The organism is Saccharopolyspora aridisoli, assembly GCF_004348445.1.
Classification (GTDB): Bacteria; Actinomycetota; Actinomycetes; order Mycobacteriales; family Pseudonocardiaceae; genus Saccharopolyspora; species Saccharopolyspora aridisoli.
In genome coordinates, this window is the sequence record NZ_SMKV01000016.1 from 54672 (window position 1) to 111190 (window position 56519).

A 56519-nucleotide genomic window follows, 5' to 3' on the forward strand; every position below is an offset into this window, starting at 1 on the left:
CGGCAACCTCATCGACGAGTCCAACGTGGACGAATTCCTCGAGCGCGACGCGTTCCTGGTGCCCACGCTGGTCACCTACTGGGCGCTCAAGACCGAGGGTCGGCAGTTCGGCCTGCCCGAGGACAGCTGGCGCAAGGTCGACGAGGTGCTCGGCGCCGGACTGGCCGCGCTGGAGATCGCTCACCGAGGCGGCGTGAAGATCGCCTACGGCACGGACCTGCTCGGCGGCATGCACCGCCACCAGAACGAGGAGTTCCGAATCCGCAGCGAGGTCCAGCCGCCGCTGGAGGTGATCCGCTCGGCGACCAGCACCGCGGCCGAACTGCTCGGCATGAGCGGCGAGATCGGCACCCTCCGCGAAGGAGCGGTGGCCGACCTGGTCGTCCTCGACGGCGACCCGCTCGAGGACATCGCGGTGCTCGCAGAGCCCGAGCACATCACGCACGTCGTGCAGGGCGGTCGACTCGTCTGAGAGCGGGAAGAATGGTGGTGTGATCGCTTCAGCACCTCGTGAGCCGGTGGAGACGCCGTCCGTGGTCCGCGCCATCGCGGGCGGCAGGCCGGTTCGTGCGGTGTGGCGGAACGAGCTGGGAGGTCTGACCTTCCGGATCGGGTCAGGAACCCGCGCGCAGTTCGTGAAGTGGTCGCCCGGCGGCCTGCCGTTGGCTCCTGAGGTGGAACGGTTGCGCTGGGCAAGCCAGTACGCTGCGGTTCCACCCGTGCTGGACCACAGTTCCGACAGCACCGGGGATTGGATGGTCACCGCGGGGCTGCCCGGTCTCTCAGCCGTCGACGACCGCTGGATCGTCCAGCCCGAAACCGCGGTGCGCGCCATCGGTTCCGGGCTGCGCGCACTGCACGATGCGCTACCGGTCGCGAACTGCCCTTTCGACTGGTCAACCGACTCACGGCTGACCCGTGCTCGGCAACGCGCCGCCGCAGGCCTGATCGACCCGGCGGAATGGCCTCCCGAGCTCGCCCGGACCGGCGGAGTCGACGAGGCCCTGGACGCCCTCGCCGAACCACCTCCGGTCGACCGCCTGGTGGTCTGCCACGGCGACGCCTGCGCCCCCAACACCCTCATCGGAGACGGGGGCCGGTGCGCCGGCCACGTCGACCTCGGCAGCCTCGGTGTGGCCGACCGCTGGGCCGACCTCGCCGTCGCCACGTGGGCCACCCCGTGGAACTACGGTCCGGGCTGGGAGGAAGTCCTCCTGGACGCCTACGGCGTCGCTCCCGACCCGGACCGCACGGCCCACTACCGGCTCCTGTGGTGGCTGGCGGACTGAACTCGCTCAGCCGAAACCTGGCAGGACCAGCAGGATCCAGAGGGCCAGCGGCGTGGCGGCGACGATGATGCCTCCGTAGATGAGGAGCTTCCGGAAGAAGGCGTCCTTGTCCACGTCCTTGGCGTTGGCGAGCACGATCGCGCCGTTGGTGGAGAACGGGCTCACGTCGACGACCGTGGCCGCCACCGCGAAGGCCGTGATCATGCCGATCGGCCCGACGCTGCCCGTCTGCAGGAACGGCACCGCCAGCGGGATGAGGGCGCCCATGATGCCGACCGAGGAGGCGAACGCCGAGACGATCGCGCCGATGTAGCACAGCAGGAGCGCCGCCAGCAGCGGAACGCCGATGCCGGCCACCGAGTGGCCCACGTAGTCGATCGTGCCCATCTTCTCCAGCACGCCGACGTAGGTGAGGACACCGCAGATCAGCAGCACGGTGGGCCACGCGACCTCGCTCGGCGCCGCCTTGCCCGTCTTCGGCGACAGGACGCTGAGCACCACGGCGATGCACATCGCCATCAGGCCGACGTCGAGCCCGAACCCGAGCGTGGTGACCACGAGGACCACGAGACCGGTCAGCGTCAGGACGCGATCGCGGTTGAGCCGCAGCTCCTCGCCCGGCTCGCCGTCGGAGACCTCCGCGCCGCCGCCCGAACCCGTCGCGATGAGCCGCCGGGCCTCAGCTCCCCTGCGCAGCCGCAGGCCGCCGAAGACCACGAACACGATCCCGGCGATCACCGCGTTGGCCGCGAAGCTGCCGAGGAACAGCACCAGCGGACTGCCCGGCAACCCGCTGTTGGCCACGACCTCGTTGACGATGCTGCCGTAGATGCTGATCGGGGAGAAGCCGCCCGCCTGCGTGCCGTGCACGACCATCGCGCCCATCAGCAGCGGGTTGATCCGGTACTGCGCGGCCAGGTTCAGCGCGATCGGAGCCACGATCGCCACAGCGGCGGGACTGACGGCGCCGATCGCGGTGAGCAGCGCCCCGATCCCGAACATCACCCACGGGATCAGCGCGATCCGGCCACCCACCAACCGAACGGCGCGTTGCACCACCCAGTCGGTCGTGCCGTTCGCCCGGGCTATCGCGAACAGGAACGTCACGCCCACCAGGACCACGAACAGGTCCCCGGGGAAGCCGTCGAAGATGTCGTCTTCGGACAGCCCGCCGAACACCGTGGCGACCAGGAACGCTGCTGCGAAGCAGAGCACTCCCATGTTCACCGACAGCGTCGTGGCGATGACGAACGCGGCGACCAGCACCAGGATGGATACGACTTCGGGCGGCACCTTTGCCTCCTTGCCTGCGCGGCCCGCGCACCACGAAGGGGTGTGGTGCGCGGCACAGTGGCTCACTGGCTCAGCCACTTTCCGTGAAACGCAGCCCGAAGTCAATACCGAACTGGCCAACTGGCTCATCCAGTTTCGAACACGATCCGCCGCCCGGACCGCCCAGTCGCGCGATCAGCGCCAGCCGAGCTCCGGCGCCACGTGGCGCAGGATGCTGTCGATGACGTGGGCGTTGTAGTCCACGCCCAGCTGGTTGGGCACCGTGAGCAGGAGGGTGTCTGCCGCGGCGATCGCCTCGTCCTCGGCCAGCTGCTTGACCAGCACGTCCGGCGCCGCGGCGTAGGAACGCCCGAAGATCGCGCGGGTGTTGGCGTCGATGTTGCCGATCTTGTCCTCGGTGTTGTCATCGCCGCCGAAGTACATGTCGTCGAGGTCGTTGACGATGGCGAAGATGCTGCGGCTGACCGACACCCGCGGCTCGCGCTCGTGCCCCTCGGCGCGCCAGGCTTCGCGGAACGCCTCGATCTGCTTGCGCTGCTGGACGTGCAGCGGTTCACCGCTCTCGTCGTCCTTGAGCGTGGAGCTCTGCAGGTTCATCCCCAGCTTCGCCGCCCACCGCGCCGTCGCGTTGGAGCTCGACCCCCACCAGATGCGGTCCCGCAGGCCGGGGGAATGCGGCTCGACGCGCAGCAGACCCGGCGGGTTGGGGAACATAGGCCGCGGATTGGGCTGCGCGAACCCCTCGCCCTTGAGGACTTCCAGCAGCACCTCGGTGTGGGTGCGGGCCATGTCCGCGTCGGTCTGGCCCTCCGGCGGCTGGTGGCCGAAGTAGCGCCAGCCCTCGATGACCTGCTCCGGCGATCCCCGGCTGATGCCGAGCTGCAGCCTGCCGTCGGAGAGGAGGTCGGCCGAACCCGCGTCCTCGGCCATGTAGAGCGGGTTCTCGTAACGCATGTCGATCACGCCGGTGCCGATCTCGATGCGGCTGGTCCGGGCGCCGATCGCCGCCAGCAGCGGGAACGGCGACCCGTACTGCCGGGCGAAGTGGTGCACGCGGAAGTAGGCGCCGTCGGCGCCGAGCTCTTCCGCCGCGACGGAGAGGTCGACGGCCTGGTGCAGCGCGTCCGACGCGGTGCGCGTCTGCGAGTGCGGCGAGGCCGACCAGTGCCCGAAGGAGAGGAACCCGATCTTCTTCACACCGGGTTCAACGCGGACCGACCGCTTTTGCTTCCCGGGTGCGAGCCGCGCCACCACACTGCTCGAAGGGCATCATGAGCAGCTTGTGGGTCGGCTGTTCCACCGCACGGGTGAGCATCCACCCGAGGAGCGTGCCCGTCACCAGCATCGCCAAGGTCTGCGTGATGGTGTCGGCCCCGACGTCCTGCAGCCTGCGCAGCACGATGTAGCCGATGGCCTGGTGCATCAGGAAGGTGCCGTAGGAGATGCCGGCGAACCAGCTGATCGCGCGTCGCGCCGGCTGCGGCATCGCCATGTCGGGAGAGCGCGCGACCAGCGCGATCACGCACATGCCGATGGCCACGCCCACAGACGAACCGGTGTCGGCCAGCAGACCTTCGGGCGTGCGCGTGTAGTTGTGCACCTCCTGCGCGGCCATGCAGAGCGCCAGGAGAGCGGAGAAGTGCGGGGTGCTCAGGCGCTTGACCGACCACATCCAGATCGCCACGCCCGCGACGAACAGGTGCCAGCGGTGCATGCCGACCCCGTCGACCACGGTCCGGTAGGTCTCATCGATCGGTTCGGCGATCCGGATCGGCCACTGCGCCAGCGGTACGAGCACCGCCACCCACAGCACGATCACGATCCTGCTGCCGTGGCCCCACCAGCTCCGGTACAGCAGGGCGGCGACCGTGAATCCCATCAGCTGCAGCGGCACCGTCCAGTGCGAGCCGTCGATGAACGGGTAGGACTGCGGCTTCCAGTGCCACAGCATCAGCAGGTTCGCCCGCAGGTCCTCGGGCAGCGGGAAGAACCAGCCCTCGATCGGGAACGCTCGCAGCACGAAGTAGCTGACCACCACGGCGGCCAGGAACGACGGGAGCAGTCTGGCCACGCGACCCCACCAGTAGCGGAGCAGGGAGCCGCGGCGGATCGTCACGCACGCGAAGTAGGCGGAGACGACCAGCAGCAGGCTGGCCCCGACCTGGTACGGGAACTCGAAGGTCCTCGGCTCCAGCTCGGGGTGGAGGAAGACGCTCAGGCTCGTGGAGTGGTAGAGCATCACCAGCACCACGCAACCGGCTCGAACAAGATCCCAGCTGATCTTCCGGCGGCTCTGCCCACCGCCGGATCCGGCTGTCGTCACGCTTGTCGCTCTTCCTCTGCGCTAGTCCTGCAGCCAGCTTCACCCAGGAGAACGACCGTTGGCCATCGGGGCTGACACCCATCTTCGGTGCGCACGACCCGTATGGGTGTTCGAAGTGCGACCGGTGGTCGAATTGGGGTTCAGGAGGTGCGGGACGTGTCCTTGTTCTGGCGGGTGTTCTTGCTCAACGCCGCCGTGCTCACCGGAGCGACGGTGCTGCTGATGCTCAGCCCTGCCACCGTGTCCACGCCGGTGCTGCCCGCCGAAGGCCTGATCCTGGTCGCCGGGCTGGTCGCGATGCTGGTGGCCAACGCGGTGCTGCTGCGCATCGGGTTCTTGCCGCTGCGGCGGCTGACCCGCGCGATGACCACCATCGACCTGCTGCGACCAGGATCGCGGCCGCCGGTGTCCGGGCACGGGGGCATCGCGGACCTGATCATGGCGTTCAACGCGATGCTGGACCGGCTGGAGTTCGAGCGCGCCACCAGCAACGCCCGCGCGCTGTCGGCGCAGGAGGCCGAGCGCCGCCGCATCGCCCGCGAGCTCCACGACGAGGTCGGGCAGAGCCTGACCGCGGTGTTGCTGGAGCTCAGGCGGGTCGCGGACGAGGCGCCCGAGGCGGTGTCCGCCGCGCTGCACCAGGTGCAGGAGACCACCCGCGACAGCCTCGACGAGATCCGCCGCATCGCCCGGCGGCTGCGCCCCGGGGTGCTGGAGGAGCTCGGCCTGGCCAGCGCGCTGAGATCGCTCACCGGTGAGGTTCGCGGCGCCGCCGCGCGGTGCCGGATCGACGGCGTGCTGCCGGAGCTGGGCGAGGAGGTCGAGCTGGTCATCTACCGGGTGGCGCAGGAGAGCATCACCAACGCGGTCCGGCACTCAGGTGCGACCCGCATCCACCTGCTGGTGCACGTGGAGCCTTCTGAGGTCCGGTTGCGGGTGCGGGACAACGGCGTGGGAACCGGGGACGCCCCGGAAGGCGCCGGCATCCGGGGGATGCGGGAGCGCGCGCTGCTGGCCGGGGCGACGCTGGCCGTCGAAACGCTCGCGGAGGGCGGCACGCAAGTCCGGCTCGACGTGCCGATCAGCACCGGAGGCGGGCGATGACCGACACGACCCGCATCCTGCTGGCCGACGATCACGTGCTGGTCCGTCGCGGAGTCCGGCTCATCCTCGACAACGAACCCGACCTCGCCGTCGTGTCCGAGGCCGGTGACGGGGCCGAAGCCGTCGAGCTCGCGAAGGCCGAGGAGCTGGACCTGGCGATCCTCGACATCGCCATGCCCAGGCTGACCGGGCTGCAGGCCGCCCGGCAGCTCACCCGGCTGCAGCCGGACCTGCGCATCCTGATCCTGACGATGTACGACAACGAGCAGTACCTGTTCGAGGCGCTGAAGTCCGGTGCCTCCGGGTACGTGCTCAAGTCCGTCGCCGACCGCGACCTGGTGGAAGCGTGCCGCGCGGCCATGCGCGGCGAACCGTTCCTGTACCCGGGTGCGGTGACCTCGCTGATCCGCAGCTACCTCGACCGCGCGGGTCAGGGGGAGGCCGTGCCCGAGCGGGCCATCACCGACCGGGAGGAGGAAATCCTCAAGCTCGTCGCCGAAGGGCACTCCTCGAAGGAGATCGCCGACCTGCTCGTCATCAGCATCAAGACGGTCGAGCGCCACCGCTCCAACCTCATGGCGAAGCTGGGCATGAAGGACCGGCTTGAGCTCACCCGCTACGCGATCCGGGCAGGCCTCATCGAACCGTGAGCGCGTCACCGCTGGTGCGAGACGTTGTTCACGAGACGGCTTTCGCGCACGAGGGGTAGTGCGTCCGCGCGCTGAAAGGTCGAATCAGATCCTTCGTCCGGGTTAAAAGGCGACGAAATGCGGCGCGCTCCTCCGCGGTTCCGTGATCATGCGGTACCTACTGGAGCGCGAAACATCGGATCAGAGAAGGAGTTCGAAACCGTGACCGATCGACCGAGGATCCTGACCGTCTACCTCCTGCTGGCCTACCACTACGGGGCAGCTGCGGGCCGGGCCGCCGTTCACCCCTACACCGCTGTCAGGGGCAATCAGCGAGGAGCCTGAAACGGCAGCCCTGCCTGGGGACTCGGTGCGCCCGCCGCTCGGGCGTAGCGGTCGGCGAGTTGGGAGAAGGCGGTTCTCAGCTCCGGTGGCCCGAGGACCTCCACGTCCGCGTCGTACTTCCCGAGCTCTGCGGCCAGCGCTTCCCAGGACCACGACCCCAACGTGAGCCTGCACCGGTCGGCGGACAGCTCTTCGACCACACCGTCGTAGGTGTAGCGGGAGACCGTCGCCGCGGGCAGGTCCAAGGCGACCTCTCCTTGGCACGGCCACGCCTGCGCCCCCTGGAACCTGGTCCTGACGAACGCGGCCACGTCGCCGCCCGGGAGTTCGCGCCGGGTGAAGCGCGGGCCGGTCGGGATGCGCGGGGCGATCCGATCGGCGCGGAAGGTGCGCCAGTCGTCGCGGTCCAGGTCCCAGGCGAGGAGGTACCAGCGCCCGCCCCAGGTGATCAGGTGGTGCGGGTGCGTCCGACGAGGCGCGGGAGAGCCGGTGTAGTCGAACCGGAGTTCCTCCCGAGCGTGCACCGCGACGCTCAGGGCCATCAGGACCTCGCTGTCCACGCGCTGGGCCGTGCTGCGCTCGACCGCGGTGATCTGCAACGAATCGATCCGGTGGCGGAGCCGCGAGGGCATCACCTGGCGGAGGGTGATCAGCGCGCGGGCAGCGGCCTCCTCGATGCCCGCGCCCGCCGTCGTGGCGATGCGCAGCGCGATCGCCAGCGCTACCGCCTGGTCATCGTCGAACAGCAGCGGCGGCAGGTTGCTGCCCGCTTCCAGCCGGTACCCGCCGTCCGGTCCTTTGACCGCCGCGATCGGATAACCCAGGTCCCGCAGTCGGTCGACGTCGCGCCGCACCGTGCGGTCGCTGACCTCCAGGCGCTCGGCGAGCACCGAACCCGGCCAGTCCCGACGCGCCTGGAGCAGCGACAGCAACGACAGCAGCCGCGTGGAGGTTCTCCGCATGACCCCATCGTGCCCGCGGTAGCGGACACGAACTGACCGCTACCGGTGCGAAGCTGCTCCCATGACTGCTTCCAGCACCGCACTCGACTTTGAGAAGGGCGACCTGCTCACCGAGCTCGCCACCGTGCGCGGCCAGTTGCTCAACACCGTCCGGGGACTGACCGACGAACAGCTGGGCGAACGCCCGACCACGAGCGAGCTGTGCCTCGGCGGGATCGTCAAGCACGTCGCGAGCACCGAGGAGTCGTGGCTGCGGTTCATCACCGACGGGCCCTCGGCGATGAGCTTCGCGCTGCCCGACGGAGTCACCTGGGGCGACATCGAGGCCGGCACCGCGCGTGAGCACCCGCAGTGGATGATCGACCGGCTCGACGAGTTCCAGATGCTCCCCGGTGACACCCTCGAAGGGATCGTGCAGCGCTGCGAGGACGTCGCCGCCCGCACCGAGGAGATCGTGACCGCGCTGCCCGACCTGCTGATCACGCACCCGGTGCCCGACGCGCCCTGGAACGAACCCGGCACCGAGCTCAGCGCCCGCCGCGTGCTGCTGCACGTGATCTCCGAGATCGCGCAGCACGCCGGACACGCGGACATCATCCGCGAGAGCATCGACGGCCAGACGACCACCTGAGCGCATGACCGTTCTCGACACCCGCGCGCTCAACCGCGCGACGTTGGCCCGGCAGCTCCTGCTCCAGCCCGCGGACCTCGCACCGCGCGATGCCGTGGCGCACCTGTGCGGCGTGCAGGCCCAGGAACCGCAGGAACCCTTCGTCGGCCTCTGGTCCCGGCTGCGCGTCTTCGATCCGGCCGAGCTCTCGGAGCTGCTGATTCGGCGGAGAGTGGTGCGGACCCACCTGATGCGCCGCACCATGCACCTGCTGGCCGCCGAGGACGTCCTGTCCTGGAGGTCCCGGCACGACGCGATGCTGTTGCAGCGGGTCCTCGGCGTCCACCGGCGCGAGCTCGCGGAGGTCGACCTCGACGAGCTCGCGGCGGCGGGCCGGGAGGTGCTGGCGGAGTGCGGACCGCATTCGCAGTCCGAGCTGGCGAGAGCGATCGCCCACCGCTGGCCCGGGCAGGGCCTCCGCGCGCTGGGCGAAGCGGTGGTCGGCGCCCTGGTTCCCGTCGTGCAGCTACCGCCGCGAGGTCTCTGGCGCACCAGCGGGGCTGCCCGCTACCTGCCGGTTTCCTCCTGGCTGGGCCGGGACGTCGACCAGGAGTCACCCGACGACCAGGTCGGCCGGAACCTGGTGCGCCGCTACCTCGCCGCGTTCGGCCCGGCCGCTACCGCCGAAATCCGCGCATGGTCGGGCCTGGCCGGCCTGCCGGGCGCGGTGAAGGCGGTGCGTGACCAGCTCGTGTCCTTCCGGGACGAGCGTGGACGCGAACTGCTGGACCTGCCCGACGCGCCGCGCCCCGACCCGGACATGCCCGCGCCCGTGCGGTTCCTGCCCGCGTTCGACAACGCCATCCTCGGTTACGACGACCGCAGTCGGATCATCGACGACGAGCACCGCGGCCTGTCGGTGGCCGGCGAACGCGTCGTGCTGGTGGACGGCCGCGTCGCCGGAACGTGGGAGGTCGCACGGAGAACCGTGGACGTCGCTCCGCTGCACGGCTTCTCGCGCTCGCAGCGCGCGCAGCTGGTCGAGCAGGGGAGCGCGCTGGCGCTGTTCCTCTCCGATGGCGAGAGCGACAGCGCCCGCGTGACATGAGAGCTGTTGAGGAGTTGTCCTGCCTGGCGGTGCCGGTACCAGGATTGCCCGAAGGGGAGAGCGCAACGGCTCCGCTGGGTTCCTCCGTGGGCCACTCGATGTGTTCCGCGCACCCCCGGGGGTGGCGTCGATCCTCACCGGTGTGCACAGTGGGGCCCATGGTGTTCCGCGTACCGACGCCCTCTGACGTCCTCGGCCTGGCGAAGTCCACGGTGGGCTGGGCAGCTGAAACGGCCACGGCCGCTGCCACCGCTCCGGTCCGCGTGCTGGGTCTTCTCGGTGAGACCGAGAAGCTGGTCGGCCGCATCTCCACGGTGCTGGACCAGGTGGAAGACCTGGTCCAACGAGCCGGCGGCACCGTTGACGACGCAGAGGAGACGATCCAGGACGCCCGTGCGGTCGCCGTCGCGGCCGCTCCCATCGTGGCCGCCGCCGGTCAGGTCTCGACCATGGCGGAGTCGGTCGTGGGCAGGGCCAACGGGGTCTGCGACGACGCGGCCAAGACCGTCGCCGAGGCCCAGCGCACCTCGGCGAACGCCGATGAGCTCCTCTCGCTCTACGCGCCCACGGCCAAGAAGGCCGCGCCGCTGGTGGACAGGTTCGTCGAGGAGTTCTCCGACGCCGAGGTCGACGCGGCGATCCGCCTGGTCGACGAGCTGCCGCAGCTCACCGAGCACATCCTCACCGACATCCTGCCGATTCTGCGGACCCTCGACCGAGTCGGTCCCGAGATCCACGAACTCCTGGAAGTCACCTACGACGTCCGCCGGGCGATCGCGGGCATCCCCGGGTTCCAGTTCTTGCGCCGTCGAGGTGAGGACAAGGTCGACGACGAGGAGCCCGCGAAGCCGCAGCCGATCGCCGCAGCGAAGTGACCACGAGCCGGTCGTGACCTCAGGGCCGAGGTCAGCACTCCCACGGCTCCGCCGGAATGGGTTCCTCGGCCGGAACCCGCTGCCCCATGGGGACAGCCGGTGCGGCGCCGTGTGGTCCACCGGCACGGCGGGCGACCCGGGAGACCGGGTGATCGGGGTCACGCAGGTGGAACGAGTTGGGAGCGACTCCGGCTTCAGCCTTGCTCTGCCGAGCAACGCTCCTCGGGTGGCAGCAGTGCCGGGTACCAGATGTCGGTCAGCGTTTCCGCGGGGTCGGTGTCGGTGGTGTCCAACGTGCCCTGAACGGCCCAGCGTGTGAAGAAGCGCTCCAGCTGCGTCACCAGCAGCCCGACCCGCAAGCGCGCCTCGTCGCCGCGAGAGGGGCCCCACCGCTGCAGGTATCGCGGCATCGCGGCGGGCAGCTCGGCGACCGCTGCCGTCGCGATCGGCCGGAAGGAGGGCTCCAGGGCCACCGCCTCGTCCCACACCGGCAGGATGTCGCGGTTCGCCTCGAACCAGTGGAGGGCGTGGCGCAGCCAGTCGGTGAACCGGTCCCGCGAACCGCTGGCCAGCACCGCGTCCAGGTCGGCGTAGACCGAGACCGCGCGCTGTTGCGTCGTTTCGGCGCCGATCCGCCGCAGGACGTCGGGTTTGCCGTCGAAGTGCAGGTAGAAGGTCGCTCGACTGCACCCGACCTCGGAGGTGACGTCGTCGACCGTGACCGCCGCGTAGCCGCGCTCGACGAACAGTCGGCGGGCTGCCTCCAGCAGCGCGGCACGGGTCCGCTGCTTCTGCTGCTGCCGCAGCGTCAGGCGTTCGGTGTCGGTCACGGGCCCGACCATACAGCTGCCCATTCACTGGACACCACGTCAGCGAAATGGCAGAGTCGATCGCCGATCGCATCGCGACGAGGAGGTTGCCGATGGGTTCCGATCCGGTGGTCTGCATCATCGGCGCCGGTTGTTCCGGCTTCACCACGGCCAAGCGGCTCCACGACGCCGGAATCCGCTACGACTGCTTCGAAGAGTCCGACGACATCGGCGGGAACTGGTACTTCGACAACCCCAACGGGCGTTCCGCCTGCTACGAATCGCTGCACATCGACACCTCGACCACCCGTTTGCAGTTCGAGGACTTCCCAACTGCCGGTGCGTGGCCGGACTTCCCGCACCACACGCTGATCCACCGCTACTTCCGGGACTACGTCGAGCACTTCGGCCTGCGCGAGACCATCACCTTCAACACCCGGGTCGACGCCGCTCGGAGAAAACCTGGCGGGAGCTGGGAAGTCCGGCTGAGCAGCGGCGAGACGCGCGAGTACGACGCGCTGGTGGTCGCCAACGGTCACCACTGGAACCCGCGAGTCCCGCAGTACCCGGGCGAGTTCGACGGAACGACCCTGCACAGCCACTCCTACCGCAGCCCGTTCTCGCCGGTGGACATGCGCGGCAAGCGGATCGTGGTGGTGGGCATGGGCAATTCCGCGCTGGACATCGCGGCTGAGCTATCGCACCGCTCGATCGCCGAGCACGTCTGGGTTTCGGCTCGTCGCGGGGTATGGGTGCTGCCCAAGTACCGGGGCGGCAAGCCTGCGGACAAGCTGATGATGCCGCCGTGGATGCCGAAACCGCTGGCACTGCGGCTGGCGCGCAAGGCCATCAAGAGCAACGTCGGCGCGATGCAGGACTACGGCCTGCCCGAGCCGGACCACGAGCCGCTGTCCGCGCACCCGTCGGTGAGCATCGACTTCCTGGCCAAGGCCGGTTCCGGTGACCTGACCTGCGTTCCCGCGATCGAGCGGCTGGCCGGCTCGGCCGTCGAGTGCGCGGACGGCGCGCGGATCGAGGCCGACGTGATCGTGTTCGCCACCGGTTACACCATGAGCTTCCCGTTCTTCGACGACCCGGAGCTGCAACCCGATGCCGAGCACCGGTTCCCGCTGTTCAAGCGGATTTTCAAGCCGGGCATCGACAACCTGTACTTCGCCGGCCTCGCGCAGGCGTCGCCGACGATCGTCAACCTCGCCGAGCAGCAGAGCAAGCTCATCGCCGCGCACCTCACCGGCGAGTACCGGCTGCCCGGCGCGGCGGAGATGGACCGCATCATGGCGTGCGACGAGCGCAAGCACCTTCGGCAGTACTACGACGCTCCGAGGCATACCATCCAACTCGACTTCGCCCGATACGTGCGCGATCTGCACCGCGAGATCGCCGCAGGCAGGAAGCGAGCCCACCGATGAACGGTCACTGCGCCTCCCGTTTCGCGCCGCTGCAGGAACTGCTGGAACGCCGACTGGCCGAGGGCGAGGAGCGCGGCGCGTCGATCTGCGTCGTCCAGGACGGCGAGACGGTCGTCGACATCTGGGGCGGCGAAGCCCGCGAGGGCGTGCCCTGGGAGCGGGACACGCTGGTCAACACCTTCTCGGTGACCAAGACGATGCTCGCCCTCGTCGTGCTCGGCCTCGCCGATTCCGGTGAGATCGACCTCGACGCCCCGGTGGCCGACCACTGGCCGGAGTTCGCCGCCGAAGGCAAGTCGCAGGTTCTGGTCAGGCACCTCCTCGGGCACACCAGCGGACTTCCGGGCTGGGACGCGACGATGACCGTGGACGACCTCTACGACACGCGCCGGGCCGCGGCGCTGCTGGCAGCGCAGCAGCCGTGGTTCGAGCCGGGGCAGGGCTCGGGCTACCAGGCGATCACCCACGGCCACCTGCTCGGCGAGCTCGTGCAGCGCGCCACCGGGCGATCCCTGGGAACCGTGCTGCGCACCGACTACGCCGAGCCGCTCGGCGCGGATTTCTGGCTCGGCGCACCGGAATCGGTGGACGGCCGGGTCGCGGTCCTCAAGTCACCGCCGGGCGTGCCCGAGCTCGGTGAACTCGGTGCGCGGGCGCTGGCCAACCCGCTGCTGTCGATGCGGGTGACGACCGCGCGGGAGTTCCTGGCCGCCGAACTCGGCGGGTTCAACGGCCAGGGCAACGCCCGTTCGATCGCGCGGTTGCAGTTGGTGATCTCCCACGGCGGTGCCCTCGACGGCCGGCGCTACCTCTCGCCGGAGGTGGTCGAGCGGATCTTCGAGGTCCAATCCGATGCGCGCGACCGCGTTCTCGGCATCCACATCCCGTTCGGCATGGGCTACGCGCTGCCGATCCCGGAGCTGATGCCCACGCCGACCGGGCGGATCTGCTGGTGGGTCGGGCACGGCGGAGCTGTGGTGATCAACGACCTCGACCGGCGGATGACCATGGCCTACGCGATGAACAAGATGTCCGCCGAGCTCGTCGGCGCGACCAAGACCCGCGACTACGTGCGCACCACCTACGAGTGCCTGTCGGCGTGAGGACACGACGACGCCGGCGACCCTTCCGGGCCACCGGCGTCGCGGTGCATCAGGCTCCGAATCCCTTGAAGATGGTGGTGAACTCGAAGGGCTGCTGCTCGATGCTGCTGCACGTCGGCGAAACCGCGCCACCCGGGCAGTCGCCGTTGTCGCGGCCCGCGGACCAGAACGACAGCAAGCCGATCCCGTTGGCGTTGGCCCAGTCCAGCAGCTGGCGCGCGTGGTCCTGGGTGAAGGTGTTGCCGTTGAAGTTGCGGCCGATCATCGGAGTCACGCCCAGGCGGGCCTTGAGGTCGGCGTCGCTGAGGTTCGGCCAGATTCCCTTCATCTGGCGCAGGGTGCTCTCGGCGGCCGCGATCACCGCGTCGCCCCACGGCTTGCTGGAACCGAACTCCATCGTCATCGGGTTGACCAGCACGTCGACCCCGTACGCGGCTGCGCTCTGCAGCACCTGCAGCGAGTAGGGGTCGAGGCCGGTCTCATCGGCCTGGACGCGCAGCGTGTAGCTGACCTTGGTGCCGCGCTCCGCCTGGAGCTTGGCCAGCGCCTCGTTGACGACGTCGTGCGGGATGGTCGCCTCGACGTCGACGTCGAGGTGGTTGGCGCCGGTCGCGTCGAGGATCGCCTCGTAGGCGCCCAGCAGCTCGTCCGCGGTGCCGCACACGCTTTCCAGGTACGGGCCCATGGCGCCGCCGGTGGCGACGATGACGTCGCCGCCCATGGCTCGCAGTTCGTCGATCTGGCCCTTGATGGCCGGGTCGTCGACGGCCCGCTCGCCACCCCACATCGGGGTGCACCCGGCGGCGCTGCCGAGCACGAAGGCGAGCGTGAAGTGCTGCTGTCCGGTGGCCTTGGCGACCTCCGCCAGGGTGGGCTCCTCCTGCATCACGTCGATGTAGGGAGCGGACTTGATCTCGGCGGGCGCTTCCTGGGCGAGGGCGGAACCCGCGGCCAGCGGGAGCATCGAGCTCGCGACCAGGGCGGTGACGAGCTTTCGGGGGATTCGCATGGTGCTACTCCGGGGGCTCACTGGAACTCGGCGATGATCTTGGTGAATTCGTAGGGCTGCTGCTCGACGCTGCTGCACTTGCCGTCGGCCCATCCGCCGGGCTGGGTGCAGACGCGGTCGCGGTTGAGCGCCCAGTAGGAGAGGCGGCCGATCTGCTTCTGCTCGGCGTAGTCCAGCAGCGCGCGGAAGGTGTCCGGGGTGAACAGCTCGGACGGCTGGTCGGTGTGACCGTTCATGAGGATCACGCCGGTGCGCGCGTAGGCCGCGGCGTCGTCGAACTCGGGGTGCAGCTCGCGCAACTGCTCGTGGAACGCCTCGGCGACCGAGATGGCGCTGTTGGCCATGTCCTGCCCGGGGCCGCCGTAGTCGAAGTCCATGATCTTGAACAGGTCGATCTCGGCGCCCATGTCCTTGGCGCGCTTGATCTCGGCCTTGCCCGCTTCGTTGAGGCCGACGGTGGTCATCGGCAGCGTCAGCGTGACGTGAAGGTCGGGGTTGCTCTCCTCGAGCAGCTTGATGGCTTCGAAGCGCTTGGTCTCGTTGGGCACGTCGCCGAGGTCGTCGCCCTCGATGTCGAGGTCGATGTGCGTCAGCTGGTACTTGTCGATGACCTGCTGGTAAGCGTCCGCCAGAGCAGTGGCGTCGGCGCAGGCGGCGGCCAGCTCGATGCCGTTGTAGCCGCCGAAGGACACCGAGATGTCGCCGCCGGCAGCGCGCACCGCGTCCGCTCGGGCCTTCACGGCGGTGTCGGTGGCGACCTCCTGGCCGACCTTGCCGTCCCATGTGGGAGTGCAGGAGTCGGTGGAAGGGGCCAGGGCGAAGGCGAAGATGTAGTCCTCCTGCCCGCTGGCCTGGATCGCCTCGGCGATGTCCTGCGGTTCGTTGTCCAGCGGCATGTAGTACGGCGCGGCCTTGAGCTCACCGGGGGCGGCCTGCGCCGTCATGGTTCCGGCGATCGGCAGCACCAGCAGGCCGGCGGCCAGCGCCGCCCATCGGATCGGTTTCCTCGTCACAGGGTTCTCCCCTCACGGCGACCCGGTCGGTCGGGCGGGTCGTGGATCGATCCGGAAGCGCGGCGCGCTCGGCCCCGGATTCGCACTGCGGAGATCTCCGCTACCGGCGCGGCAGAAGCTATGTGCACCACGCCACGCGGTCAACGGGTTCAGACCACTTTGGCGGGACTGCGCAACGCCTCTGGCCCGCGCGCGTCATCCGCAGCGTCCCCGTGCCCCAGCGGGTTCCGCCGGACGCCGCGCGACGTCGTTGCGGGGGTGCCCGGCGTTAGCGGATTCCGGCGGTGCGAAGGATCACGATCTGCCAGCGGTCCTCAGCACGTGGACGAACGCATGCCACTTCAACCGTTCTTCCTGCGCACGACCGGGTTGAAGGTGTTTCGCCCGGTTCCGGCAGGTCCGGCCGGTGGGATCTAGGGTGACCGCCCATTGCCGCAGTACCCACTCGAAGGAGTGATCGGCTCCCCATGTCGAACGCCAACCCAACTCCCAGGCGCACCGCGTTGGTGGCGGCTGCCGCGCTCTCCACCGTGATGCTCGGCAGCACCCCGGCCACCGCCGAGCCCGAGTCGGGCGAGGCGTCGCAGGCAGCGCAGAAGCTGCGCGAGCTGTCCCGGCAAGCCGAGGTGATCACCGAGGACTACAAGAAGGCGCAGGACGATCACGCGGCCAAGCGCCACGACCTCGGCCGGTTCAACGCCGAGGCCCAGCAGGCTGACCGGGTCGCCGGCGAGGCCCGCGTGCAGGAGGAGAAGCTGCGCGGCCAGGTCGACCGGCTGAGCAAGGCCTCCTACAAGGGTTCGCAGATGAACTCGATCGCCGCGGTCCTCGGCAGCGAAACCCCGGACGCGTTCCTGGACCGGGCCTCCACGCTCGACCTGATGGCGCAGCACAACTCCGAGTCCGTGCACGCCTACGCCGATGCCACGCACCGCGCGGAGAACGCCCGCCGCCAGGCGTGGGACGCGCGCGCCGGTGCCGCCAAGGCGGAGTCCGACGCCGCGCGGCTGGAGGGCGACATCGCCGGCCGCAAGAAGGAGATGGACTCCCAGGTCGCCAAGGTCAAGGACCAGTACAACGAGCTCAGCGAGAAGGACAAGGACCTGCTGTCGGGCGTGCAGAGCGCCGTCGGTCAGCTCGCCGGTTCCGGCGCGGCGATCGAGGCGGTCAACGCGGCGCTGGACAAGCAGGGCTCCCCGTACGTCTACGGCGCCAAGGGGCCCTCGCAGTTCGACTGCTCGGGTCTGGTGCAGTGGGCCTACAAGCAGGCCGGTGTCGACCTGCCTGGGTCGACGCGCTCGCAGGTGTCGGTGGGACGTTCGGTGTCGCAGTCGGAGATGAAGCCCGGCGACATCATCTTCTTCTACAGCTCGGCCAGCCACGACGGCATCTACATCGGCAACGGCAAGATGGTGCACGCGCCGACCGAGGGTCAGTCGGTCTCCGTCGAAGAGGTCGAGTACATGGGTGAGGTCCACTCGGTGCGTCGCGTCGCCGGCTGACGGCTGATTGCGCGCAGCGGGTGGTGTTCCGCCGTTTCCCGACCGCACCGAAATCGGTTCCGCTACAGTCTGTGCTGGCTTGATCACTGGAAGCCAGATTCCTGGTTCCGTCCTCGCGTGAACCGAGGTTCGGGCGAGGCGGAGGACGTTGGGAGAACCCATGTTGAGCAGGATCGCGATGGTGTCGGTGACCGCTGCGGCCACCGTGCTGCCGTTCGGCGCGGGCAGCGCGGTGGCCGAACAGGCCTCGGCGCCCGAGCTCGTTGCGGGCACGCCGTGCACGGCGAGCGCGCATGCGTGCGTGAGCCTTTCGCGGAACCGCGCGTGGTTGATCCGCGCCGGCGAGGTCTACTACGGCGAAGCCTCGGCGCTCGGCGGCCGTCCGGAGAGCCCCACCCCGGCCGGCGTCTTCCACGTGACGTGGAAGGACGAGGACCACCACAGCGAGGAATTCGACGCACCGATGCCGAACTCGGTGTTCTTCACCAACACCGGCGTCGCGTTCCACCAGGGCAGCCTCACCGAGCGTTCCGCGGGCTGCATCCACCTGTCGAAGAAGTCCTCCGCGGTCTTCTTCGACAAGCTCCAGGTCGGCGACGAGGTCCAGGTCGTCCCGTGAGCGGAGAACCCTTGGGAGGGCCCGCGACCTTCGCGCACCACGTGCGGGAGTCACGGGCCCTTCGTCGCCTTCAGGACTGGGGGAGCGCGGCGTGCAGCGTCGCCGCCCACTGGGTGACGATGTTCTCGCGGCGCGCGGAGTCGTCGGTGAGGACGTCGGCGAGGCCGAGCCCGCGGGCGAGGTCGAGGGTGGCCTGGACGAGCCGTCGGGTGGTCGGGTCGGTGTCGTCCGCACCGAGCAGCTCGATCGCCGTCTGGTGCACCGTGCGGCCGAACTTCGCTTCCAGCGGCACGATCCGCTCCCGCAGGGACGGGTCCGCGGCCGCCGCCGTCCAGACCTGGAGGGCGGCCTTGAACAGCTCGCCGGTGTAGTGGTCGACGACCCTGGAGACCACGAATTCGGTGCGGCCGGGCCCTTCGGGCAGGTGGGTGCTCTCCTCCCGGATCTCGGCCATCCGCGCGTCGAACATGTACTCCAGGGCCGCGGTGATGAGGTCCTCGCGAGCTGGGAAGTGGTGCTGCGCCGCACCGCGCGACACACCCGCGCGCTGTGCCGCGGCGGTGACCGTCGTGGCCTCCCAGCCCTGGTCGGCCAGGCAGTCGATGGTCGCTTCCAGCAGGCGTTGCCGCGTCGCCCGGCTGCGGTCCTGCTTCGGCTCGCGCGACGACATTCCCCTCATCCCCCATCGGTGCTGCGGATCCGGCTCAGTACGACTTCGGCAGTCCCAGGCTGTGCTGGGCCACGTAGTTGAGGATCATTTCACGGCTGACCGGCGCGACCCGCGCGATGCGGGCGGCGCCGAGCATCGCCGCCAGGCCGTGCTCGGCCGTCAGACCGGAACCGCCGTGCGTCTGGATGGCGCGGTCCAGGGCGGCGATGCTGGCTTCGGCGGCCGCGTACTTGGCCATGTTCGCCGCCTCGGCGGCCTCCACGTCCACACCCGCGTCGTAGAGCGTGGCGGCCTTCTGCATCATCACCTTGGCCAGCTCCACCTCGATCTTGTGCTGCGCCAGCGGGTGGGCGATGCCCTGGTGCGCGCCGATCGGGGTCTTCCAGACCTGCCGCTGGTTCGCGTACTCCACGGCCCTGGTCAGCGCGTAGCGGCCCATGCCGGTGGCCAGGGCGGCACCGAGGATCCGTTCCGGGTTGAGACCGGAGAACAGCTGCATCAGCGCCGCGTCCTCCTCGCCGACCAACGCGTCGGCGGGCAGCCGCACGTCGTCGAGGAACAGCGTGAACTGCCGGTCCGGGGTGATGATGTCCATCTCCATCGGCTGCGCCACGAGATTCGGCGTGTCGGTGGGCACTACGAACAGCGCGGGTTTGAGCTTGCCGGAGCGGGAGTCCTCGGTGCGCGCGACGACCAGCACCGCGTCGGCCTGGTCGACGCCGGAGATGAACACCTTCTGGCCCTGCAAGATCCAGTCGGCGCCGTCGCGGCGCGCGGTGGTGGTGATGTGGTGCGAGTTCGAGCCCGCGTCCGGTTCGGTGATGGCGAAGACCATCGTCGTGGTGGCGTCGGCGAGGCCGGGCAGCCAGCGCTGCTTCTGCTCGGGCGTGCCGTACTGGGTGATGATCGTCCCGCAGATCGCGGGGGAGACCACGACGAGCAGCAGCCCGGCGCCCTGGGCGGCGAGTTCTTCCTGCACCAGCGCGAGTTCGTAGATCCCGGCACCGCCACCGCCGTACTCCTCGGGGATGTTCACGCCGAGGAACCCGAGCCTGCCCGCCTCGGACCACAGCTCCGTGAGCGGTTCGCGCAGGCGCGCCTTGGGCAAGACGTAGTCGACGTGGTTGTAGCGCTGGGCGAGCTTGGCGACGGAGGCGCGCAGTTCCTTCCGCTCGTCGGTCTCGATGAAGCTCATGCGTTCTCCTCGGTGTCCGGAGCGTCGACCACGGCGAGCACGGTTCCCACCTCGACCTGTTGTCCCGCGACCACGTCGAGCTCGCTGAGCAGACCGTCGGCAGGGGCTGCGACGGTGTGCTCCATCTTCATCGCCTCCAGCCACAGGATCGGCTGGCCTGCGGTGACGCGGTCCCCGGTGGCGGCGGCGAGACGGATGACCTTGCCGGGCATCGGGGCCAGCAGCGACCCCTCGGTGACCAGGTCGGCGGGGTCGGTGAAGCGCGGCACGCGCACCAGCGCGACCGGCCCGAGCGGGGAGTCGACGTGGACGCGGTCGTCGTAGCGGGTGATGTCGAAGCTCCGGCGGACCGGGCCGTGCTCGCCGGGAACGTCGAGCACGACGCGGTTCGGGGTCGCGTCCACCAGTGCGAGCCCCGGGTGGTTCGCGATCTCGAGGCCGGTTCGCTTGGCGGAGTAGGACACCTCGATCTCGCGGTCCCCGCAGGTGTAGGTCTTGGTCTGCGGCACCGACGGCAGGTTCCGCCACCCGGACGGGATCCCGGCGTTGGCGCGTGCGGTGAGCCGGTTCTCGGCGGCCGAGGACATCGCGGCGGCGACCGCGGCGAGGTCGGCGGCGTCGTCGGAGGCCAGCGGCCGGGACAGGGCGGCCAGGCCGTGGCGGTCGAAGAACGCCGTGTCCGTGTCACCGGCCAGGAACGCCGGGTGGCGCAGGATTCGCACGAGCAGGTCCCGGTTGGTGATCAGGTCGTGGATCTCGGCCCGCGTCAGGCTCGCGGCCAGCAGCCGTGCGGCCTCCTCCCGGCTCTCACCGAAGGAGATGACCTTGGCCAGCATCGGGTCGTAGTGGATGCCCACCGCGTCACCGCTGGCGAAACCGGAGTCCAGCCTGACCCCTGGAGAGCTCAGGGCGGAGAACTCCGCTGCGGTGTCGCCGAACTCGATGCGCTGCAGCGTTCCGCTCTGCGGGCGCCAGTCGTGCGCGGGGTCTTCGGCGTAGAGCCGGACCTCGATCGAATGACCGCGGGATGTGGGGGGTTCGGCGGGAAGCTCGTGCCCGTCGGCGATCTGCAGCTGGAGCCGAACCAGGTCGACTCCGGTGGTGTTCTCGGTGACCGGGTGCTCCACCTGCAGGCGCGTGTTCATCTCCAGGAAGAAGAACTCGCCCTGCTCGTCGGCCAGGAACTCCACGGTTCCCGCGCCCTCGTAGCCGATCGCCGAGGCCGCCAGTCGCGCTGACTCGAACAGCCGCTCCCGCAGCCGCGGACCGATGCGCTCGACCAGCGGAGAGGGCGCCTCTTCGACGACCTTCTGGTGCCTGCGCTGGATCGAGCACTCGCGCTCGCCGAGCGCCCACACCGTGCCGTGCGCGTCGGCGAGGACCTGCACCTCGATGTGCCGCCCGGCCTCCAGGTAGCGCTCGCAGAACACGGTCGGGTCGCCGAACGCCGACTCGGCTTCGCGGCGCGCGGCGTCGAGCTGCTCCGGCAGCTCGGCGAGCGTCCGCACCACCCGCATGCCGCGACCACCGCCCCCGGCCGAGGCCTTGACCAGGATCGGGAGTTCGGACTCGGTGACGGACTCGGGATCGAGCTCGGCCAGCACCGGGACCCCGGCGTCGGCCATCAGCTCCTTGGCCTCGACCTTGGAGCCCATCGACTCGATGGCCTGCACCGGCGGCCCCACCCAGCGCAGCCCTGCGTCGGAAACCGCCTGCGCGAACGCGGCGTTCTCCGAGAGGAACCCGTACCCGGGGTGCACGGTGTCGGCACCCGTGGACCTCGCGGCCTGCACGAGCCGCTCGGCCCGCAGGTACGTCTCGCCCGGGGTGTCGCCGGGCAGCCGGACCGCCACGTCGGCCTCGGCGACGTGCGGCGCGGACGCGTCGCTGTCGGAGAAGACCGCCGTGGTCGACAGGCCCATGCGGCGGGCGGTGGCGAAGACCCGCCGGGCGATCTCACCGCGGTTGGCGACCAGAACATGGGTGATCATCGCTGAGGACCTCACATCCGGAAGACGCCGAAGCCCTCGGCGCCTTCGATCGGGGCGTTGTGGATGGCCGACAGGCACATCCCCAGCACCGAGCGGGTGTCGCGCGGGTCGATGACGCCGTCGTCGTAGAGCCGTCCGGAGAGGAACATCGGCAGCGACTCGGCTTCGACCTGGTTCTCCACCGCCTCGCGCATCGCCGCGTCGCCGGCCTCGTCGAAGGGCTGGCCCCTGGCCTCCGCAGCCGCGCGGCCGACCATCGAGATCACCCCGGCGAGCTGCGCCGGTCCCATCACGGCGGATTTCGCGCTGGGCCAGGAGAACAGGAAGCGCGGATCGTAGGCCCTGCCGCACATGCCGTAGTGGCCGGCGCCGTAGGAGGCACCCATCAGCAGCGAGATGTGCGGGACCTCGCTGTTGGACACCGCGTTGATCATCATCGCGCCGTGCTTGATGATGCCGCCCTGCTCGTACTCGGCGCCCACCATGTAACCGGTGGTGTTGTGCAGGAACAGCAGGGGAGTCTCGGCGCGGTTGGCCAGCTGGATGAACTGGGTGGCCTTCTGCGACTCCTCGGAGAACAGCACGCCACGCGCGTTGGCGAGGATGCCGACGGGATATCCGTGCAGCTCGGCCCAGCCGGTGACCAGGCTGGTTCCGTAGCGCGGCTTGAACTCGTCGAAGTCGGAGCCGTCGACGACCCGCGCGATCACCTCGCGCGGGTCGAACGGCACCTTCAGATCAGTGGGCACCACGCCCAGCAGCTCGTCGGAAGGGTGCAGCGGCTCGCGCACCTCGGCGCGCGGCGCCGGGCCCTTCTTGCGCCAGTTCAGCCGTTTCACGATGGAGCGGCCGATGCGCAGCGCGTCCGGCTCGTCGACGGCGAAGTGGTCCGCCAAGCCCGACACGGAGGCGTGCATGTCGGCTCCGCCCAGCGACTCGTCGTCGGCGTCCTCACCGGTGGCCATCTTCACCAGCGGCGGGCCGCCGAGGAACACCTTCGAGCGCTCCTTGACCATCACCGTGTGGTCGGACATGCCCGGGATGTAGGCGCCACCGGCCGTGGAGTTGCCGAAGACCAGCGCGATGGTGGGGATTCCGGCCGCCGACAGCCGCGTCAGATCGCGGAACAGCGCGCCGCCCGGGATGAAGACCTCCTTCTGCGTCGGCAGGTCCGCACCGCCCGACTCGACCAGGGAGATCACCGGTAGCCGGTTGCGCTCCACGACCTCGTTGGCGCGCAACGACTTGCGCAGCGTCCACGGGTTGGAGGTGCCGCCACGCACGGTCGGGTCGTTGGCGACGATCATGCACTCGACGCCTTCGACGACGCCGATGCCGGTGACCACCGACGCGCCCACTTGGAAGTCGCTGCCCCACGCGGCCAGCGGGCACAGCTCCAGGAACGGCGAGTCCTCGTCGATGAGCAGCTCGATGCGCTCGCGGGCGGTGAGCTTGCCGCGCTTGCGGTGCCGCTCGACCTTCGACGGGCCACCACCGGCGACCGCCGTCGCGTGTGCCTCGTCGACCTCGGCGATCTTGTCGAGCATCGCCTGAGCGGCCTCGGCGTACTGCCCGGAACCGGTGTCCAGAGCGGATCGCAGGATCGTCATCCTCGGTACCCCAATCGGTTCGCCGCCAGTCCGGTCATGATCTCGGTGGTCCCGCCGCCGATGCCGAGGATGCGCATGTCCCGGTACTGGCGCTCGACCTCGGACTCGCGCATGTACCCGAGCCCACCGAACAGCTGCAAGGCCTGGTGGGCGACCCACTCGCCGGCTTCCACCGCGGTGTTCTTGGCGAAGCACACCTCGACGGTCAGGTCCTGCTCACCGGCGACGGCGCGTTCGGCCAGCCGTCGGGTGTAGACCCGGGCGACGTCGATCTTGCGGGCCATCTCGGTGAGCGTGTTCTGCACGGCCTGCCGGGTGATCAGCGCGCGGCCGAAGGTGTCGCGGTCGCGGCACCACTGCTCGGCCAGGCCCAGGCAGCGCTGCGCGCTGGCGTAGGCCTGCACCGCCAGCGAGAGGCGTTCGCTGAGGAACGCCTGGGCGATGTGGAGGAAACCGGAGTTCTCCGCTCCCACCATGTTCTCCGCCGGGACGCGGACGTCGGTGAAGGAGAGCTCGGCGGTGTCGGAGGCGTGCCAGCCCATCTTCTCCAGCTTGCGGGAGACGGTGAAGCCCGGCGCGTCCTTCTCCACCACCAGCAACGACACCCCACCCGCTCCGTCGTCGCCGGTGCGCACGGCGGTGACGACGTAGTCGGCGCGGCAGCCAGAGGTGATGAACGTCTTGGCGCCGTTGACCACGTAGTGGTCGCCGTCGCGGTCCGCGCGGGTGCGCAGGTGACCGACGTCGGAACCACCGCCGGGTTCGGTGATGGCCAGCGCCCCGATCTTGTGCCCGGCCAGCGTGGGTCTCACCCACCGCTCGATCTGCCGCGGATCACCGGCAGAAACCATGTGCGGCACCGCGATTCCGCAGGTGAACAGCGAGGCGAAGGTGCCGCCGGAACAGCCGGCGTAGTGCATCTCCTCGGCGATGACCGCGGCGTCGATGAGGTCACCGCCGCCACCGCCGACCTCGACGGGCAGCGCAGCGCCGAGCAACCCCAGCGCACCGGCCTTCTCGTGCAGCAGGCGGGGCAGTTGGCCGTCGCGCTCCCACTGGTCCTGGTTCGGCAGGACCTCGGTCTCGACGAAGCGGCACGCGGTTTCGCGCAGCACGCGCCGCTCGTCGTCGTCCCACCGGTTCACAGCAGTGCCTCCGGAACGTCGATGTGCCGGGACCGCAGCCACTCGCCGAGTCCCTTCGCCTGGGGGTCGAAACGGGCTTGGGCCGCCGCTCCTTCACCGAGGATTCCCTCCACGACGAAGTTCAGCGCTCGCAGGTTGGGCAGCACGGTGCGGGTGATCGGCAGCTCGGCGGCCTCCGGGAGCAAGGCGCGCAGGCGATCGACGGTGAGCGCGTGCGCCAGCCAGCGCCACTGCTGCTCGGTGCGCACCCACACGCCGACGTTGGCGTTGCCGCCCTTGTCACCGCTGCGCGCGGCCACGAACGTGCCCAACGGGACCCGCCTGCTGGGACCGTCGGGAAGTGGTTGCGGCAGAACCGGTTCGGGCAGCACCTCCAGCGATCGCGTCTCGGACGTCGGCGGCACGTCCACCCGTTCACCGCCCGGGAGCACCGCCACGTGCGGCACCTGGGCCGGGTCGACGTACCCCGCGGTGAACACCCCGTACGGCGAGGCCTTGCCGGGGACGCTGGTGAGACTGCACCCGGGGTAGCTCGCCAGCGCCATCTCCACGGCCACACCGGAGAACGCGCGTCCCACCACGTCCTGGTCGGGATCTCGCACCACGCAGCGCAGGATCGCGCTCGCCCGCTCCTCGGTGTCGGCGTCCGGCCGGTCGAGCCGCGACAGGGTCCAGGTCAGCCCGGACGGTCGCCGGACCAGCCCGGCTTCCAGCTGGCGTTGGGCGAGTTGGGCCTTGGCCTCGACGTCCAGACCGGTGAGCACGAAGGCCATCTCGTTGCGGAACCCGCCGAGGTCGTTGAGCGAGACCTTCAGCTCGGGCGGCGGTGCTTCGCCACGCGTACCGCTGATGCGAACCCGGTCGGTGCAGTCCTGGCTGACCTCGATGGTGTCGAGCCTGGTGGTGACGTCCGGGCCCGCGTAGCGCGCGTCCTGGACCTCGTACATCAGCTGCGCGGTCACGGTGTCGACGGTGACCGCGCCACCGGTGCCGGGGTGCTTGGTGATCACGCTCGTCCCGTCCCGCCGCAGTTCGGCGATCGGGAACCCGGGCCGGGTCAGGTCGGCGATCTCGGTGAAGAACGCGTAGTTGCCGCCGGTGGCCTGCGTCCCGCACTCGATGACGTGACCCGCGGCGACCGCTCCCGCGAGCGCGTCGTGGTCGGCGCGGTCCCAGCCGAAGTGGGCCGCGGCCGGTCCGACGATGACAGAGGCGTCGGTGACCCTGCCGGTGACCACCACGTCGGCACCTGCGTTCAAGCACTCCGCGATGCCCCAGCAGCCGAGGTAGGCGTTGGCCACCAGGGGCGAGCCGAGGTCGAGTTCGGCGGCACGCGCGGTGAGGTCGTCGCCCTCGACGTGCGCGACCGACACCTCCAGCCCCAGCCGGTCGGTGAGCTCGCGGATCCGCGCGGCGAGACCGGTGGGGTTCGCGCCTCCTGCGTTGGCCACGATCCGCACGCCCCGCTCGGCGGCGAGGCCGAGGCATTCCTCCAGCTGGCGCAGGAAGGTCTTGGCGTAGCCGAGCTCGGGGTCCTTGAGCCGGTCGCGGCCGAGGATGAGCATCGTCAGCTCGGCCAGGTAGTCGCCGGTGAGCACGTCGAGCTCGCCGCCGGTGAGCATCTCGCGCATGGCCGAGAACCGGTCGCCGTAGAAGCCGGAGCAGTTGCCGACCCGGAGGAGTTCGGAGTCGGCGCCGATCACGAGTGCTGCCCCGGCTTCCGGCCCTCGCCGGGCGCTCCGGCGAACGCCTGCGCGATGGTCAGCCAGTGCGCGGCGTCGCCCCCGGTGGTCTCGACGGCGAGGTCGTCCGGATGCCGCCGCTGGGTGACCAGCAGGCAGAAGTCCAGCGCGGGGCCGGTGATCCGCTGCGCGGCGTCGGCTGGCCCCCACTCCCACGCTTCACCGCCGGGACCGACCAGTTCGACGCGGAACAGGTCGGCCGGCGGGGTCTGGCCGTGGGCGGCGTAGGCGAAGTCGCGGGTGCGCACGCCGATGTGCGCGACGTTGCGGAGCCGCGCGGTGGGGGTGCGGGTGATGCCGAGCGCGTCGGCGATGTCCTGGCCGTGCGCCCACGTCTCCATCAGCCGCGCGGTGGCCATCGAGCCGACGCCCATGGGCGGTCCGAACCAGGGGAGCTTGCGCCCGTCCTCGACGCTGCGGAGCGCTTCGGCGAGCCGGGCGCGGCCGAGGCGCCACGTCGAGATCAGGTCGGCGGGCCGGGCGCGAGCGCGCTCCTCGGCGCCTTCGTCGACGAAGCCGAGGGGGTTGCGCGCGGCCTGGTCCACGACGGCCGCGAAGGCGTCGGGATCGGTCGCCGACAGCAGCGCCACGTCGTCGGTCCAGGCCAGGTGGGCGATCTGGTGCGCGATCGTCCACCCCTCAGCGGGAGTGGGGAGGGCCCAGCGCTCCTCGTCCAGCTCGGTGACGAGCTCGTCGAGCTCGTCACCTTCCACGCACATGTCGTCCAGCAGAGCGCCCACGTTGGCCATGCCGACCAGGGTGGGCCCGAGCCCGAGAAAAATCAAGCGCGCTTGATTGGTTTAGCGGGGACGTGAATTCGGTCGTTGTGGCGCAGGAGAGGGTGAGCAGCAGCTCTCCGGCGCCGTAGACGCGGTTGCGCAGGTCGCCGGTGCGCAGTTCGGCGAGTGGCCTCGACCCGGACCCGCGCGGTCATCGACGCCGTGGACCGCGGCAGGCAGCGCAGGCCGGTGGGTTCGCAGGTGTTGAGCTTGCCGACATGACCGCGCTCGACGAGCGGCGGGTGCCGAAGGTGACCACCGCGCCGCCCTCCTCACCTGAAACCACTCGCGTCAGCACTGAAACAGCATGTTCCACAGCGATTTCCGTCGTCGATGGCGTCCCGGATCTCCGAGAGCATCGCTACCGGAGGGACTTCCGCGTCGATCGCGCCACGACCGGTGAACCGGCCCACGTGCAGACCGGCGGGTTCGACCCGCGATGGTGTCCAGGTGCACGTTGAACATCGCCGTCGCGGATCGCGGCAGGTCGGGCCCGGTGCGCAGCAGCAGGCCCGGCTGCGCGTCGAGGAGTCCCGGCTCCGCGCGGCGAACGACCTCGGGCACGTCGGCGCGTTCGAGCACCCTCGGATCGGGCGGTCCGTGGTGCAGCACCTCGAACCCGACCTCCTCGGCGGCGCGGGCGTAGCGGCGCTTGGCCTGCTGCCAGAGCTGTTCGGGCTCCGCGGTTTCCAGCGGGCTGACCGTCGCGCGTGCCCACCAGCTCCAGGAGCAGCGCGCAGTCGTCGTCGGTGAAGGGCATCAGGCGACACCGGTGGATGCGGTTTGCAACAGCTCCTCCAGCCGTCGCCCGGCCCGCAGGAACGGAGCCGGATCGGTGGCGGTCAGTCCCTCGTGGGGTCGCGCGAGCAGGTGCGGTTCGAGGGAGAACGCGCCGTTGTAGCCGTGGTCGAGCAGCATCCGCAGGCACTCGTGCACGCGCGCGGTCCCGTCACCGGGAAGCACGTACTCGGCGTGGCCGGGAGAGCCGACGGCGTCCTTGACGTGCACGTGCTCGACGTGCGGCAGGATGCGCTGGAGCACGTCGACGGCGTCGTAGCCGTGATCGACGCCGTTGCCCACGTCGAACAGCAGTCGCAGGCACGGCCCACCGGCGTCCACCAGCCGCAGCATCCGCTCGGGGTCCGAACCGGCCCAGCCCGTGCAGTTCTCGTGCAGCAGCACCACGCCGTGGCGGGCCGCTCGGTCGCCCAGCAGCGCGATCCGGTCCAGTACACGCGCCTGCCACTCCGGTTCGTCCAGCCCGTCGGAGAGGTAGGACATGATCCTGATGTAGCGGGTGCCCAGGCTCGCGCACCGCTCGGCCAGCACGTCGAGTTCCCGCATGTCCGCGGTCGGTGGCGCGGTGATGGGACGTGACCGGTTGCCGATGCGCGAATCCAGGCACACCACGCGCAGCCCGGTGGCTCGGAGCGCCCGGCGCACCCGCAAGAACCGCGACGAGTCCAGGTCGGCCAGCGCGAGGCCGTCGACCGCGCGCAGCTCGATGCCGGGCCAGCCGAGGTCGGCGATCGCGGCGATCTGCTCCGGCAGCGCGGCGGCGGCTTCGTCCCCGATCCCGGCGAGTTGGTCAGCGTGCATGCGCGAGCGTCCTCTCCTTGGCGGCGGTGAGCAGCCGGGTGATGTCGGCGTGCAGGCCGAAGGTGCCGTGCTCGCCTGCCGGTCGCAGGTGGTGGAGGTAGGTGCGGACCATCCAGCGGGTCAGCGCGTCGTCGCGGAAAACTGCTCTGCGCCCGTTGATGTCGAGCTGGGCGTGGTCGTCGTCGGCCCCGACCGGGTAGTGGCCGACGGCCCGGACGCCGTCGAGATCGAGGGTGATGCGGCGGCGCCGGTTCGGCGCGGTCAGGTCCGACCTGATCTCGCTGCGCACGCCGCTCGCGTGCGTCAGAGCCAGCCGGGCGCTGCCCAGCCTGGGCAGGGCGGTGTCGGCGAAGCGCATGTCGGCGCACTCGGCCTCGGCGAGGTCGGCCGCACCTGCCAGCCGCAGCACCACGCCGAGCGCGTGCGGCAGCTCCACGTCGAACGCGGTCGGGTGCAGGCTGCTCGCGCAGGAACGGGTGGGGCGGGTTTCGTCCTGGTCGAAGGTGATCGACCGCAGTCCGCCGCGCCCGACGAGGCCGGTCAGGTGCTCGGTGAGCCGGGAATCGAGCCAGTGGCTGACCACCGCGACGTCCAAGGCGTGCCGGTCGCGCAACGCGCTGATCGCCGCGAGCCCGTCCAGGTCGGTGGCCAGCGGTTCCTCGACGATGAGGCGGCGGAAGCCGTGCTCGGCGAGTTCGGCGAGGACCGCCGCGCGACCCTGCGGCGGCGTGCAGACGTGGGCGACGGTGCGGTTCGGGTCGAGCAGCGCGGACGCGGAGGCGATCGAGTCGGTCGCGGTGACGTCCGGCCGGTGCCGTCTCGCGTCGGGGTCGCAGGCCACCACGGGACCTGGTGCGAACAGCCCGGACGCGACCTCGCGTGCCTGCGCCAGCGCCCGCAGGTGCAGGCCCGATCCGGCACGGCCGAACCCGATCACGAAGGGTTGCAGCATGACGCGATGTCCTTTGTGGACCAGTAGGTGGCGCGGGAACGCCGGAGAGCCCGGCTCCGGCCGACTGTACAGATCACCACCGGAGCCGGAAGTCGTTCTGCCGACGTGAAAACGGTGTCTCACTGGAAGGAGTGAAGATGTCTCGTCCACCCGTCGGAGACGATCAGGAGTCGTTAGGTTCGATCCAGGTGCGGCAGCGGTGCGGAGTGCTTCGCAGGGGGTTGGTCGGCGGTGTCCCTCGGGACGGGATTCGTTGGGCGAGTGGCGGAGGGACCCGTTCCGTTCCTCTCCCAGGCGCGCACCTTCGAAAGGCCCTGCCCGGAGATCAGCGCCCAGGCCTGCGACGTCTTCGACGACCGCAAGTTCTCGCACGGGGAGCAGGTCGGCGAACTCGCGCTCGCGGGGAGTACCGGTGCGCGACGGGTGGTCGACGCTTCCGTGCACAACTGGGCACCCGGACGTGCTGAACGCGGCGACCTCCGGGCGTGATCCCCAGGAACCCGACACGTCCTGCGCGGCTGCTGGAGAGGGACGGCCGGGTGGTGCTTCCCGACGGCACGTCGGTGTGCACCGACCGGCGGGAACTCGCCGCCGACCCGCGGTCCGAGCGCGCCCCTGGACCACACCACGCACGTGTCACCACAGCCCCTGGGAGTTCGCATGACCTGGACGTCGCGCAACGGGATCGAGATCCGCGACCTGGTGCCCGCCGAGCTGCGCGCGCACTGGGTCGAGCAGGGCTTGTGCCCGGACCGACCGATCTACGACCTGTTCACCGACCGGGTCAGGTCGCACCCGCGACGCGAAGCCGTCATCGACGGCGAGGTGGCGTTGGCCTACCAGGACCTCGACCAGGCGGTGCGGCGCGTGGCCGCCGCGCTGAGCGCCGAGGGGTTCGGCGAGGGCGACATCATCGGTATCCGGTTGCCCAACGGGTGGCGCACGGTGGTCGCGGAACTCGCGGTCGCCGCCATCGGAGCCGTGGTGCTGGCCTACCCCGGAGGGACCGGAACCAAGGACACGATCAGCCTGCTGGGCCGATCCCGCGCCGCAGCGGTCATCTTCAGCGACCCCGCTGATGCCGAGGTCGCCACCGGGCTGCCGACGCTGCGCGCGGCGCACGTCTTCGACGACCTCGACAGCGGCGCCGACTGGCACCCGCCGGAACTCGACCCCGAGGCACCGGTGCGCATCCTGGTCACCTCCGGCTCGCAGTCCGAACCGAAGATGATCGCTTACTCGCACAACGCGATGGCGGGCGGCCGGGCCAACTACGTGAGGGCGTTGAGCGGAGGCGACGAGCCGATGCGGGCCCTGGCGCTGATGGAGCTCGCGTCCTCCTACGGCTCGCTCGTCACCCACGTGAGCATCGCCGCGCTCAGTGCGACGGTCGTCCTGCAGGACCGCTTCGACGCGGGCGACGCGCTCCGCGCGATCACCCGGCACCGGCCGACCCACCTGTTCGGATTGCCCACGATGCTGCGCAGGCTCACCGAGCACCCGGCCGAAGCGGACGAGGACCTGTCGAGCCTGCGAGCGGTGGTGTCCAGTGCGGCACCGCTGTCGGACGTCACCGCCCGCGCGTGCACCCGACGGTTCGCCGCGCGCGTGATCACCGTCTACGGCTCGTCCGACGGCATCAACTGCCACACGGCGCTCACCGGCACCGGCGAGGGGACGGGAACCGGCTCACCGGACCCGGAGGTCGCCGAGATCCGCATCGTCGACGAGCTCGGGCGTGACGCCGGTCCCGGTGAGGCAGGGGAGATCTGGGCGCGCGGGCCGATGACGCCGCTGAGCTACGTCGCCGATGCCGAACTCGACGAGCGCTACCGCACGCGGGGCGGGTGGGTGCGCAGCGGTGACCGGGGCGTGCTGGACGAACTCGGGCGGCTGCACGTGCACGGCAGGATGGACAACATCGTGTCGCGCGGCGGTTACCAGATCAGCCCGGCCGAGGTGGAGCGGGAGATCGGCGCGCATCCCGGCGTGGTGGACGTGGCCTGCGTGCCGGTCCCGGACGATGACCTGGGGGAGCGGCTGTGCGCCTGCATCAGCCAGGCCGCCGGGAGCGAGGACCTGACCCTGGGCGAGGTCACCGCGTTCCTGGAGGCGGAACGGGGGCTGGAGCGGCGCAAGCTCCCGGAGTTCCTGCTCCGGTTGCCCGAACTGCCGCTGGCGCCGACCGGCGAGGTCTGCCGGCGCACGGTCACCGCGCTCGCCACCGAGCGCTTCGCTGCGGACCAGCCCGCGATGAGCTCCACGTCCGGCCTGCCGTAGTGGTGTTCGCGGATCGCGAGGAGCAGTTCGTCGCGGCACAGCGTTCCGCGGAGGAGGTGGCGATCTGAGCTTCGGTGATCGTCCTCTCGCGGGGACCCCGGCCTGGTCGGCGCAGAGGTCGGAGAGTCCGCCGAGGGAGGCGCGGAGCCGCGAGGCCGCGGGGTAGGCCCGGTCGACGCCGAAGGCGCGGGCGATCCGCTCGGCCTCCAGCTCGACGTCCTGGCGGGTCAGCCGGCGCTGCCGACGAGGTCCCAACGGGCGATCCGGGTCTTGATCCGGCCCTGCGCAACGCACCGATCCACCCGACACCGTCCACGACCGACTGTGAATTCCACTGGAACGACGCGACAGTAGCCGGTGTGGATCAGCTCGCCGGATCGCGCGCCGCGACCGCGGGAACTGGGTAGGTTCGTTCGCGCCCCGTTCCGAGAGGTGGTGCTCGTGGAGTCGTTGGCCGCGGAGATCGAGGGAATCGCGCTGGTGGACCACCACGCGCACGGGGTGCTGCCCGCTGATCCGGGTCGGGCGGAGTTCGAGGGCCTGCTCACCGAGTCCGATCGCGCCGTTCCGCCGTGGATGACGCAGTTCGACTCGCCGCTCGGGTTCGCCGTGCGGCGGTGGTGCGCCCCGGTCCTGGGGCTGGCGCCGCACACCTCGCCGGAGGAGTACCTGGCGGTCAGGCGATCGCTGGGATGGAACGAGGTGACCCGGCGGTTGCTCGACGCCTCCGGAGTGGGGTGCGTGCTGCTCGAAACCGGGCTGGACAGCGGTCTCGGTGTGGCGGACCTCGCCCGGTTGTCGGGAAGACCGGTGCACGAGGTCGTCCGCCTGGAAGCGGTGCTGGAGGAGGTCGCGCGGTCCGGGGTGTCGGCGGTGGAGCTGCCGTCGCGGTTCCGCGAGGCGCTGGCGAGCCGGTCGCCGGTGGGCCTGAAGAGCATCATCGCCTACCGGTACGGCTTCGACTTCGACCCGGAGCCGCCCGGTGAAGCCGAGGTCGTCCGAGCGGCCGGCACGTGGCTCCAGGAGGGCGCTCCCCGGGTGAGCGATCCGGTGCTGCTGCGGTTCGCGCTGTGGGCGGGCGTGGAGCGCGGACTGCCGATCCAGCTGCACACCGCCTACGGCGATCCCGACCTGGAACTGCACCGCTGCGACCCGCTGCTGCTGACCCGGTTCATCAAGAACGTCGAGCCGCACGGCGTGGACCTGCTGTTGCTGCACTGCTACCCGTTCCACCGCAACGCCGCCTACCTCGCCCAGGTCTTCCCGCACGTCCACTTCGACGTCGGGCTGGCGATCAACCACACCGGCGCGCGGTCGGAGGCGGTGATCGCAGAATCCCTGGAACTCGCCCCGTTCGCCAAGGTCCTCTACTCCTCCGACGCCTGGGGACTGCCGGAGCTGCACCACCTCGGCGCTCGGCTCTGGCGCACGGGGATGAGCCGGGTGCTGGCCCGCCACGTCGAATCCGGCGACTGGCACCTCGACGACGCGGTCCGGGTGGCCCGCATGATCGGGCGGGACAACGCCGGGCGCGTCTACCGCCTGCGCGACGCGCCACCGTGACGACGATCCGGTGAGGCGGTGGCGGATTCGAGCCAAGTGCCCGGTATCACCCACCGTGAGGTGTGGACGGTGGCGCCCCTGATCGTTACGTTGGTGGCCGCCCACCGGAGTTGACGACGTTGTTACGGGGAGGGATCAGGCGATGGCGCCTCTTGACCTGCTGTGCGCTGTGCTGATCCCGCTCGCGCTGGTAGTCGGAACGGTTGCCGCGATGGTCGGCCGGAAGGTCGTCGCGCAGCGTCTCGCGGTGACCTCCGGCGCACTCGCTGTAGTGGGCCTGGCGTTGGTCTCGGTGGTGTCGTTGTTCGGCTTGTGAGTCGACGCCCCGGCGCGGGCTGTTGGAACGCGGTGTGCGGGTCGGTAGGAACGACGTGAGACCACCTGATCGTCACGCCGGGAGGAACACCGTGTCCGCAGCCGAATTCGCGCGCGATCTGCGCGCTCGTGAGGAGCTCGTCGGGTACTGGATCGCGCTCGACGCCCCGGCCGCCACCGAGCGGATCGCGCGGGTGGGCTACGACTACCTGGTCGTCGACGTCCAGCACGGGCTCATCGGCCATTCCGGGGTGATCAACGCGTTGCTGGCCATCGATGCCGCCGGCGGTGCGAAGGGGCTGGTCCGGGTCGCGGCGAACGAGCCCAGCGGGATCGGCCACGCCCTGGACGCGGGGGCCGCCGGAGTCATCGTCCCGCTGGTCGACACGCCTGAGGACGCGGCCTCAGCGGTCGAGGCCACCCGCTACCCGCCGCGCGGGCGCCGCTCCTACGGTCCGATGCGGTCGGGCCTGCGAGTCGGCCCCCGGCCGATCGAAGCGGACGAGTCGACGGTGGTGATCGCGATGATCGAGACCGCGCAGGGCTTGGCCAACGTTCGCGAGATCTGCGCGACCGCCGGGCTCGACGGGGTCTACGTCGGCCCTGCCGACCTGTGCCTGGCCGTCGGCGGTGCCCACCCGGGAGATCCGGACGTGGCCGAGGAGTTCGAGGCCGCGGTCGAGGAGATCCAGAGCGCGGCGGCGGAGGCGGGCATCGCCGCCGGGTTCCACGTGTCCGACGGCGACGAGGCCGGACCGCGGCTCGCCCAGGGCTACACGTTCGCCAGCATCTCCTGCGACCTGGTGCACCTGGAGGCCGCCGCAGCCGGTCACCTGCGCGTGGCCAGGGGGTCGGCCCAGCGCTGAGGCCCTGAGCGCGCAGCAGCCCCGGAGCCGTTTCCTCCTCGGTGAGAAGGCCGAACCGGACGCAGTTCGGGGCTCCGGGGCCGGGTAGCTGCCTGGTATTCGCCGACCGCTCTCCCGCGTCGGGATCCACAGGTTTCGGGATTCGCACACGTCGGGTCGGCTGATGTGCCGTGGGCGGTCCTAGCGGACAGCCACCTCACAAGTCCTGTTGGTATTCAACGTCGGACCACCTCCTTTCCTGTGTGTCCGCAGGTTATGCCGCGTCCCGTTCCATCGGCAACAGATTTTTCCCGGTCCCGCTTTCGCAGGTCAGGGCCTCATCCAGTGGTCGACGCCCGGATCGTTGACACCCCTACCCCCTAGGGGTATGTTTTTTGGCAGGATGAAGGTGGACCGTCGCGGGGAGGGCATCATGGACCACGAGCACCACCACGCCGGTGTCGAGCAGCAGGACGGTCGCGCGCTGACCCGGTCAGCCATCAGCGCCACGGCGCACTGCCTGACCGGCTGCGCCATCGGCGAAGTCCTCGGCATGGTCATCGGAACCGCGCTCGGCTGGGGGGACCTGGCCACCATCGCGCTCGCGATCGCGCTGGCGTTCCTGTTCGGCTACAGCCTGACGATCGTTCCCGTGCTGCGCGCGGGCGTCGGCCTCGGCGCGGCCATCGGCGTCGCCTTCGCCGCAGACACGCTGTCGATCACCGTCATGGAGATCGTCGACAACCTGTTCATGGTGCTGATCCCTGGTGCCATGGACGCGGGCCTGGTCAGCTGGCTGTTCTGGGTCTCGCTCGCCGCGGCCCTGGCCATCGCCTTCGTGCTCACCGTCCCGGTCAACCGGGTCCTGATCAGGCGGGGCAAGGGCCACGCCGTGATGCACCAGTACCACTAGTCAGGAGCTGTTGCGGAATCGCTCGTCCCACCTGGCGGCTCCACCAGAACCGGTCAACGCCGCTGGTGGCAGGCCCGGTTAGGCTCGGGCCATGCCGATGTCTCTTCGTCTCGCCACCAAGGAGGACCGGCCCGCGATCCTCGAACTGCTCCGTTCCGCGCAGGAGAGCGCGGTGCCCGAGGCCAAGCGCGGGGAACAGGGGTTCGTCCCCGGCGAGTGGGACGAGGAGGTGCTGGAGGCGTTCACCGAGGGTCCCGGCACGTTCCTGGTGGAGGACAAGGACAAGCTCGCCGGGGTCGTGCTGACCTCGGAAGGCGGCAGCGCGCTGCCCGGACCGGCGCAGCGGACCGCGGAGCTGACCAAGAACCTCGAAGGTCCCGTCCTGCACTGCGGCCCGGTGGTGGTCGCGCCGAAGTACCGCGGCAAGGGCGTCGTCCGGATGCTGCTGTCGGGCATGGCCCTCATGCTCGGCGACCGGTACCCCAGCGCCGCGCTCTTCGTGGAGAACACCAACCAGCGCGCGTTGAAGGCAACCCGGGCGCTCGGCATGAAGAAGCACACTCGGTTCACCCTCGACGACCGCGCCTACACGGTCTTCACCTTCGCCCCGGGTGACTTCAGCCCCAGACCGGCCAGGTGATCACCCGCCGAGGCGGGCGAGGGCCTCGGCGCTGCTCAGGCAACCCGCGGTCGTGAGGTTCAGGTTCGCCACGGCCGCCTGGTGGACGGCCGGGTCCGCCGCCGTCGTGCAATCGGTGACGACGTGGGCGGTGAAGCCCAGATCGGTGGCGTGGCGGGCGGTCTGCTCGACCGTCAGGTTCGTGGCGACGCCGGTGATGAACAGCGTGTCGATCCCCCGGGCGGTCAAGCGGTCGGGCAGGTCGTTGCCCGCGAGGCCGGAGAGCTTCTGGTTGTCCACCACGTCCAGCGCGCCGGACATCTCCGGGATCAGCTGCGCACCGGGGGAGTCGGGGCGGAAGAGCTCCTGGGCCTCGCCGACCGCGCGCATGAACTCGGTGTTGCGCACCAGCTGCCCCTCGCCCTCCGGGACGGTGAAGCGGGTGAACACCACCGGCGCGGTCGCCTCGGCGTGGAAGCGCGCCGCGCGCTCGACCACGCCGCTGCGGGCCACCGGTTCGGCGAGCATGCCGCCGAAGAACCCCTCGGGTTTGATCACGTTGACCTGCCAGTGCAGCGCCAGTACCGCGTGTGAACCGTTCGCCATGCCCGAATCGTGCCCGATGCAACGGCCAGGTGGCGGGAGGGGGGAATGCGGACTCCACGTAGTGGATCCATGACCGATGTCGGTCTCGCGTGTTTCTGCCGGGAACGCCGTCGTTCAGCCGTGGTCGCCATCGACGTAGAACCAGGTCTTGCCACGGCGGGTGAAGCGGCTGTGCTCGGTGAGCGACCCGGTCGCACCGTCGTGGCGGTAGAGGGCGCGGAAGTCCACGGTTCCCTCGGCGTCGAAGGGACCGCCGCCGGTGCGGCTCAAGATTTCCAGGCGGAGCCAACGCTGCGCCGGGTCGAGGTCGAGCTCGGCCGGGCGCGTCTTCGGGTGCCAGGTGCGCAGCAGGTAGTCCGCGTCGCCGACCGCGAACGCCGAGTAGCGCGACCGCATCAGCTGCTCGGCCGTGGCCGCGTCGCGCTCACCGGCGTGCAGCGGTCCGCAGCACTCGCCGTAGGGTTCGCCAAGTCCGCAGGCGCACAAATCCTTCACGCTCACCTGGGAAGTTTCTCATCCGCCTCACCGGTGCCGCCGGGTGCGCTCGATCGCGGCGGCGCGGTCGCGCAGGACCTCGTCGTTGAAGATGCGGGCGCGCTGGGCCAGCGAATCCCGGATCAGCGGGTGAGCGGCCGCGACGTCGGTGGACTCGGCGGGATCGGTGTCGAGGTCGAACAGCACCTCGCGCCCCAGCTCCGGCCAGACCGTCGCGGGCCACAGCAGCTTCCACCGGTCCTGGCGCGCGGCGGCGACGTTCCACACCCAGTCCGGGTCGACCTCGCCAGTCGGCCCTTCCTCCAGGTCGCCGTAGAAGTACAGCGTGCGTCCGCGCGGCATCGGCTCGCCCGCCAGCGCGGGAGCGATGCTGATGCCGTCGATGGGCCGATCGGCCGGGGGCGGGGGCGCACCGGCCAGGTCGATCAGCGTCGGCAGCAGGTCCACGAACGAGATCGGGTACCGGTTCTCACCGACGGGGACCCGGCCCGGCCAGCGGACCACGAACGGCACCCGGAGACCGCCCTCGAACGGATCGGTCTTGCGGCCCCGCAACCCGCCGGTGCTGCCCTCGAACCACGGACCGTTGTCGCTGGTGACGATGACCAGGGTGGAATCCACCAGCTCCAGTGCGCTCAGCTCGTCGAGCAGCCTGCCCACCTGCCGGTCGGCCTCGCTGATGACGTCGGGGTAGCGGCTGTCGACACCACCGGTCTCCTCGGGCACGTGGAACGGCTGGTGCACGGAGCTGTGCGGGACGTAGGCGAAGAAGGGTCGTTGCCGTGCGACGCTCCTCCGGATGAACGCGATCGCCGCGTCGGTGTACTCGCCTGCCAGGCGCTCCTGCCCCTGCTCGGTGTTGACGTTGTCCACCGCCACCGCATCGCCCCGGTACAGCGGTAGCCACTGCTGGTCACCCCACCCCTGGTCGTTGCTGTAGGGGATTCCGCAGAAGTGGTCGAAACCGTGCGAGGACGGCAGGAAGCGGGGACGCGCGTCCCACGGGTTGCCGGTGAGCCGCGGATCGCCCAGGTGCCACTTGCCGAAAATCCCGGTGGCGTACCCGGCCGCCCGCATCGCCTCGGCGACCGTGTGCTCGAACTCCGGCAGACCGCGGTCCTCCTCCGGCCACAGCACCTGCGGCAGACCGACCCGCTGCGCGTAGCGGCCGGTCATCAGCGCGGTCCGCGACGGGGTGCAGATCGGCGCCCCGGCGTACGCCTGCCGGAAGGTCATCCCCGCGCGGCCCACGGCGTCCATGCGCGGCGTGCCCACAGGCGAGCCGTACCAGCTCAGATCGCCGTAGCCCAGGTCGTCGAGAACGATGAGCACGACGTTCGGTCGTGATCCCGAGAGCGCACCGGACATGTCAGCACCCCCTGGCGCGGTCGCGGCTCCGATTCTCCCCGGAAGACGGCGGTTTTCCCGTTCTTGCCACCCGGTCAGCGCACGGAACTCGATCGTCTGGCCCAGCGCGGGGAGCAGGTGTGAGAAGATTGCCCGACTCGACGAGGGATCGGCCGTGGTCACGGACATGGTTCGAGGTGATCGCCGCTCCTGCGACGAAGAGCTGCCCGACCCGAGGCACCTTCGTCCCCGCAGGAGCAGGCAATGGCCACGATCAGCTGGTCCGAGAACGGATCACCGCACTCCGCCCGTTGGCATTCCGAGAACTCGTCCCCGGCGCCCGCCAGCGTGGTCGTCGTCGACGACCGAACCACGGCGAAAGCCGCCCACCGCACCGCCGAGGCGGGCACGGCCATGATTTGGCGCGGTGACTTCCACGCGGCACGCCGCCTCGTGCAGGACCTCGACCGCCGCCTGCGCCGCCGTCCCGCGCCCGAGGGCGACGTCGCGTCGCTGTTCCGCGCGCAACGCGCCGCACGCGCCGAGCGGGCGGAACTGCTCGGCCGGGTGCTGCTGGTGCTGGAGCCCGACCACACGCTGACGCTGGAGCGCGCACCTGACGTGCGCGAGGCGTGCCTGCACGCCTACGGCCCGCCCACCGGCGAACCGATGTGCGTGTCCGTGCCCGAACTGCTCGGAGTGGTCAGCGCTCACCAGTGGCACCAGAAGGGCGTGGACGTTCCCGCGCTCGGCGAGCGGATCCACCCCGACTACGGCGTCTTCGCACCCGTCCGGAGCGAGTACGTCGACCTCGTCGCCGAAGCGCCGCTGCCGGTCGAGCTTCCCGTCGCGTTCGACCTGGGCACCGGAACCGGCGTGCTCGCAGCGGTCCTCGGCAGGCGCGGCGCGCACGTGGTGGCCACCGACATCAACCCGCGGGCCGTGGCGTGCGCCCGTGCGAACATCCACCGGCTCGGCCTCGCCGAGCGGGTCACGGTCGGGGAGGCCGACCTGTGGCCGAGCGGACGTGCCGACGTCGTCGTGTGCAACCCGCCCTGGATTCCCGCGCGACCCACCTCAGCGCTGGAACTGGGTGTCTACGACCAGGATTCGGACATGTTGCACCGGTTCATCGACGGGATCCGCGAGCACCTCAACCCCGGCGGCGAGGGCTGGCTCGTGCTCTCCGACCTCGCCGAACGGCTGGGCCTGCGGACCCGCGCCGCACTGCTCGACCGCATCGCCGCCGCGGGACTGGGCGTGCGAGCCCGCTACGACACCGCGCCGAGCCACCCCAAGGCATCGGACGCCACCGACCCGCTGCACCAGGCCCGGCGGGAGGAGATCACGTCGCTGTGGCGGCTCAGCGCAGGAAGTCCAGCAGGTGGCCGGTGACCTCGGCCGGCTTCTCCAGTTGCAGGAAGTGCCCCGCCCCGGACAGCCGCGCGGCGCGCGACGGAGGTGCGGCGCGGGACTGCGCGACCGCGAAGAAGCGCGGGTCGATGGCGCCGTCCCGTTCGCCGTGGAGGTAGAGCAGCGGGCACCGGGGTTCGGCGAGAGCCACCCGGCTGCCGCGCGAGGCCAGGGCGCGGTAGTAGGACACGACGGCCTTCGCGCGCGCCTGGTCGGGCACGGCGCGTGCGAGGTGGGCGAGGTCGTCGGTGGCGTCGTAGCCCGGTGACCACGTCCGCCACAGGCGCCGGGCCAGCCAGGTGAAGTTCCGCTCGGCCAAGCCGGGGACCTGGTTGTAGGCGATGTACCAGGAGTGCAGCGGCTGCCTGACCAGCCCCGACAGCCAGGTCCGGGCCACCGCCCCGGTCGGGTTCATCCAGGCCAGTGGAGGCACCGCCAGGAGGGCCACGCGCGCGTAGGGCGAGGACGGGTCGGCGGCCAGTGCGCCCGCGGTGATCGCACCCCAGTCGTGGCCGATCAGCGCGGTCGAGGAGTCGCCGCCGAGGCGCTCGTGCAGCGCGATCGCATCGGCGGCGAGCGCGCTCACCGAGTAGTCGCCGTCGACCGGGGCGTCCGAAGGCGCGTAGCCGCGCAGGAACGGCGCCACCACCCGGTACCCGGCCTCGGCCAGCAGCGGCGCGACCGCGCGCCACGTCCACGCGGTGTCGGGAAAACCGTGCAGCGCCACCAGGAGTTCACCGTCCACCGGCCCCCACTCCAGGACGCCGACGTCGTGCGTCGGGAGGGAGGCGGTGCGCTCGCGAGGTGTCATGCTCCGCGACGCTAACCGCTGCGAGCACCCGCTGCGGTGGTGGATCGATCCCGCTGGTGAAAGCCAAGTGCAAGCGGGTGCTCCTAGCGTCGGTGATCGACCTGGGAGACAAGATGACCACGATCGATCTTTCCGACCTCGACTTCTGGGCCAAGCCGCGCTCGGAGTGGGACAAGACTTTCGCGGCGCTCCGCGCGGCCGACGAACCGGTGTTCTGCCCGCGCGACCACGGTCCCGGCTTCTACGCGATCACCCGCTACGACCAGATCGCCGAGGCCAGCCGGAACCCGCAGGCGTTCAGCTCGGAGCCCATCGCCGTCGGCCTCGACGACCCACCGCCGGAGTTGTCCGGGCTGCTGGGGTCGATGATGAGCATGGACGACCCGCGTCACGCGAGGCTGCGCCGCATCGTCGCCCGCGCCTTCACCCCGAGGATGATCGCCAGGGCGACCGACGACGTCGCCAGGCTGGCCACCGAGATCGTCGACGCGCTGGTGGAGCGGGGGCCGTGCGACTTCGTCGCCGAGGTCGCCATGCCGATGCCCCTGGAGATCGTGTGCCGGATGATGGGCGTACCCGAATCCGCCCGGCCCGCGGTCGTCGAGGCGACCAACGCGCTCATCGCCGGTATCGGAGACCCCGACTACCAGGACCCGCGCGGCAAGCCCAGGGCGGCGGTGCTGGTCGACAGCGCGCGGTTCATGCACGAGCTGATGGGGGAGCTCGCCCGCGACCGGCGGGCGAACCCGGCCGTCGACATCGTCACCGCATTGGTCCACGGCGAGGTCGACGGTGAAGCGCTCAGCGACGCCGACCTGGGCAAGTTCTTCGTGCTGCTGGTCGTCGCCGGCAACGAAACCACCCGCAACGCCCTGTCGCACGCGCTGACGCTGTTCACCGACCACCCGGAGCAGCGCGACCTGCTGCTGTCCGACCTCGACGAGCGGATGCCCGCCGCGATCGAGGAGGTCGTCCGCTACGCCACACCGGTCAACTGGATGCGGCGCACCGCGACCCGCGACGTGGACCTGCTCGGCCACCGCTTCCGCGCCGGTGACCGGCTGATCATGTACTACGTGTCCGGCAACCGGGACGAGACGGTCTTCGTCGACCCGTACCGGTTCACCATCACCCGAAACCCCAACCCCCACCTCGGTTTCGGCTCGCGCGGGCCGCACTTCTGCCTCGGCGCGCACCTGGCGCGACGCGAGATCGCCCTGATGCTGCGGGAGCTGTACACCCGGGTGCCCGACATCCACGCCACCGCCGAACCGGTCCGCCAGCGGACCAGCTTCGTCAACGGGGTGCTGGAACTGCCCTGCGCGTTCTGAGCGCTCAGCGCCCGGCGGCGCGCAGCGCGGTGCGGATCATCGGCCACTGCAGGGGCAGCCGTGCGACGGTGCCGGCGAAGAACGCCGCCGACACCGCTCCGCCCTTGCGCTTCGCGCGCTTGCCCGCGTCCACGCTCATCTTGACGTTGCCGGGGAAGACGCCGGCGAGCAGCGCGGCGCTGGCGAGCCCGGCGACGCCACGGGTGCGCGGGTGCAGCAGCCCGGCGGCGCACGCCAGCTCGGCGACACCGGAGATCTCCACCACCCGGCGGGGCGCGGGCAGCGCTGACGGGATCAGCGGCTCGAAGATCTGCGGCCTGACCAGGTGCAGCGTCCCGGAGGTGGCGAACAGCGCGGCGAGTCCGGCGATCGGGAGGTCCAGTGGTGCCGGGCGTGAGGTCATGGTGCCGAAGATAGATGACCCCGCCTGGCGCGGGGGACGAGATGGGTCACACCCGCCGTCCGCGACCTGGCCGAATCGAGCGCGGTGTCCGGGTGGTCGGGACTTTGGCCCCTGTGCGGGGCGCCAGGTGGCAAGGAGTCTCGGAGTCGGTCGGGGCGCCGTGCGCTCGGCGACCGCGCCGCCCTGCCCAGGGCGGATCCAGTCGGGGAGGGAACAGGTTGAGCGTCGCGCAGGTGGTTGGCACTGGAGCTCGGGCACCGGTCGAGTGGTCGCCCGTGGAGATCGAGGAGATCGGCGAGGCGGTCTCGCGCGCTCCGTCGGTCCACAACAGCCGGCCCTGGTCGCTGACGCTGGAGCGGCGCACCGCCGTGCTGCGCGAGGACCCGGCGATGCGGATGCAGCACGACCCGGAGGGTCGTGACCAGCGCATCTCGTGCGGTGCTGCGCTGATGAACATGGTGCTGGCGGTGCGGAGCCTGGGGTGGAGCGCGAAGGTCGAACTCGGGGCTTCCGGCGGTCTGGTCTCCGCGGCCGTCACCGTCGGTGAGCCCGCCGACCCGAGCCCGCGGGAGGCGACCTGGGCCCGTGCGATCCCGCAGCGCCGCAGCCACCGGCAGCCGTTCTCGGACAGGCCGGTGCCGGAGCTGCTCCGCGAGAAGATCTGGGACGCCGCCGCGGGCACCCGCTGCGGTGGACGCTGGATCAACGCCGACGCCGAGGCCGCCGAGGTCGGGGGGATGCTGAGCCGGTCGGCCACCGCGTTCCAGGCAGACGCCGGATACACCCGCGAGCTGGCCGAGTGGGCGACGCCGGAGGGCAAGCGGCTGCGGACCGAGTCCGAGGGGTTGCGCGGCTTGGCGGCGGCCGGACTGACCGCCATGACCACGAGCCTGCCCGACGGGTCCGTCCTGGCGCGGGTCCTCCGCGAGGAGGCGGTGCTGCTGGTGGGCACGCGCGGCGACCGCGCGATCGACCACCTGCGCGCGGGGCAAGCCGTCGAGCGGGCGTGGCTGGAGGCCACCAGCTCCGGCCTGTCGGTGTCGATGATGACCCAACCGCTGCACGTGGGGGAGGTCCGCACCGGCCTCGCCGATCGCCTCGGCACGTCCCTCATCCCCCAGGTGATCATGCGCTTCGGCTACCCGAAGTCCTGAGCCCCACCGCGGTTCGTGCCCGATGATCGTGGCGGTCTGAGTGCTGGTCCGGACCGTCCGTGATCGATGTCGCTCCTGCCCTGTCGGTTCGGGCCAGGGCTGCCCGCTGCGGGGAACCTCGCCACCGGACGGCCGTGCAGTCGGGAGAACGGGGAAAGCCACTGGTTCTGTGAACGGGAGGTGACTTCCGCTCACGTCGGCCGTGTGCAGGTGCGCGTTCCTCCGTGCGCGCCCGCCCTCTGGTCCCGCTGCTGTCCCGGCGGGCGAGGTTTGTCGGGTTGTGGCAGGTCGCGCGGCCCGTATTCGGTTCTGCTCCTGGGAAAAACCAAAACTGGCGAGTAATGGTCACCGGGCTTCTCCGTCCGGGGGTGGTCGGTCACCGTATGGATCCAGACGTCCCACGGGATGGACCGGTTCGTCCCTCGATCAGAGGACAGAGGTGCCTGTGAGCGCGAACGGAACGGCTGCCGAACGTCCGGGCGGGAGCGCGGAGGGCTCCGCCGGTCCGCGACGCCGCGCGATCTGGGTTCCCGAGCCCGCAGAGCTGTCCGATGTGGAATTGCTGCTGGACGGTGCTTTCCGGCCGCTGCGGGGATTGCTCACCGCCGACGAGGTCGAGTCGGTGCGCACCCGCCAACGCCTCGACGCCGACGTGCCCTGGCCCGAACCGATCATCCTGACGGTTCCCGAGGAGGTCGCCGCGGCCGAGGAGATCGAGCTGCGCGACGCCGAAGGGGCCCCGGTCGCGGTGATCCGCAACGAAACCCCGTGGTCCGATGCGGTCGGCGCGCACCCGGCAGGTCCGATCGCGGCCGCCGAGGAACCCACCGGAGTGCTCCGCCGGATGCGCCCGCCCGCCGACCGTGTCCGGGCCGCGCTCCCGGCCGGACCCGTGCTCGGCGTGCTGCCCGAGGCTCCGCTGCACCACCGCGAGCTCGCCCAGATCCGCCAGCTGGCCGCCGAGATCCGCGCGCACGTCCTGGTCCTGCCGCGCATGATCGGTCCGCGTCCCGAAGCGCTTGTCCAGTCGGTGCTGGCCGCTCGCCCGGAACTGCCGGAGGGCAGCACGATCGTCCCGGTCCCGCTGGTGCGCCGCGCCGACCCCAAGCGCGACGCCCTGCTCGCGGCGCACGTCGCCGCCGCCTACGGCGCCACCCACCTGGTCTCGGGCGGCCCCCTCGAACGGGCCCCCATCCAGGTGCTCGAAGCGCCGGAGGTGGTGCGCGACAACGCCGACCGCTGGCGTCCGGCCGCGCAGGTCGCCCCCGCGGAGAGCCGCCCCGGTCTCAGCGACGAGTGCCTGCGCGAGCTCCTCGACAGCGGCGCGGAACTGCCTGACTGGTTCACCACGCCCGCCATCGCCGAGCACCAGCGCAGGCTCCACCCGCCGCTGGCCGCGCGCGGGTTCACCGTCCTGTTCACCGGCCTGTCCGGCGCTGGCAAGTCGACCCTCGCCCGGGCGCTGCGCGACCAGCTCAGCAGGCACGACCACCGCGCGGTGACGCTGCTCGACGGCGACGTCGTCCGCCGCACGCTGTGCGAGGGCCTGGGTTTCTCCGCCGAGGACCGCAGCCGCAACGTCCGACGCATCGGCTACGTCGCCGCCGAGGTCACCCGCCACGGCGGCGCGGCGATCTGCGCGCCCATCGCGCCGTACCACGCCGACCGGGACGCGGTGCGCCGCATGGTCCACGAGGCGGGCGGGTTCGTGCTGGTCCACGTGGCCACGCCGCTGGGGGAGTGCGAGCGGCGCGACCGCAAGGGGCTCTACCGGAAGGCGCGCAGCGGGTCGCTGCCCGAGTTCACCGGCGTCTCCGCTCCGTACGAGGTCCCCGATGACGCGGACCTCGTCCTGGACACCTCCGAGCTGTCGCAGGACGAGGCCGTGGAACTCGTCGTGGCCTTGTTGCGCGAGCGGGGCTGGGTGCGGTCGTGGACCTCGGTGTAGCGGCGACAGGGCTGCTCACCGGCCTGATGGTGGGCGTGACCGGCATGGGCGGCGGCGCGCTGACGATGCCGCTGCTGACACTGGTCTTCGGCGTGCCGCCGCTGGCCGCGGTGTCCTCGGACCTGGTGGCCGCGGCGGTGGTGAAACCGCTGGGCGCGGCGGTGCACCTGCGGCGCCGCACGGTGCAGCCCGAGCTGGTCGGCTGGCTGTGCCTGGGTTCGCTGCCCTGCGCGGCCGCCGGGTCGTTGCTGGCGGGATCGCTGGGCAGCGGGGCCGAGTCCGTGCTCGAGGAGGTCGCGGGCGGCGCGGTGCTGCTGGCCGCGGTCACGCTGTTCGCCCGGGCGTTGCTCTCGCGCCTACCCTCCACATCGGACGGAATGCGGGTGCGCCCGGTCCCCACGGTGCTGCTCGGCGCGGTCGCCGGCCTGGTGGTGGGCACGACCTCGGTGGGTTCCGGATCGATCATCATCGTGGTGCTGCTGCTGCTCCACCGCGGGCTGAGCTCGGCGCGGCTGGTCGGCACGGACCTCGTCCAGGCGGTGCCGCTGGTGCTGGTCCCGGCGATCGGCCACCTGTTCGCCGGTGACGTCCACATCGGACTGGTCGGTTCGCTGCTGGCGGGGTCGATCCCGGGAGTGCTGGTGGGATCGGTGATCTCAGCGCGGGTTCCCGACCGGCCGGTGCGGGTGCTGCTCGGTGGAATGCTGGTGACCACCGGGCTGATCATGGTCGGCACCGACGTGGTGCCGGGAGTGTCGGCGGGACTGCTGGTCGTTCTGCTCGGCGCGGTGATCGCACCGCTGCGCAGCGCGATGTCGTCGCGGCGGGCACCCGTCGCGAATGATCACAGGGAGGTAGTGGGGTGAGCGACGACCACGAGCTGGCCGCGCGGCTGGCGCGGCGAGCGGGCGACCGCCTGGTCGAGCTGCGAGACGGGTCCACAGCGCAACCCCGGGCGCTCGGTGACGCAGGTGACGCCGCGGCGCACCAGCTGCTCGTCGAGGCGCTCGCGCAGGAACGCCCGGCCGATCCGGTGCTGTCCGAGCACGGCGTGGCCGGTCCGGATCGCGTTCCGGGCGAACGCGTTTGGATCGTCGACCCGCTCGACGGCACGCGCGAGTTCACCGAACCCGGCCGCGCCGACTGGGCGGTGCACGTCGCCCTCGTCGAACACCACGAGGTCATCGCTTCCGCCGTCGCGCTGCCCGCCCAGGGAGTCGTGCTGGACACCGGCGAACCGCCGAAGCAGCCCACGCGCCCCATCGAGCGCCCGCGCATCGCGGTCAGCCGCAGCAGGCCACCGGAGTTCGTTGCCGAGATCGCCGCCGAGATCGGTGCCGAACTGGTCCCGATGGGCTCGGCCGGCGCCAAGATCACCGCCGTGGTCCTCGGAGAGGTCGACGCCTACCTGCACGGCGGCGGCCAGTACGAGTGGGACAGCGCCGCGCCGGTCGGCATCGCCCGCGCCGCCGGACTGCACACCAGCCGCCTCGACGGCACCGAACTCGGCTACGACCGCCCCGACCCGTGGCTGCCCGACCTGCTGGTCTGCCGCCGCGAGCTGGCCGTGGACCTGCTCGCCGCCCTGTCCCACCGAATCGAGGGGAGTCACTGATGCCCGCCGGGCTGTCTCGTCTGGACGTGCTCGAATCCGAAGCTGTGCACCTCATCCGCGAGGTGGTCGCCGAACGCGACCGCCCTGCGCTGCTGTTCTCCGGCGGCAAGGACTCCGCAGTGCTGCTCAAGCTCGCGGAGAAGGCTTTCGCCCCGGCGCCGATCCCGTTCCCCGTGCTGCACGTCGACACCGGTCACAACTTCGAAGAGGTCCTCGACTTCCGGGACCGCCGCGCCGCCGAACTCGGCGTGCGGCTGGTGGTGGCCTCGGTGCAGGAGTCCATCGACGCCGGCCGCACCACCGAGCCCGAGGGGCTGACCAGCCGCAACCGGCTGCAGACGGCCTCTCTGCTGGAGGCCATCGCCGAGCACGGCTTCGATGCTCTGTTCGGCGGCGCCAGGCGGGACGAGGAACGCGCTCGCGCCAAGGAGCGCATGCTGTCCTTCCGTGACACCTTCGGCCAGTGGGATCCGCGCAACCAGCGCCCCGAGCTGTGGAACCTCTACAACGGGCTGATCCACCCCGGTGAGAACGTGCGCGCCTTCCCGCTGTCGAATTGGACGGAGCGCGACGTCTGGACCTACATCGACCAAGAGGGCGTCGAGCTTCCGCCGCTGTACTTCGCCCACAACCGCAAGGTCTTCGCGCGCGACGGGATGCTGTTGGCCGACAACCCGTTCCTGCCGCGCGACGCCGACGAGCAGCTGGTCGAGCGGTCCGTGCGGTTCCGCACCGTCGGCGACATGACCTGCACCGGTGCTGTGGAGTCGACGGCGGCCACGGTGTCCGAAGTGATCGCCGAGATCGCCGCGACCAGGATTTCCGAGCGCGGCCAGACCCGCGCCGACGACCGCACCAGCGCGGCGGCGATGGAGGACCGCAAACGGGAGGGGTACTTCTGATGACCACCACCGAACCGGTCTTCGCCCCGGCCGACAGCCTGCTGCGCTTCGCCACCGCGGGCGCCGTCGACGACGGCAAGTCGACCCTGATCGGGCGGCTGCTGCACGATTCCAAGTCGCTGCTGGCCGACCAGCTCGAGCAGCTGGAGGTGGCCAGCAAGGAGCGCGGGGACGAGCAGCTCGACCTGGCGATGCTCACCGACGGGCTGCGCGCCGAGCGCGAGCAGGGCATCACCATCGACGTCGCGCACCGCTACTTCGAGACCGCGCGTCGGGCGTTCATCATCGCCGACACGCCCGGTCACGCCCAGTACACCCGCAACATGGTCACCGGTGCCTCCACCGCGGACCTGGCGATCGTGCTCGTCGACGCCCGCAACGGGCTCACCGAGCAGAGCCGCAGGCATGCGGTGCTGGCGGGCCTGCTGCGAGTGCCGCAGCTGGTGCTGGCGGTGAACAAGATGGACCTGGTCGGCTACGACGAGTCCGTCTTCCGCGCCATCGTGCGGGAGTTCGCGACGCTCACCGAGCGGCTGGACCTGCGCGAGGTCACCGCCATCCCGATCTCGGCGCTGCGCGGCGACAACGTCGTGGACCGCTCCGCGGCGATGCCGTGGTACGACGGTCCGTCGCTGCTGGAGCACCTGGAGCAGGTCGAGGTCGTCGACGAGACGGGCCTCTTCCGGCTGCCGGTGCAGTACGCCATCCGCGCGCAGGAGCAGGACTACCGGGGTTGCGCGGGACAGATCGCGGGCGGATCGATCGCGCCGGGCGAGCAGGTGCTGCACCTGCCCTCCGGGATGCGCAGCCGCGTGGTCGCCGTCGACACCGCCGACGGGGAGCTGGAGCGCGGTCGGGCGCCGCAGTCGGTCGCGTTGCGGTTGGCCGAGGACATCGACGTCGGACGCGGGGACGTGCTCTGCTCGGTCGACCAGCCCTCGGCCGCGGCCGAGGAGCTGACGGCGTCGGTGTGCTGGATGTCGCCGAAGGCCCCGCTCGCCCCGGGCACCCGGTTGCTGCTCAAGCACACCACCCGCGTCGTCAAGGCGATCGTCACCGAGGTCCGCGAACGGCTCGACGTCACCACCTTGGAGCGCCGCCCGGCCGATTCGCTGGTGCTCAACGACATCGGCGAGATCACCGTGCGCCTCGCGCAACCGGTGTTCTGCGATCCCTACGAGCGCAACAGGTTCACCGGGGGAGCGGTGCTCATCGACGAGTCCAACCATGCGACGGTCGGTGCTGTCCTGATCACCGAAGCGCGCTGAAAGACCCTGAACGGCACGACGGAGGAGCGAGAATGGTCAAGATCATCGGAGCCGGCTTCGGCCGGACCGGAACCGCGTCGATGAAGGCGGCGCTGGAACACCTCGGCTTCGCGCCGTGCTACCACATGTTCGAGGTCATCGCGCAACCCGAACGCGCGAAGGACTGGGACCGCGCGCTGGACGGGGAGGTCGACGACTGGGACACCGTGCTCGGCGGTTTCGAGTCCACCGTGGACTGGCCGGGCTGCACGTTCTGGCGCGAACTCATGGACTTCTACCCGGACGCGAAGGTGCTGCTCACCGTCCGCGACCCGGAGCGCTGGTACGACAGCGTTTTCAACACGATCTACCAGTTCGTGCAGGAGCCCCCGACCGACGACGACTTCAGCACCAAGATGCGGCCGACCGTGGAGCGGATGATCTGGAACGGCACCTTCGACGGCCGCTTCGACGACCGCGAGCATGCCATCAAGGTCTTCGAGGCCCACAACGCCGCCGTGCGGGAGGCCGTTCCGGCCGACCGGCTGCTGGTCTACGAGGTCGGCGAGGGCTGGGACCGGCTGTGCGAGTTCCTCGACGTCCCGGTGCCCGAGGAGGCGTTCCCGCACGTCAACGACTCCGGTTCGATCCGCGATCTCGTGGACAAGACCCAGCGCGAGGGCAAGTTCACCTCACCGTTCGAATCTTGATCGAGGCTGCTTGAGGAGTTCCCTTTGCTTTGCGGTGCGGGTAGCGGAACCTGAGCGGCTTCGTGGACTCCGTGCGCCACTCCTGATGTGTGCCACGGCCTCGCGGCGTACTCGCCACGAAGCCGCTCAGAACCCGCGGCGGTGCGGGCTGAGTCCCGCGCCTGGAACGGCGGCTTCGCCGCACTCATGAACAGTGTCGAGCCTCTTCGAGGAGATCCAATGTCCGCCAACGAGTTGGACCGCAGGACGGTGCTGCGGATGCTCGCCGCAGCACCGCTGGTTCCCGCGGCGTCATCGGGCACGGCACAGGCCGCGCCCCGGCCGTCCGCCGGTGTCCTGGGCGCTGACCTGGTCAGCCGTCCCGACCTGCACCCGCCGCTGATGGAGATCGTCACCCCGGCCGCGGGCACCGAGCCGGGGCACGTGCTGCTCACGCCCACCGGTGCGAGCACGATGGACGTCAACGCGCCCGCGCCGCGCGCGCCCATCCAGCCGGGTTCGATGCTCATGGACGACACCGGGCAGGCCGTCTGGTTCGGTCCGGCGACCGAGGGTGTGAACTTCGACCTGAAGGTCCAGCAATACCGGGGAGAACCGGTGCTGACGTTCTGGGAGGGCGAGGTCGTGGTGCCGCCCGGATTCGGCCACGGCAAGTTCGTGGTCCTGGACGAGACCTACACCCGCATCGCCGAGGTCTCCCCGGTCAACGGGCTGACCGGTGACCTGCACGAGTTCATCATCACGCCGCAGGGCACGGCCCTGCTCCTCGCCTACCGCGAGGTGCGGGTGGACACGACTTCCGTTGGCGGGCAGCCGAACTCGAAGGTCCTCGAGAACGTCGTGCAGGAGATCGACATCGCCTCCGGTGAGCTGGTCTTCGAGTGGAACAGCCTGGAGCACGTCGGCCTGGACGAGTCGTTCTACCCGGTCCCCGAGGACCCGGAGGCGTTCCACGACTACATCCACCTCAACGCGATCTGCGAGGACGGCGACGCGCTGCTGATCTCGGCCCGCTGCACGCACGCCGTCTACCGCATCGACCGCCGCAGCGGCGATGTGAAGTGGCGTCTGTGCGGGCGCAAGAGCGACTTCGCCATGGGTGACGACGCGGCCTTCGCCTGGCAGCACGACGTCCGCCGGCACGCGGACGGCTCGATCAGCCTGTTCGACAACGCCGACGCGGCGGGGCGCGGCAAATCGCGCGGCATGACGCTCAACGTCAACGAGTCGGCCAGGACGGCGACGCTGCTGCGCAGCGCGGAGAGCCCGGAAGGGCTGCTGGCGCCCAACCAGGGCAACGCCCAGATGCTACCCAACGGTCACATGTTCGTGGGTTGGGGCGGCAAGCCCTACTTCAGCGAGTTCGGCCCGAACAACGAGGTGCTGTTCCACGGCCGCTTCGCGGAGTCGATGGGTTCCTACCGCGCCTACCGCGCTCAGTGGGTCGGCAAGCCCACCGACGCCCCGGCGGTCGCCGGGACGCCGGGCGACGGAGTGACCAGCGTCTACGCCAGCTGGAACGGCGCCACCGAGGTGACCAGCTGGCGAGTCCTCGCGGGTCCGGACGAGCAGAACCTCACGCCGGTCCTGGACGTCCCGAAGGCGGGCTTCGAAACCAAGATCGACATCCAGGGCTCCCACGCCTTCGCAGCGGTGGAAGCTCTCGACACCTCCGGCGCGGTGCTCGGCAAGTCGCCCGCGGTCCAGGTCGCATGAACCTCCGGCGGGTCCGCAACCAGGAGCCCGCCGGAGATCCCACCTCGGGGCGAACTCGCTGACCGGGCGATCGCCCCAGCGCGCCTGTTCGACCACGTCGAACCAGGTGCGGCCGCGCCGACGTCCGGGTGCAGGTCCACGACGTGCGTCGAAGAGCCCAACGGCACGGCCTCTGGGCGCTGCCGCTCCTGCTCGGCGATCAGGCCGGGCAGGCGTAGCCGTCGTCCGCGCGCGGGTGGTGCTCGTGGAAGTCGGCGATGAGCGCTTTCCGGGAACTCGTCCCGCTGGTCGCCAGCGATGTCGGTGGCCACGTCGACGTGCGGGAGCACCACCTCCGGTTGCTTGCGATCGGCGATGCCGGAGGAGGTGTGCGGCGCGATCGCGTCCGACAGGACGTCGAGCTCGTACTCGGGCACTCCGGCCTCGCGCGCGAACTCCACGTCCGGATCGGCGCCGTGGACCTCGAACCGCTCGGGACTGCTCGTCGCATCTGCCCCCGAGGTCGTGCAGGCGTTGCACAGAACAGCAGCTCGTCGTCGGGTTCGCTCACGGCTCTTGCTGGGCCGCCAGCTCGCGACCGCAGACGTAGCTCCTGGTGCAGTGGTGGTGCACGAAGTGCGGGACGCGGAATCGTTGACCGAAACGGCCTGGCGCCGCTCAGATGGCTGCCGGACGCCAGGACCGAGCTGGCCGAGGACCTCCTCGAGACCACCGACCTCCCCGTGGAGCAGGTCGCCAGGAAGTCCGGCCTCCCCACGGCGGTCACCTTCCGCCACCACTCCACCCGAACAGCAGTAATCCCGCCGCACCACTACCGGCGCTGCCTGACGGGTCGTTCCCCGGCCGTCGGCCGCCTCGCTCGGATCGTCGTGACCGATCCCACGCGCACCCACCACGAGCAGCGGCGGGACCCGGAGCTCGCTGGTCGTTGAGGTCCTCGGAGCAGCTCTCCGCTCCAGTGAGGAGGTTAGGATGCTTTAGACTCGAAGGAGTGCTGATCGTGACCAGGCGCGGACAGGACGCGAGTGGACGCGATGCGGCGGCTCCACAGGCCGACGACGAGCGGGAGGTCCGCCGCCTGTGCCGGCGGGCGCTCGGGGTGACCACGCTCGGGTTGATGCTGGTGCTGGTCAACGCCACTTCGGTGAACCTGGCGCTGCCCGCGCTGTCGGCGTCCTTCCGGGTTCCCGCTGCCACCGCCGACTGGTTCCTGGTGGCGTTCATGCTCAGCAACACCGCGTCGATCCTGGTGTTCAGCCGGATCTCCGACATGCTCGGGCGGCGGACGATCTACCTCGCCGGTCTCGTGTGCTTCACCGTGATCAGCCTGCTGTGCGCGCTCGCGCCCAACGCCACCGTGCTCATCCTGCTGCGGGTGCTGCAGGGCATCGCTGCGGCCACCACCGTCACCAACACGACCGCGATCCTCACCGACGTCTTCCCGCCGGACCGCCTCGTGCGCGGCCTGAGCCTGAACATCACCGCCGCGTCGATCGCGCAGATGATCGGGCCCGCGTTGGGCGGGCTGCTGGTGACCTTCGCCGACTGGCACGCGTTGTTCCTGGTCAACGTGCCCATCGGAATCCTCGCCGTGGTGCTGGGTGCGAGGCTTCTGCCGAAGATCCCGCGCGGACGCGGACCGCGGGAGCGCTTCGACGTCGCCGGAGCGGTGCTCTCCAGCACGGGCTTGGCCGTGCTGCTGTTCGGCATCAACCGCATCGGGCCGTGGGGCGTGACCGATTTCCGGGTACCGGCTGCGATCCTGCTGGGCGTCGCGCTGCTGACGGCGTTCGTGCTGGTCGAGCTGCGGATCTCGGCTCCGCTGCTGGACTTCCAGCTGGTGCGCCGACCCGGACGCGGCCAGGCGTACGGGGCCGCTTTCTTCAACTCCTTCTGCCGCGCGGGAGTCGTGGTCCTGGTGGGCCTGCACCAGCAGATGGTCGAGCACCGCTCCGCGCTGGAGGCCGGCTTCGTGGTGATGCCGTTGGCGCTGCTGATGATGCTGTGCGCGCCGCTGAGCGGACGGCTGTCGTCGCGCTGGTCGGCGCGGACCCTGTCCAGCCTCGGCGCGCTGCTGGTCGTGCTCGGCACCGCCGGACTGGCCAGTCAGCTGGCGACACCCGGTGCGCCGCTGGTGCTGATGGCGCTGTGGCTGGGGCTCATCGGAGGCGGCACGGGGCTGTTCACCGCCCCCAACACCGGCTCGATCATGGCCGGTGTGAGCAGCGACCGCCGGGCGGTGGCCAACGGGATCCGCTCGATGCTGTTCAACAGCGCCCAGGCCGCCGGAACCGCCGTCGCGCTGCTGCTCCTGACCACCTGGCTGGGCTCCTCCGGCGTGGCCTCCTACGCGGCGGACGCCGACGACCCGGCCGTGCGCACCGGTTTCGCCGTGGCCGTGGCCGCGATGGGTCTCGCCGCGCTGTCGGGATTCGTCCTGTCCCTGGCGCGCGGCGGCCCGTGGCGGGCGCGCTGATCACCCCGGGACGTGCGCTCCGATGTGCGGCAGGTCGTGGGTGCCGACGGATGGCCGGGGGCGGTCGCCGAGTCACCGCACTCGCACCGCAGCGCGCCGGGGACGTCGCTGGTCAGGCGATCCGAGTGGACCGCACCAGCACGGCCTCGCTCGCCGAACCGAGGACCATCGCCAGGTGCGCGACCCCGTCGACCGGGTCGCGGAAGGCGATGCGGCGGAAGTCGCGCGTCCCGCCGCCACATGCGGTTCGGTGACGTCCACGTCGCGGATGGCGTCCTCGCGCATGGCCGCTCGCTCGTGCGTCCGGCCTCTCGTCACCTCGTCCAGCTGTCTTTACGCTCGGTCGCAATCGCGACAGCAACCGGCAGACCACCGGAGGTCACCTTTGTTCACCGTCACGGTTCGCGATCACGTGATGATCGCCCACAGCTTCCGGGGCGAGGTCTTCGGTCCCGCGCAACGCCTGCACGGAGCGACGTTCGTGGTGGACGCGACGTTCACCCGCGAGGAGCTGGACGCCGACAACATCGTCGTCGACATCGGACGCGCCACCGAACAGCTCGGCGAGGTGCTGGCCGGGCTGAACTACCGCAACCTCGACGAGGAACCGGAGTTCGCCGGGGTCAACACCTCGACGGAGTTCCTGGCGAAGGTCATCGCCGATCGCATCGCCGACCGCGTCCACGAGGGAGCCCTCGGCGAATCCGCGCGCGGGCTCAGCGGTCTGCGCGTCGCGCTGCACGAATCGCACGTGGCCTGGGCCGGCTACGAACGCGCGCTGTGAGGGTCCACGTCGTCGTCCCCGCCGACGACCAGCCCAGCGGCGGCAACGTCTACGACCGCCACGCCACCGCGGGTCTGGCAGCGCTGGGCTTCGACGTGCGCGTGAGGGCGCTCGCGGGAACCTGGCCGCAGCCCGACGACGACGCGCGCGACCGGTTGGCCGAGGTGCTCGCATCGGTGCCGGACGGGGGAGCGGTGCTGCTCGACGGGCTCGTGGCTTGCGGTGTTCCCGAGAGCATCGGCGCCCACGCCGACCGGCTGCGCACGGCCGTCCTGGTGCACCTGCCGCTGGCCGAGGAAACCGGGCTGAACCCGGCGACCACCGCGCGGCTCGACAACGCCGAGCGCACGACCCTGCGCGCGGCCGACCTCGTCATCGCCACGAGTCCGCAGGCCGCGCAGCGGCTCGCCCGCCACCACGGTCTCCACCGCGTGCGCACCGCGGCTCCGGGCACCGAACCCGCAGCGCTCGTACCCGGAACCGACGGGGTGTCACGACTCCTGTGCGTCGCTTCGCTGACACCCCGCAAGGGCCACGACGTGCTGGTCGAAGCCCTCGCGAACCTCCCGTTGACCTGCGACTTCGTCGGCCCGGCTCCCGATCCCGACCGCGTGCGGCGGCTGATCGAACACCACGAGGGGATCCGCTGGCGCGGCCCGTTGCACGGTGCGGAGCTCGCCGACGCCTACGCATCCGCCGACCTGCTCGTGCAGCCCTCCCTCGCAGAGACCTACGGCATGGCCGTCACCGAGGCGCTGGCGCGGGGGATCCCGGTGATCGCCAGCGCCGTCCCGGACGCGCTCGGCGACGGCGGCCTGCTCCTGCAGCCCGGAGACACCGCGGCCCTCACCGAAGCACTGCGGCGCTGGTCCGACGACCCGGACTTCCGGTCCCGGCTTCGCGCGTCGTCGCTGCGCCGCCGCGATCAGCTGCCGACCTGGGAGTCGACCGCACGACAGCTGGCCGCGGCGCTGACTAGCCTGGAAGCTTGACTGCTCCCCCTGCCTGGAGTCGGGGGTTCCCGCCGATTGGATCTTCGATGACCGCCGCCGGTTTCGCCCCGGAGTGGCTGGCACTCCGCGAACGCGCTGATGCCGAGGCTCGCGCGGCGGACCTGCTGGTACCGCTCAGCGAGTCCCTACCGGCCCATGGGCTGGTGATCCACGACCTGGGGTGCGGCACCGGCTCGATGGGACGGTGGCTGGCCGGACGGCTCGACGGCCCGCAGCACTGGGTCCTGCACGACCGCGACCCGCGACTCCTCGCGCTCGCCGAAGCCGCCTTGGCAACCGAGGACGTCACCGTCGAAGCCCGGCGAGC

The 56519-nt window shown here is 70.8% G+C and carries 56 protein-coding genes (2 of these 56 cut by a window edge); 35 read left to right on the forward strand and 21 right to left on the reverse strand.

What is annotated here, in order from left to right:
* Positions 1-472 carry the final stretch of a metal-dependent hydrolase family protein gene (locus E1161_RS15005; protein ID WP_132623803.1) on the forward strand. 737 nt of this gene lie to the left of the window's left edge, so 472 of the gene's 1209 nt are visible here — the last part of the coding sequence; its start codon lies beyond the left edge, outside the window; its stop codon occupies positions 470-472.
* A gap of 46 nt (positions 473-518) precedes the next feature.
* Positions 519-1289, forward strand: a complete 771-nt coding sequence (locus E1161_RS15010; RefSeq protein ID WP_235875041.1) for an aminoglycoside 3'-phosphotransferase — start codon at positions 519-521, stop codon at positions 1287-1289.
* Between the two features lie 6 nt (positions 1290-1295).
* On the opposite strand, the gene E1161_RS15015 is transcribed toward E1161_RS15010, so the two are convergent.
* The 3 genes from E1161_RS15015 to E1161_RS15025 all read right to left on the reverse strand — a co-directional run bounded on the left by E1161_RS15015 (position 1296) and on the right by E1161_RS15025 (position 4905).
* Positions 1296-2582 carry an SLC13 family permease gene (locus tag E1161_RS15015; protein WP_132623807.1) on the reverse strand — a complete coding sequence of 429 codons (1287 nt, stop codon included), beginning with the start codon at positions 2580-2582 and terminating at the stop codon, positions 1296-1298.
* 174 nt (positions 2583-2756) lie between these two features.
* Positions 2757-3779: an LLM class flavin-dependent oxidoreductase gene (locus E1161_RS15020; RefSeq protein ID WP_132623809.1), complete on the reverse strand. Its 1023-nt coding sequence runs from the start codon at positions 3777-3779 to the stop codon at positions 2757-2759.
* A gap of 7 nt (positions 3780-3786) precedes the next feature.
* A complete protein-coding gene (locus E1161_RS15025; protein ID WP_235875042.1) occupies positions 3787-4905 on the reverse strand; it encodes an acyltransferase family protein in 1119 nt (372 codons plus the stop codon).
* A 156-nt stretch (positions 4906-5061) separates the two neighbouring features.
* On the opposite strand from E1161_RS15025, the gene E1161_RS15030 reads away from it, so the two are divergent.
* The 3 genes from E1161_RS15030 to E1161_RS28370 all read left to right on the forward strand — a co-directional run bounded on the left by E1161_RS15030 (position 5062) and on the right by E1161_RS28370 (position 6983).
* The gene (locus E1161_RS15030; protein ID WP_132623811.1) at positions 5062-6009 is read left to right on the forward strand and encodes a HAMP domain-containing sensor histidine kinase; all 948 of its coding nucleotides are present in this window, start codon (positions 5062-5064) and stop codon (positions 6007-6009) included.
* Positions 6006-6659, forward strand: a complete 654-nt coding sequence (locus E1161_RS15035) for a response regulator (protein WP_132623813.1) — start codon at positions 6006-6008, stop codon at positions 6657-6659. The genes E1161_RS15030 and E1161_RS15035 overlap by 4 nt, the downstream gene beginning before the upstream one ends.
* Before the next feature lie 201 nt (positions 6660-6860).
* On the forward strand, positions 6861-6983 hold the full coding sequence (locus tag E1161_RS28370; protein WP_268951390.1) for a hypothetical protein: 123 nt from the start codon (positions 6861-6863) through the stop codon (positions 6981-6983).
* On the opposite strand, the gene E1161_RS15040 is transcribed toward E1161_RS28370, so the two are convergent.
* Positions 6968-7945, reverse strand: coding sequence for a helix-turn-helix transcriptional regulator (locus E1161_RS15040; protein ID WP_132623815.1), 978 nt, complete (start codon positions 7943-7945; stop codon positions 6968-6970). The two genes, E1161_RS28370 and E1161_RS15040, sit on opposite strands and share 16 nt — an antisense overlap.
* A 61-nt stretch (positions 7946-8006) precedes the next feature.
* Here E1161_RS15040 and E1161_RS15045 point away from each other — a divergent pair, with 61 nt between their 5' ends.
* The 3 genes from E1161_RS15045 to E1161_RS15055 all read left to right on the forward strand — a co-directional run bounded on the left by E1161_RS15045 (position 8007) and on the right by E1161_RS15055 (position 10538).
* Positions 8007-8576: a DinB family protein gene (locus E1161_RS15045; RefSeq protein WP_132623817.1), complete on the forward strand. Its 570-nt coding sequence runs from the start codon at positions 8007-8009 to the stop codon at positions 8574-8576.
* A 4-nt stretch (positions 8577-8580) separates the two neighbouring features.
* A complete protein-coding gene (locus tag E1161_RS15050) occupies positions 8581-9663 on the forward strand; it encodes a winged helix DNA-binding domain-containing protein (RefSeq protein ID WP_132623819.1) in 1083 nt (360 codons plus the stop codon).
* Between the two features lie 158 nt (positions 9664-9821).
* Positions 9822-10538 carry a hypothetical protein gene (locus E1161_RS15055; protein WP_132623821.1) on the forward strand — a complete coding sequence of 239 codons (717 nt, stop codon included), beginning with the start codon at positions 9822-9824 and terminating at the stop codon, positions 10536-10538.
* 194 nt (positions 10539-10732) lie between these two features.
* Here the strand turns inward: E1161_RS15055 and E1161_RS15060 are convergent, their stop codons facing one another.
* On the reverse strand, positions 10733-11368 hold the full coding sequence (locus E1161_RS15060) for a TetR/AcrR family transcriptional regulator (protein ID WP_235875043.1): 636 nt from the start codon (positions 11366-11368) through the stop codon (positions 10733-10735).
* A gap of 92 nt (positions 11369-11460) precedes the next feature.
* On the opposite strand from E1161_RS15060, the gene E1161_RS15065 reads away from it, so the two are divergent.
* Positions 11461-12777 carry a flavin-containing monooxygenase gene (locus tag E1161_RS15065; RefSeq protein ID WP_132623823.1) on the forward strand — a complete coding sequence of 439 codons (1317 nt, stop codon included), beginning with the start codon at positions 11461-11463 and terminating at the stop codon, positions 12775-12777.
* Entirely contained in the window at positions 12774-13880 is a 1107-nt protein-coding gene (locus tag E1161_RS15070; RefSeq protein WP_132623825.1) for a serine hydrolase domain-containing protein, read from the forward strand. The genes E1161_RS15065 and E1161_RS15070 overlap by 4 nt, the downstream gene beginning before the upstream one ends.
* A gap of 49 nt (positions 13881-13929) precedes the next feature.
* On the opposite strand, the gene E1161_RS15075 is transcribed toward E1161_RS15070, so the two are convergent.
* A complete protein-coding gene (locus E1161_RS15075; protein ID WP_132623827.1) occupies positions 13930-14889 on the reverse strand; it encodes a chitinase in 960 nt (319 codons plus the stop codon).
* A 17-nt stretch (positions 14890-14906) separates the two neighbouring features.
* Complete coding sequence (locus E1161_RS15080) at positions 14907-15902, reverse strand: chitinase (RefSeq protein WP_132623829.1); 996 nt, start codon at positions 15900-15902, stop codon at positions 14907-14909.
* Between the two features lie 467 nt (positions 15903-16369).
* Between E1161_RS15080 and E1161_RS15085 the strand changes: the two genes are divergently transcribed.
* Both E1161_RS15085 and E1161_RS15090 read left to right on the forward strand, forming a co-directional pair.
* Complete coding sequence (locus tag E1161_RS15085) at positions 16370-17404, forward strand: C40 family peptidase (protein WP_132623831.1); 1035 nt, start codon at positions 16370-16372, stop codon at positions 17402-17404.
* 160 nt (positions 17405-17564) lie between these two features.
* Positions 17565-18023 carry a L,D-transpeptidase gene (locus tag E1161_RS15090; RefSeq protein ID WP_132623833.1) on the forward strand — a complete coding sequence of 153 codons (459 nt, stop codon included), beginning with the start codon at positions 17565-17567 and terminating at the stop codon, positions 18021-18023.
* Positions 18024-18093: 70 nt separating this feature from the next.
* Here E1161_RS15090 and E1161_RS15095 read toward each other — a convergent pair whose 3' ends face one another.
* The 7 genes from E1161_RS15095 to E1161_RS15125 are packed head-to-tail and all read right to left on the reverse strand — an operon-like array spanning position 18094 to position 27125.
* Positions 18094-18702, reverse strand: coding sequence for a TetR/AcrR family transcriptional regulator (locus E1161_RS15095; RefSeq protein WP_207920254.1), 609 nt, complete (start codon positions 18700-18702; stop codon positions 18094-18096).
* A gap of 25 nt (positions 18703-18727) precedes the next feature.
* Positions 18728-19888, reverse strand: a complete 1161-nt coding sequence (locus tag E1161_RS15100; RefSeq protein WP_132623837.1) for an acyl-CoA dehydrogenase family protein — start codon at positions 19886-19888, stop codon at positions 18728-18730.
* A complete protein-coding gene (locus E1161_RS15105; protein WP_132623839.1) occupies positions 19885-21879 on the reverse strand; it encodes an acetyl/propionyl/methylcrotonyl-CoA carboxylase subunit alpha in 1995 nt (664 codons plus the stop codon). Before E1161_RS15105 ends, E1161_RS15100 begins: the two co-directional genes overlap by 4 nt.
* 11 nt (positions 21880-21890) lie before the next feature.
* The gene (locus E1161_RS15110) at positions 21891-23489 is read right to left on the reverse strand and encodes an acyl-CoA carboxylase subunit beta (RefSeq protein WP_132623841.1); all 1599 of its coding nucleotides are present in this window, start codon (positions 23487-23489) and stop codon (positions 21891-21893) included.
* Positions 23486-24634, reverse strand: coding sequence for an acyl-CoA dehydrogenase family protein (locus E1161_RS15115; protein WP_132623843.1), 1149 nt, complete (start codon positions 24632-24634; stop codon positions 23486-23488). The genes E1161_RS15110 and E1161_RS15115 overlap by 4 nt, the downstream gene beginning before the upstream one ends.
* Positions 24631-26337, reverse strand: coding sequence for an acyclic terpene utilization AtuA family protein (locus tag E1161_RS15120; protein ID WP_268951391.1), 1707 nt, complete (start codon positions 26335-26337; stop codon positions 24631-24633). The genes E1161_RS15115 and E1161_RS15120 overlap by 4 nt, the downstream gene beginning before the upstream one ends.
* Positions 26334-27125, reverse strand: a complete 792-nt coding sequence (locus tag E1161_RS15125; RefSeq protein WP_132623845.1) for a TIGR03084 family metal-binding protein — start codon at positions 27123-27125, stop codon at positions 26334-26336. The genes E1161_RS15120 and E1161_RS15125 overlap by 4 nt, the downstream gene beginning before the upstream one ends.
* A gap of 480 nt (positions 27126-27605) precedes the next feature.
* Between E1161_RS15125 and E1161_RS15130 the strand changes: the two genes are divergently transcribed.
* On the forward strand, positions 27606-27908 hold the full coding sequence (locus E1161_RS15130) for a hypothetical protein (RefSeq protein WP_132623847.1): 303 nt from the start codon (positions 27606-27608) through the stop codon (positions 27906-27908).
* 6 nt (positions 27909-27914) lie between these two features.
* Here the strand turns inward: E1161_RS15130 and E1161_RS15135 are convergent, their stop codons facing one another.
* Together E1161_RS15135 and E1161_RS15140 are read right to left on the reverse strand one after the other, a co-directional pair.
* Entirely contained in the window at positions 27915-28754 is an 840-nt protein-coding gene (locus E1161_RS15135; protein ID WP_132623849.1) for a sugar phosphate isomerase/epimerase family protein, read from the reverse strand.
* The gene (locus E1161_RS15140) at positions 28744-29706 is read right to left on the reverse strand and encodes a Gfo/Idh/MocA family oxidoreductase (RefSeq protein WP_132623851.1); all 963 of its coding nucleotides are present in this window, start codon (positions 29704-29706) and stop codon (positions 28744-28746) included. The genes E1161_RS15135 and E1161_RS15140 overlap by 11 nt, the downstream gene beginning before the upstream one ends.
* 261 nt (positions 29707-29967) lie before the next feature.
* Here E1161_RS15140 and E1161_RS15145 point away from each other — a divergent pair, with 261 nt between their 5' ends.
* The 7 genes from E1161_RS15145 to E1161_RS15170 all read left to right on the forward strand — a co-directional run bounded on the left by E1161_RS15145 (position 29968) and on the right by E1161_RS15170 (position 36262).
* Positions 29968-30195 carry a hypothetical protein gene (locus E1161_RS15145; RefSeq protein WP_132623853.1) on the forward strand — a complete coding sequence of 76 codons (228 nt, stop codon included), beginning with the start codon at positions 29968-29970 and terminating at the stop codon, positions 30193-30195.
* Positions 30196-30366: 171 nt separating this feature from the next.
* On the forward strand, positions 30367-31986 hold the full coding sequence (locus tag E1161_RS15150; protein WP_132623855.1) for a class I adenylate-forming enzyme family protein: 1620 nt from the start codon (positions 30367-30369) through the stop codon (positions 31984-31986).
* A gap of 441 nt (positions 31987-32427) precedes the next feature.
* Positions 32428-33549, forward strand: a complete 1122-nt coding sequence (locus E1161_RS15155) for an amidohydrolase family protein (RefSeq protein ID WP_207920255.1) — start codon at positions 32428-32430, stop codon at positions 33547-33549.
* Positions 33550-33691: 142 nt separating this feature from the next.
* Positions 33692-33865, forward strand: coding sequence for a hypothetical protein (locus E1161_RS27180; RefSeq protein WP_165939801.1), 174 nt, complete (start codon positions 33692-33694; stop codon positions 33863-33865).
* 91 nt (positions 33866-33956) lie between these two features.
* On the forward strand, positions 33957-34730 hold the full coding sequence (locus tag E1161_RS15160; RefSeq protein ID WP_132623857.1) for an HpcH/HpaI aldolase family protein: 774 nt from the start codon (positions 33957-33959) through the stop codon (positions 34728-34730).
* 412 nt (positions 34731-35142) lie between these two features.
* The gene (locus E1161_RS15165; protein ID WP_132623859.1) at positions 35143-35622 is read left to right on the forward strand and encodes a DUF4396 domain-containing protein; all 480 of its coding nucleotides are present in this window, start codon (positions 35143-35145) and stop codon (positions 35620-35622) included.
* Positions 35623-35713: 91 nt separating this feature from the next.
* Complete coding sequence (locus tag E1161_RS15170) at positions 35714-36262, forward strand: GNAT family N-acetyltransferase (protein ID WP_132623861.1); 549 nt, start codon at positions 35714-35716, stop codon at positions 36260-36262.
* Here the strand turns inward: E1161_RS15170 and E1161_RS15175 are convergent, their stop codons facing one another.
* From E1161_RS15175 to E1161_RS15185, 3 genes are all read right to left on the reverse strand, one after another.
* Positions 36263-36847 carry a cysteine hydrolase gene (locus tag E1161_RS15175; RefSeq protein WP_132623863.1) on the reverse strand — a complete coding sequence of 195 codons (585 nt, stop codon included), beginning with the start codon at positions 36845-36847 and terminating at the stop codon, positions 36263-36265.
* Between the two features lie 114 nt (positions 36848-36961).
* The gene (locus E1161_RS15180; protein ID WP_132623865.1) at positions 36962-37348 is read right to left on the reverse strand and encodes a YchJ family protein; all 387 of its coding nucleotides are present in this window, start codon (positions 37346-37348) and stop codon (positions 36962-36964) included.
* Between the two features lie 21 nt (positions 37349-37369).
* Positions 37370-38710, reverse strand: coding sequence for a sulfatase-like hydrolase/transferase (locus tag E1161_RS15185; RefSeq protein ID WP_165939802.1), 1341 nt, complete (start codon positions 38708-38710; stop codon positions 37370-37372).
* 243 nt (positions 38711-38953) lie between these two features.
* On the opposite strand from E1161_RS15185, the gene E1161_RS15190 reads away from it, so the two are divergent.
* Complete coding sequence (locus tag E1161_RS15190) at positions 38954-40084, forward strand: methyltransferase (protein WP_132623869.1); 1131 nt, start codon at positions 38954-38956, stop codon at positions 40082-40084.
* Here E1161_RS15190 and E1161_RS15195 read toward each other — a convergent pair.
* Positions 40053-40913, reverse strand: coding sequence for an alpha/beta fold hydrolase (locus tag E1161_RS15195; RefSeq protein WP_132623871.1), 861 nt, complete (start codon positions 40911-40913; stop codon positions 40053-40055). The two genes, E1161_RS15190 and E1161_RS15195, sit on opposite strands and share 32 nt — an antisense overlap.
* A 113-nt stretch (positions 40914-41026) precedes the next feature.
* Between E1161_RS15195 and E1161_RS15200 the strand changes: the two genes are divergently transcribed.
* On the forward strand, positions 41027-42244 hold the full coding sequence (locus E1161_RS15200) for a cytochrome P450 (RefSeq protein WP_132623873.1): 1218 nt from the start codon (positions 41027-41029) through the stop codon (positions 42242-42244).
* Positions 42245-42248: 4 nt separating this feature from the next.
* Here the strand turns inward: E1161_RS15200 and E1161_RS15205 are convergent, their stop codons facing one another.
* Complete coding sequence (locus E1161_RS15205) at positions 42249-42647, reverse strand: DoxX family protein (protein WP_132623875.1); 399 nt, start codon at positions 42645-42647, stop codon at positions 42249-42251.
* A 233-nt stretch (positions 42648-42880) separates the two neighbouring features.
* Between E1161_RS15205 and E1161_RS15210 the strand changes: the two genes are divergently transcribed.
* From E1161_RS15210 to E1161_RS15260, 13 genes are all read left to right on the forward strand, one after another.
* On the forward strand, positions 42881-43801 hold the full coding sequence (locus E1161_RS15210) for an Acg family FMN-binding oxidoreductase (protein ID WP_165939803.1): 921 nt from the start codon (positions 42881-42883) through the stop codon (positions 43799-43801).
* Positions 43802-44246: 445 nt separating this feature from the next.
* A complete protein-coding gene (gene cysC / locus E1161_RS15215) occupies positions 44247-45749 on the forward strand; it encodes an adenylyl-sulfate kinase (protein ID WP_235875044.1) in 1503 nt (500 codons plus the stop codon).
* Positions 45734-46615 carry a sulfite exporter TauE/SafE family protein gene (locus E1161_RS15220; protein ID WP_132623879.1) on the forward strand — a complete coding sequence of 294 codons (882 nt, stop codon included), beginning with the start codon at positions 45734-45736 and terminating at the stop codon, positions 46613-46615. The genes cysC and E1161_RS15220 overlap by 16 nt, the downstream gene beginning before the upstream one ends.
* Positions 46612-47364 (forward strand): 3'(2'),5'-bisphosphate nucleotidase CysQ, encoded by a 753-nt coding sequence (locus E1161_RS15225; RefSeq protein WP_132623881.1) that lies wholly within the window; start codon positions 46612-46614, stop codon positions 47362-47364. The genes E1161_RS15220 and E1161_RS15225 overlap by 4 nt, the downstream gene beginning before the upstream one ends.
* The gene (gene cysD / locus E1161_RS15230; protein ID WP_132623883.1) at positions 47364-48266 is read left to right on the forward strand and encodes a sulfate adenylyltransferase subunit CysD; all 903 of its coding nucleotides are present in this window, start codon (positions 47364-47366) and stop codon (positions 48264-48266) included. Before E1161_RS15225 ends, cysD begins: the two co-directional genes overlap by 1 nt.
* Complete coding sequence (locus tag E1161_RS15235) at positions 48266-49534, forward strand: sulfate adenylyltransferase subunit 1 (protein WP_132623885.1); 1269 nt, start codon at positions 48266-48268, stop codon at positions 49532-49534. Before cysD ends, E1161_RS15235 begins: the two co-directional genes overlap by 1 nt.
* Positions 49535-49566: 32 nt before the next feature.
* The gene (locus tag E1161_RS15240) at positions 49567-50223 is read left to right on the forward strand and encodes a sulfotransferase family protein (protein WP_132623887.1); all 657 of its coding nucleotides are present in this window, start codon (positions 49567-49569) and stop codon (positions 50221-50223) included.
* A 219-nt stretch (positions 50224-50442) separates the two neighbouring features.
* A complete protein-coding gene (locus E1161_RS15245) occupies positions 50443-51939 on the forward strand; it encodes an arylsulfotransferase family protein (RefSeq protein ID WP_132623889.1) in 1497 nt (498 codons plus the stop codon).
* A 257-nt stretch (positions 51940-52196) separates the two neighbouring features.
* On the forward strand, positions 52197-52871 hold the full coding sequence (locus E1161_RS27185) for a helix-turn-helix domain-containing protein (RefSeq protein WP_165939804.1): 675 nt from the start codon (positions 52197-52199) through the stop codon (positions 52869-52871).
* A gap of 68 nt (positions 52872-52939) precedes the next feature.
* Positions 52940-54415, forward strand: coding sequence for an MFS transporter (locus tag E1161_RS15250; protein WP_165939805.1), 1476 nt, complete (start codon positions 52940-52942; stop codon positions 54413-54415).
* Positions 54416-54800: 385 nt separating this feature from the next.
* Positions 54801-55199, forward strand: a complete 399-nt coding sequence (locus tag E1161_RS27590; RefSeq protein WP_207920256.1) for a 6-pyruvoyl trahydropterin synthase family protein — start codon at positions 54801-54803, stop codon at positions 55197-55199.
* Positions 55196-56191 (forward strand): glycosyltransferase family 4 protein, encoded by a 996-nt coding sequence (locus E1161_RS27595; protein WP_207920257.1) that lies wholly within the window; start codon positions 55196-55198, stop codon positions 56189-56191. The genes E1161_RS27590 and E1161_RS27595 overlap by 4 nt, the downstream gene beginning before the upstream one ends.
* 47 nt (positions 56192-56238) lie before the next feature.
* Positions 56239-56519, forward strand: the beginning of a protein-coding gene (locus tag E1161_RS15260; RefSeq protein WP_132623895.1) for a methyltransferase domain-containing protein. 493 nt of this gene lie beyond the right edge of the window; 281 of the gene's 774 nt are visible here — the first part of the coding sequence; the start codon lies at positions 56239-56241; its stop codon lies off the right edge, out of view.

Excerpts from the sequence above, each read along its gene's own strand:
- E1161_RS15075 (WP_132623827.1), bottom strand. The coding sequence starts at position 14,889 with ATGCGAATCCCCCGAAAGCTCGTCACCGCCCTGGTCGCGAGCTCGATG.
- E1161_RS15135 (WP_132623849.1), bottom strand. The coding sequence starts at position 28,754 with ATGCACGCTGACCAACTCGCCGGGATCGGGGACGAAGCCGCCGCCGCG.
- E1161_RS15190 (WP_132623869.1), top strand. The coding sequence starts at position 38,954 with ATGGCCACGATCAGCTGGTCCGAGAACGGATCACCGCACTCCGCCCGT.
- E1161_RS15045 (WP_132623817.1), top strand. The coding sequence starts at position 8,007 with ATGACTGCTTCCAGCACCGCACTCGACTTTGAGAAGGGCGACCTGCTC.
- E1161_RS15175 (WP_132623863.1), bottom strand. The coding sequence starts at position 36,847 with ATGGCGAACGGTTCACACGCGGTACTGGCGCTGCACTGGCAGGTCAAC.
- E1161_RS15150 (WP_132623855.1), top strand. The coding sequence starts at position 30,367 with ATGACCTGGACGTCGCGCAACGGGATCGAGATCCGCGACCTGGTGCCC.
- E1161_RS15110 (WP_132623841.1), bottom strand. The coding sequence starts at position 23,489 with ATGACGATCCTGCGATCCGCTCTGGACACCGGTTCCGGGCAGTACGCC.
- E1161_RS15235 (WP_132623885.1), top strand. The coding sequence starts at position 48,266 with ATGACCACCACCGAACCGGTCTTCGCCCCGGCCGACAGCCTGCTGCGC.
- E1161_RS27185 (WP_165939804.1), top strand. The coding sequence starts at position 52,197 with ATGAGCGCTTTCCGGGAACTCGTCCCGCTGGTCGCCAGCGATGTCGGT.
- E1161_RS15185 (WP_165939802.1), bottom strand. The coding sequence starts at position 38,710 with ATGTCCGGTGCGCTCTCGGGATCACGACCGAACGTCGTGCTCATCGTT.
- E1161_RS15200 (WP_132623873.1), top strand. The coding sequence starts at position 41,027 with ATGACCACGATCGATCTTTCCGACCTCGACTTCTGGGCCAAGCCGCGC.
- E1161_RS15065 (WP_132623823.1), top strand. The coding sequence starts at position 11,461 with ATGGGTTCCGATCCGGTGGTCTGCATCATCGGCGCCGGTTGTTCCGGC.
- E1161_RS15095 (WP_207920254.1), bottom strand. The coding sequence starts at position 18,702 with ATGAGGGGAATGTCGTCGCGCGAGCCGAAGCAGGACCGCAGCCGGGCG.
- E1161_RS15140 (WP_132623851.1), bottom strand. The coding sequence starts at position 29,706 with ATGCTGCAACCCTTCGTGATCGGGTTCGGCCGTGCCGGATCGGGCCTG.
- E1161_RS15040 (WP_132623815.1), bottom strand. The coding sequence starts at position 7,945 with ATGCGGAGAACCTCCACGCGGCTGCTGTCGTTGCTGTCGCTGCTCCAG.
- E1161_RS15245 (WP_132623889.1), top strand. The coding sequence starts at position 50,443 with ATGTCCGCCAACGAGTTGGACCGCAGGACGGTGCTGCGGATGCTCGCC.
- E1161_RS15070 (WP_132623825.1), top strand. The coding sequence starts at position 12,774 with ATGAACGGTCACTGCGCCTCCCGTTTCGCGCCGCTGCAGGAACTGCTG.
- E1161_RS15170 (WP_132623861.1), top strand. The coding sequence starts at position 35,714 with ATGCCGATGTCTCTTCGTCTCGCCACCAAGGAGGACCGGCCCGCGATC.
- E1161_RS15090 (WP_132623833.1), top strand. The coding sequence starts at position 17,565 with ATGTTGAGCAGGATCGCGATGGTGTCGGTGACCGCTGCGGCCACCGTG.
- E1161_RS15105 (WP_132623839.1), bottom strand. The coding sequence starts at position 21,879 with ATGATCACCCATGTTCTGGTCGCCAACCGCGGTGAGATCGCCCGGCGG.
- E1161_RS15205 (WP_132623875.1), bottom strand. The coding sequence starts at position 42,647 with ATGACCTCACGCCCGGCACCACTGGACCTCCCGATCGCCGGACTCGCC.
- E1161_RS27180 (WP_165939801.1), top strand. The coding sequence starts at position 33,692 with ATGGCGCCTCTTGACCTGCTGTGCGCTGTGCTGATCCCGCTCGCGCTG.
- E1161_RS15125 (WP_132623845.1), bottom strand. The coding sequence starts at position 27,125 with ATGGCCAACGTGGGCGCTCTGCTGGACGACATGTGCGTGGAAGGTGAC.
- E1161_RS15165 (WP_132623859.1), top strand. The coding sequence starts at position 35,143 with ATGGACCACGAGCACCACCACGCCGGTGTCGAGCAGCAGGACGGTCGC.
- E1161_RS15100 (WP_132623837.1), bottom strand. The coding sequence starts at position 19,888 with ATGAGCTTCATCGAGACCGACGAGCGGAAGGAACTGCGCGCCTCCGTC.
- E1161_RS15240 (WP_132623887.1), top strand. The coding sequence starts at position 49,567 with ATGGTCAAGATCATCGGAGCCGGCTTCGGCCGGACCGGAACCGCGTCG.
- cysD (WP_132623883.1), top strand. The coding sequence starts at position 47,364 with ATGCCCGCCGGGCTGTCTCGTCTGGACGTGCTCGAATCCGAAGCTGTG.
- E1161_RS15085 (WP_132623831.1), top strand. The coding sequence starts at position 16,370 with ATGTCGAACGCCAACCCAACTCCCAGGCGCACCGCGTTGGTGGCGGCT.
- E1161_RS15050 (WP_132623819.1), top strand. The coding sequence starts at position 8,581 with ATGACCGTTCTCGACACCCGCGCGCTCAACCGCGCGACGTTGGCCCGG.
- E1161_RS15195 (WP_132623871.1), bottom strand. The coding sequence starts at position 40,913 with ATGACACCTCGCGAGCGCACCGCCTCCCTCCCGACGCACGACGTCGGC.
- E1161_RS15055 (WP_132623821.1), top strand. The coding sequence starts at position 9,822 with ATGGTGTTCCGCGTACCGACGCCCTCTGACGTCCTCGGCCTGGCGAAG.
- E1161_RS15035 (WP_132623813.1), top strand. The coding sequence starts at position 6,006 with ATGACCGACACGACCCGCATCCTGCTGGCCGACGATCACGTGCTGGTC.